Origin of the sequence: Bradyrhizobium japonicum USDA 6, assembly GCF_000284375.1 — a bacterium.
Lineage (GTDB): Bacteria > Pseudomonadota > Alphaproteobacteria > Rhizobiales > Xanthobacteraceae > Bradyrhizobium > Bradyrhizobium japonicum.
Map to the genome: position 1 here is coordinate 2766393 of NC_017249.1, position 57017 is coordinate 2823409.

General features: G+C 64.4%; 50 protein-coding genes (1 of these 50 only partly in view). 30 read left to right on the plus strand and 20 right to left on the minus strand.

The window, feature by feature from the left end:
* The 3 genes from pqqC to pqqA form a co-directional block, all read right to left on the minus strand.
* Window positions 1-703, minus strand: the 5' portion of a protein-coding gene (gene pqqC / locus BJ6T_RS12940; protein ID WP_014492817.1) for a pyrroloquinoline-quinone synthase PqqC. Its footprint begins 77 nt before the window's first position; only the first 703 of its 780 coding nucleotides appear in the window; the start codon lies at window positions 701-703; its stop codon lies beyond the left edge, outside the window.
* Window positions 700-1629: a pyrroloquinoline quinone biosynthesis protein PqqB gene (pqqB, locus tag BJ6T_RS12945; RefSeq protein WP_014492818.1), complete on the minus strand. Its 930-nt coding sequence runs from the start codon at window positions 1627-1629 to the stop codon at window positions 700-702. Before pqqB ends, pqqC begins: the two co-directional genes overlap by 4 nt.
* Window positions 1630-1753: 124 nt before the next feature.
* Complete coding sequence (gene pqqA / locus BJ6T_RS12950) at window positions 1754-1834, minus strand: pyrroloquinoline quinone precursor peptide PqqA (RefSeq protein WP_007595659.1); 81 nt, start codon at window positions 1832-1834, stop codon at window positions 1754-1756.
* Window positions 1835-2081: 247 nt separating this feature from the next.
* Here pqqA and BJ6T_RS12955 point away from each other — a divergent pair, with 247 nt between their 5' ends.
* From BJ6T_RS12955 to BJ6T_RS12980, 6 genes are all read left to right on the plus strand, one after another.
* Window positions 2082-2339, plus strand: coding sequence for a DUF6894 family protein (locus BJ6T_RS12955; RefSeq protein WP_014492820.1), 258 nt, complete (start codon window positions 2082-2084; stop codon window positions 2337-2339).
* 252 nt (window positions 2340-2591) lie between these two features.
* Complete coding sequence (locus tag BJ6T_RS12960) at window positions 2592-3992, plus strand: amidase family protein (protein ID WP_014492821.1); 1401 nt, start codon at window positions 2592-2594, stop codon at window positions 3990-3992.
* A gap of 2 nt (window positions 3993-3994) precedes the next feature.
* Window positions 3995-4471, plus strand: a complete 477-nt coding sequence (locus BJ6T_RS12965) for a glutathione peroxidase (RefSeq protein ID WP_014492822.1) — start codon at window positions 3995-3997, stop codon at window positions 4469-4471.
* Window positions 4468-4725 (plus strand): DUF3297 family protein, encoded by a 258-nt coding sequence (locus BJ6T_RS12970; RefSeq protein ID WP_014492823.1) that lies wholly within the window; start codon window positions 4468-4470, stop codon window positions 4723-4725. The genes BJ6T_RS12965 and BJ6T_RS12970 overlap by 4 nt, the downstream gene beginning before the upstream one ends.
* 124 nt (window positions 4726-4849) lie before the next feature.
* Window positions 4850-6019, plus strand: coding sequence for a D(-)-tartrate dehydratase (gene tarD / locus BJ6T_RS12975; RefSeq protein ID WP_014492824.1), 1170 nt, complete (start codon window positions 4850-4852; stop codon window positions 6017-6019).
* A 376-nt stretch (window positions 6020-6395) separates the two neighbouring features.
* The gene (locus BJ6T_RS12980; RefSeq protein ID WP_014492825.1) at window positions 6396-6683 is read left to right on the plus strand and encodes a GIY-YIG nuclease family protein; all 288 of its coding nucleotides are present in this window, start codon (window positions 6396-6398) and stop codon (window positions 6681-6683) included.
* A 300-nt stretch (window positions 6684-6983) separates the two neighbouring features.
* Here the strand turns inward: BJ6T_RS12980 and BJ6T_RS12985 are convergent, their stop codons facing one another.
* Both BJ6T_RS12985 and BJ6T_RS12990 read right to left on the minus strand, forming a co-directional pair.
* Complete coding sequence (locus BJ6T_RS12985) at window positions 6984-8336, minus strand: malonyl-CoA decarboxylase (RefSeq protein ID WP_014492826.1); 1353 nt, start codon at window positions 8334-8336, stop codon at window positions 6984-6986.
* 367 nt (window positions 8337-8703) lie between these two features.
* Window positions 8704-9555, minus strand: a complete 852-nt coding sequence (locus tag BJ6T_RS12990) for an AraC family transcriptional regulator (RefSeq protein WP_014492827.1) — start codon at window positions 9553-9555, stop codon at window positions 8704-8706.
* A gap of 62 nt (window positions 9556-9617) precedes the next feature.
* Between BJ6T_RS12990 and BJ6T_RS12995 the strand changes: the two genes are divergently transcribed.
* On the plus strand, window positions 9618-10790 hold the full coding sequence (locus BJ6T_RS12995) for an MFS transporter (protein ID WP_014492828.1): 1173 nt from the start codon (window positions 9618-9620) through the stop codon (window positions 10788-10790).
* Window positions 10791-11065: 275 nt separating this feature from the next.
* Here the strand turns inward: BJ6T_RS12995 and BJ6T_RS13000 are convergent, their stop codons facing one another.
* Together BJ6T_RS13000 and BJ6T_RS13005 are read right to left on the minus strand one after the other, a co-directional pair.
* Complete coding sequence (locus BJ6T_RS13000; protein WP_014492829.1) at window positions 11066-14218, minus strand: efflux RND transporter permease subunit; 3153 nt, start codon at window positions 14216-14218, stop codon at window positions 11066-11068.
* A 13-nt stretch (window positions 14219-14231) separates the two neighbouring features.
* Window positions 14232-15425: an efflux RND transporter periplasmic adaptor subunit gene (locus BJ6T_RS13005; RefSeq protein WP_028170637.1), complete on the minus strand. Its 1194-nt coding sequence runs from the start codon at window positions 15423-15425 to the stop codon at window positions 14232-14234.
* Between the two features lie 240 nt (window positions 15426-15665).
* Here BJ6T_RS13005 and BJ6T_RS13010 point away from each other — a divergent pair, with 240 nt between their 5' ends.
* The 4 genes from BJ6T_RS13010 (at window position 15666) to BJ6T_RS13025 (ending at window position 20308) form a co-directional block, all read left to right on the plus strand.
* Window positions 15666-16457 carry an ABC transporter substrate-binding protein gene (locus BJ6T_RS13010; protein WP_014492831.1) on the plus strand — a complete coding sequence of 264 codons (792 nt, stop codon included), beginning with the start codon at window positions 15666-15668 and terminating at the stop codon, window positions 16455-16457.
* Between the two features lie 13 nt (window positions 16458-16470).
* A complete protein-coding gene (locus tag BJ6T_RS13015; RefSeq protein WP_014492832.1) occupies window positions 16471-16989 on the plus strand; it encodes a GNAT family N-acetyltransferase in 519 nt (172 codons plus the stop codon).
* A gap of 216 nt (window positions 16990-17205) precedes the next feature.
* The gene (locus tag BJ6T_RS13020) at window positions 17206-18948 is read left to right on the plus strand and encodes a phospholipase C (protein WP_028170638.1); all 1743 of its coding nucleotides are present in this window, start codon (window positions 17206-17208) and stop codon (window positions 18946-18948) included.
* Between the two features lie 16 nt (window positions 18949-18964).
* Window positions 18965-20308, plus strand: coding sequence for a cytochrome-c peroxidase (locus tag BJ6T_RS13025; RefSeq protein ID WP_014492834.1), 1344 nt, complete (start codon window positions 18965-18967; stop codon window positions 20306-20308).
* Here the strand turns inward: BJ6T_RS13025 and BJ6T_RS13030 are convergent.
* From BJ6T_RS13030 to BJ6T_RS13045, 4 genes are all read right to left on the minus strand, one after another.
* Window positions 20305-21300 (minus strand): NAD-dependent epimerase/dehydratase family protein, encoded by a 996-nt coding sequence (locus BJ6T_RS13030; RefSeq protein ID WP_014492835.1) that lies wholly within the window; start codon window positions 21298-21300, stop codon window positions 20305-20307. The genes BJ6T_RS13025 and BJ6T_RS13030 overlap by 4 nt on opposite strands.
* 73 nt (window positions 21301-21373) lie before the next feature.
* Entirely contained in the window at window positions 21374-22447 is a 1074-nt protein-coding gene (locus BJ6T_RS13035) for a hypothetical protein (RefSeq protein ID WP_014492836.1), read from the minus strand.
* Window positions 22448-22549: 102 nt separating this feature from the next.
* Window positions 22550-24058 carry a flavin-containing monooxygenase gene (locus BJ6T_RS13040; protein ID WP_014492837.1) on the minus strand — a complete coding sequence of 503 codons (1509 nt, stop codon included), beginning with the start codon at window positions 24056-24058 and terminating at the stop codon, window positions 22550-22552.
* 89 nt (window positions 24059-24147) lie between these two features.
* A complete protein-coding gene (locus tag BJ6T_RS13045; protein WP_014492838.1) occupies window positions 24148-24597 on the minus strand; it encodes a cupin domain-containing protein in 450 nt (149 codons plus the stop codon).
* 186 nt (window positions 24598-24783) lie between these two features.
* Here BJ6T_RS13045 and BJ6T_RS13050 point away from each other — a divergent pair, with 186 nt between their 5' ends.
* Window positions 24784-25809: an AraC family transcriptional regulator gene (locus tag BJ6T_RS13050; RefSeq protein ID WP_028170641.1), complete on the plus strand. Its 1026-nt coding sequence runs from the start codon at window positions 24784-24786 to the stop codon at window positions 25807-25809.
* Window positions 25810-25820: 11 nt separating this feature from the next.
* Here the strand turns inward: BJ6T_RS13050 and BJ6T_RS13055 are convergent, their stop codons facing one another.
* Both BJ6T_RS13055 and BJ6T_RS13060 read right to left on the minus strand, forming a co-directional pair.
* On the minus strand, window positions 25821-27677 hold the full coding sequence (locus tag BJ6T_RS13055; RefSeq protein WP_014492840.1) for an ATP-binding protein: 1857 nt from the start codon (window positions 27675-27677) through the stop codon (window positions 25821-25823).
* A 135-nt stretch (window positions 27678-27812) separates the two neighbouring features.
* Entirely contained in the window at window positions 27813-28445 is a 633-nt protein-coding gene (locus tag BJ6T_RS13060) for a cupin domain-containing protein (RefSeq protein ID WP_014492841.1), read from the minus strand.
* 203 nt (window positions 28446-28648) lie between these two features.
* On the opposite strand from BJ6T_RS13060, the gene BJ6T_RS13065 reads away from it, so the two are divergent.
* From BJ6T_RS13065 to BJ6T_RS13105, 9 genes are all read left to right on the plus strand, one after another.
* Window positions 28649-30340, plus strand: coding sequence for a peptide ABC transporter substrate-binding protein (locus BJ6T_RS13065; RefSeq protein WP_014492842.1), 1692 nt, complete (start codon window positions 28649-28651; stop codon window positions 30338-30340).
* 27 nt (window positions 30341-30367) lie between these two features.
* Window positions 30368-31318 carry an ABC transporter permease gene (locus BJ6T_RS13070; RefSeq protein WP_014492843.1) on the plus strand — a complete coding sequence of 317 codons (951 nt, stop codon included), beginning with the start codon at window positions 30368-30370 and terminating at the stop codon, window positions 31316-31318.
* 2 nt (window positions 31319-31320) lie between these two features.
* Entirely contained in the window at window positions 31321-32196 is an 876-nt protein-coding gene (locus tag BJ6T_RS13075; RefSeq protein WP_014492844.1) for an ABC transporter permease, read from the plus strand.
* 55 nt (window positions 32197-32251) lie between these two features.
* The gene (locus BJ6T_RS13080) at window positions 32252-33580 is read left to right on the plus strand and encodes an NAD(P)/FAD-dependent oxidoreductase (protein ID WP_014492845.1); all 1329 of its coding nucleotides are present in this window, start codon (window positions 32252-32254) and stop codon (window positions 33578-33580) included.
* Between the two features lie 13 nt (window positions 33581-33593).
* Window positions 33594-34520, plus strand: coding sequence for a 2-hydroxyacid dehydrogenase (locus BJ6T_RS13085; protein ID WP_014492846.1), 927 nt, complete (start codon window positions 33594-33596; stop codon window positions 34518-34520).
* Between the two features lie 9 nt (window positions 34521-34529).
* A complete protein-coding gene (locus tag BJ6T_RS13090) occupies window positions 34530-36398 on the plus strand; it encodes an ABC transporter ATP-binding protein (RefSeq protein ID WP_014492847.1) in 1869 nt (622 codons plus the stop codon).
* A gap of 272 nt (window positions 36399-36670) precedes the next feature.
* Window positions 36671-37594 (plus strand): helix-turn-helix domain-containing protein, encoded by a 924-nt coding sequence (locus BJ6T_RS13095; protein WP_014492848.1) that lies wholly within the window; start codon window positions 36671-36673, stop codon window positions 37592-37594.
* A gap of 680 nt (window positions 37595-38274) precedes the next feature.
* Window positions 38275-38790, plus strand: a complete 516-nt coding sequence (locus tag BJ6T_RS13100) for a hypothetical protein (RefSeq protein WP_014492849.1) — start codon at window positions 38275-38277, stop codon at window positions 38788-38790.
* Window positions 38791-39110: 320 nt separating this feature from the next.
* Window positions 39111-42440 (plus strand): adenylate/guanylate cyclase domain-containing protein, encoded by a 3330-nt coding sequence (locus BJ6T_RS13105; RefSeq protein WP_014492850.1) that lies wholly within the window; start codon window positions 39111-39113, stop codon window positions 42438-42440.
* A gap of 42 nt (window positions 42441-42482) precedes the next feature.
* On the opposite strand, the gene BJ6T_RS13110 is transcribed toward BJ6T_RS13105, so the two are convergent.
* Window positions 42483-43706 (minus strand): polyhydroxyalkanoate depolymerase, encoded by a 1224-nt coding sequence (locus BJ6T_RS13110; protein WP_028170642.1) that lies wholly within the window; start codon window positions 43704-43706, stop codon window positions 42483-42485.
* A gap of 168 nt (window positions 43707-43874) precedes the next feature.
* Here BJ6T_RS13110 and BJ6T_RS13115 point away from each other — a divergent pair, with 168 nt between their 5' ends.
* Window positions 43875-44531 (plus strand): glutathione S-transferase family protein, encoded by a 657-nt coding sequence (locus BJ6T_RS13115; protein WP_028170643.1) that lies wholly within the window; start codon window positions 43875-43877, stop codon window positions 44529-44531.
* Between the two features lie 280 nt (window positions 44532-44811).
* On the opposite strand, the gene BJ6T_RS13120 is transcribed toward BJ6T_RS13115, so the two are convergent.
* Window positions 44812-45036: a hypothetical protein gene (locus BJ6T_RS13120; protein WP_014492853.1), complete on the minus strand. Its 225-nt coding sequence runs from the start codon at window positions 45034-45036 to the stop codon at window positions 44812-44814.
* Window positions 45037-45220: 184 nt separating this feature from the next.
* On the opposite strand from BJ6T_RS13120, the gene BJ6T_RS13125 reads away from it, so the two are divergent.
* Window positions 45221-45577, plus strand: a complete 357-nt coding sequence (locus tag BJ6T_RS13125) for a hypothetical protein (RefSeq protein WP_014492854.1) — start codon at window positions 45221-45223, stop codon at window positions 45575-45577.
* Between the two features lie 9 nt (window positions 45578-45586).
* Here BJ6T_RS13125 and BJ6T_RS13130 read toward each other — a convergent pair whose 3' ends face one another.
* Complete coding sequence (locus BJ6T_RS13130; protein ID WP_014492855.1) at window positions 45587-46690, minus strand: mandelate racemase/muconate lactonizing enzyme family protein; 1104 nt, start codon at window positions 46688-46690, stop codon at window positions 45587-45589.
* A gap of 170 nt (window positions 46691-46860) precedes the next feature.
* Between BJ6T_RS13130 and BJ6T_RS13135 the strand changes: the two genes are divergently transcribed.
* The 4 genes from BJ6T_RS13135 to BJ6T_RS13150 all read left to right on the plus strand — a co-directional run bounded on the left by BJ6T_RS13135 (window position 46861) and on the right by BJ6T_RS13150 (window position 51253).
* Complete coding sequence (locus BJ6T_RS13135) at window positions 46861-47706, plus strand: AraC family transcriptional regulator (RefSeq protein WP_014492856.1); 846 nt, start codon at window positions 46861-46863, stop codon at window positions 47704-47706.
* A gap of 242 nt (window positions 47707-47948) precedes the next feature.
* A complete protein-coding gene (locus BJ6T_RS13140; protein WP_014492857.1) occupies window positions 47949-48887 on the plus strand; it encodes an SMP-30/gluconolactonase/LRE family protein in 939 nt (312 codons plus the stop codon).
* Between the two features lie 109 nt (window positions 48888-48996).
* Window positions 48997-49590 carry a GNAT family N-acetyltransferase gene (locus BJ6T_RS13145; protein WP_014492858.1) on the plus strand — a complete coding sequence of 198 codons (594 nt, stop codon included), beginning with the start codon at window positions 48997-48999 and terminating at the stop codon, window positions 49588-49590.
* A 16-nt stretch (window positions 49591-49606) separates the two neighbouring features.
* The gene (locus BJ6T_RS13150) at window positions 49607-51253 is read left to right on the plus strand and encodes a GMC family oxidoreductase (RefSeq protein WP_014492859.1); all 1647 of its coding nucleotides are present in this window, start codon (window positions 49607-49609) and stop codon (window positions 51251-51253) included.
* A 129-nt stretch (window positions 51254-51382) separates the two neighbouring features.
* Here the strand turns inward: BJ6T_RS13150 and BJ6T_RS13155 are convergent, their stop codons facing one another.
* The 3 genes from BJ6T_RS13155 to BJ6T_RS13165 form a co-directional block, all read right to left on the minus strand.
* Window positions 51383-51910 carry a hypothetical protein gene (locus tag BJ6T_RS13155; protein ID WP_014492860.1) on the minus strand — a complete coding sequence of 176 codons (528 nt, stop codon included), beginning with the start codon at window positions 51908-51910 and terminating at the stop codon, window positions 51383-51385.
* Between the two features lie 179 nt (window positions 51911-52089).
* On the minus strand, window positions 52090-52932 hold the full coding sequence (locus tag BJ6T_RS13160; RefSeq protein ID WP_008140272.1) for an AAA family ATPase: 843 nt from the start codon (window positions 52930-52932) through the stop codon (window positions 52090-52092).
* A 92-nt stretch (window positions 52933-53024) separates the two neighbouring features.
* Complete coding sequence (locus BJ6T_RS13165; RefSeq protein ID WP_014492861.1) at window positions 53025-53270, minus strand: GlsB/YeaQ/YmgE family stress response membrane protein; 246 nt, start codon at window positions 53268-53270, stop codon at window positions 53025-53027.
* A gap of 122 nt (window positions 53271-53392) precedes the next feature.
* Here BJ6T_RS13165 and BJ6T_RS13170 point away from each other — a divergent pair, with 122 nt between their 5' ends.
* The 3 genes from BJ6T_RS13170 (at window position 53393) to sseA (ending at window position 56015) form a co-directional block, all read left to right on the plus strand.
* A complete protein-coding gene (locus BJ6T_RS13170) occupies window positions 53393-54568 on the plus strand; it encodes a vWA domain-containing protein (protein WP_014492862.1) in 1176 nt (391 codons plus the stop codon).
* A gap of 52 nt (window positions 54569-54620) precedes the next feature.
* Entirely contained in the window at window positions 54621-55034 is a 414-nt protein-coding gene (locus BJ6T_RS13175) for a rhodanese-like domain-containing protein (RefSeq protein ID WP_014492863.1), read from the plus strand.
* Window positions 55035-55160: 126 nt separating this feature from the next.
* On the plus strand, window positions 55161-56015 hold the full coding sequence (gene sseA, locus BJ6T_RS13180; RefSeq protein WP_014492864.1) for a 3-mercaptopyruvate sulfurtransferase: 855 nt from the start codon (window positions 55161-55163) through the stop codon (window positions 56013-56015).
* A gap of 2 nt (window positions 56016-56017) precedes the next feature.
* Here sseA and BJ6T_RS13185 read toward each other — a convergent pair whose 3' ends face one another.
* Entirely contained in the window at window positions 56018-56800 is a 783-nt protein-coding gene (locus BJ6T_RS13185) for a hypothetical protein (protein WP_014492865.1), read from the minus strand.
* Window positions 56801-57017 lie beyond the last annotated feature (217 nt).

Here is a 57017-nt window from a genome sequence, read left to right on the forward strand (position 1 = left end):
CCCACAGCACGTTGGTCTTGAAGATCAACGCGTTGCAGACGGAGGCGCGCTGCTCCGGCGTCGTGGCGTGCGCCTTGACGTAGTCGAGCGCGAAGCCGGCATCGCGCGGCGCCTGCGCCAGCCGCCGCTTGAAGTAGCTCATGATATCAGGATTGACGAAGTCGTAGTGCTCCAGCATGCCGGAGATGCGCTCCTCGTGCAGGTTCGGCGCGAACAATTCGGTGAGCGAGGAGGCGATCGCCTCCAGCGGGCTCTTCTCGCGGCAGTAATGGACATAGGCTTCGACCGCGAAGCGCGTCGCCGGCAAAATGCCTTCGGTCGATTCCACATAGGCCGTATCGAGGCCGAGGCCTTCGGTCAGCTTCAGCCAGCGTTCGATGCCGCCCTCGGAGCCGATGTCGCCGTCATGGTCCTCGATACGGTGGCGCCATTCCAGCCGCGTGGCGCGGTCGCGGAAGCGCGAGATCACCACGGCGTCCTTGATCGGGATCGTGCTCTGGTAATAGTAGCGGTTGAGCGCCCAGGCCTGCACCTGGCCCTTGTTCAGCTTGCCGCCGTGCAGCAGCTTATGGAACGGATGCAGGCTGTGATAGCGCGTAGCACCAATGTGGCGCAGCGTCGCCTCCAGCTCCTCGGACGAGTTGAGCCTGATGTCCTTGCCGATCGAGAGCGCAGTCATTCCAGTCATGGACGCGGCATTCACAGCACGATCTCCGTTCCGTCGGCGGGTATCCGCCAGCCCGCGGCCTCGAGCGCTTTACGCTCCGGCGTATCGGGCAGCAGCGCCGGATTCGAGTTATTGATATGCAGAAACATCTTCCTGTCGAGAGTGAGGTCGGCGAGGCGCGCGATCGCGCCGTCGTGACCGGACATCGCGACATGGCCCATGCTCTTGCCGGTCTTCTGGCCGAGCCCGGCCTTGATCATCTCGTCATCCTGCCAGACCGTGCCGTCGAAGAACACCAGCGCGGCGCCGTCGATCTCGGCCTTGAGCGCGTCGGTCACTTCGGCGCAGGCGGCGATGAAGTAGAAGCACTTGCCGGTTGATTTGTCCGTGATCTTCAGGCCCAGCGTATCGCCGTCGCCGCTCTCGCCGCCGGGATGCGCCTTGCCTTCCAGATACCAGGCCGACTTGCCGGGCACCGCGAAGGGCAGCACCTCTATCCCCGAGCGCGCGCCATCAGGCAGCCGCGGCTCGAACGGCTCGTGGATGGAAATCGGCTGGCGCTGCACGTTCTTCTCGTTCAGCACGTTGAAGATGCTGTTGCTCTTCAGGATCGCCAGCACCTTCTGATGCGCATAGACCGTGAAGGGCGAGCCCTCGCGCATCGACAGCAGGCCCGCGACCGCATCCACCTCGCTGTTGGTCAGGATCACGCCTGCAACAGGCGTATGGCGCAGCGCGCCGGCCTTGGGATGCAGCTGCGGCGTGGCGTTCAATTGCTGGCGAAGATCGGGGGAAGCGTTGATCAGGAACCAGTGCTCGCCGTCGCCACTGAACGCGACCGAGGCCTGGGTTCTCTGAAGCTCATGGCCATTTTCACGGGCCGCCCGGCAGCCCTCGCACCCGCAATTCCATTGCGGGACTCCGCCGCCGGCCCCGGCGCCCAGGACGACGACGCGAAGCATAATACGTCTCCTGGAGGGAACGTCGCGAGGTGGATCTCAGGCCGACACGGATGCCGACAAAGTTCGTGTCTTCCGGAAACCGATCGTGACCGAAAGATCCACCTGCGCAGAAACCACCAACCGCTTACTTGCGGGTGGCGCTCACATACATGTTGATTTCCATGCCACAGGGCACTTCGACGATCTTCGGGGCTTTCCAGGCCATTTTGGCTCTCCATTTCACGAATTCGGACGTATCCGCCCGACGGTTAAAGTAATGCGAGCGGAAAAGTTCGCTAGTGAAATCTTCCCGAGAAAGCCATGTTGCGCCGCGAAAATGATGGTGGAACATCACTTCCCGTGATGCTGCCTTGCGCAGGGCGCATTCGGTCGCGAACCCTGTCCTGATAAAGCAGTTGTGAGTGCAGTGCAGCTTTCAATCCGGTACAGGCCTGCCAAGTTGGACCCTCGTGATGCCCAGATACTTCTTCAACACCCGCATCGGCGACGAACTGATCGTGGATCCCGACGGAGAGGACCTGCGTAACCCCGATCGCGCCTGGGAGGTCGCCCGCCAGATGATCCTGGAGGTGGTGAAGTCGGAGGGCGCCCAGCCGGCGCTCATGGAGGCCGTCATCGAGGTGACCGACGACGACGGGGAGATCGTGCTCGAATTCCCCTTCACCGAGGCCCTGCTGGACATACCGGACGAGTCCGCGACCAGGCATTGAATTCGGCTGAACTCAGTCAGGGCGAAAGTGCGCTCTCTCTCCCGCTTGCGGGGGAGGGTTGGGGAGGGGTATCTCCGCAGAGAGACTCCCAATGAGGAGAGAGCCCCCACCCGCCGCGCTTCGCGCGTCGACCTCCCCCGCAAGCGGGAGAGGTTGCAGCGCGCCCGTAGTGACAGCTCTTCCTCCCCGCGAAATCCGCATGGCTTTGCTGCATTCCCGGCGCTAAAAGACGCCGGTTAAACGGAGCAAGCCATGCAAGATCTCTGGCGCCTGTCGGCCGCCGACCTCGCGACCCTCGTCAAATCCAAAAAGGTCTCCGCCAGGGAGGCAGCCAAGGCCGGTTTGGCCCGCCTGGACGCCGTCAATCCCCAGCTCAACGCGGTGATCGACCACCGGCCGGAGGACGTGCTCAAGCAGGCTGACGCCGTCGATGCCGCCATCGCCCGGGGCGAAGATCCCGGTGTGCTCGCCGGCGTGCCCGTCACCATCAAGGCCAATGTCGACCAGGAAGGCTTTGCCACCACCAACGGCCTGAAGCTCCAGCGCGACCTGATCGCGCGCGAGGACAATCCGGTGGTCGCCAATTTCCGCAAATCGGGGGCCATTCTGCTTGGCCGCACCAATTGCCCGGCCTTCTCCTATCGCTGGTTCACCACCAATCTGGTCCATGGCGACACCAAGAACCCCCGCGACGCCTCGCTGACGCCGGGCGGCTCGTCCGGCGGCGCCGGCTCGGCGGTCGCGGCCGGCATCGGCCATATCGCCCATGGCACCGACATCGCCGGCTCGATCCGATATCCCGCCTATGCCTGCGGCGTGCACGGCCTGCGCCCGACCTTGGGCCGCATCCCCGCCTTCAACCCGGCGCTGCCGGAGCGTCCGATCGGGCCGCAGATCATGGCCGTGTCGGGCCCGCTGGCGCGCACCGTCAACGATCTCAGGATCTCGCTCGAAGCCATGTCAGCCCGCGACATCCGCGACCCCTGGTTCGTGCCGGTCCCATTGCAGGGCCCCGCGCGGCCGAAGCGCGCCGCGCTCTGCCTCAACCCGGACGGGCTTGCGACCAAACCGGAGGTGAAGGCGGCCGTGACTGACGCCGGCAAGCGGCTGGAGCGCGCCAGCTGGACTGTCGAGGTCATCGAGAACACGCCGCCGATGCGCGAGGCGGTCGAGTGGCAAAGAAAACTCTGGCTTGGCGACGGCTATGAGGCGCAGCTGGAGATGGCTGAGCGTGAAGGCGATCCCGGTGCGCTGGCCTGCCTGCGCGGCAATCGCGCCAAGGTCACGCCGATGGACCAGGCGGACTACGCCAAGGCGCTGACGCGCCGCGCCACGCTGACGCGCGACTGGATGCTGTTCTTCGAAAAATATGCCGTGGTGCTCACGCCGGTGTCCGGCGAGCTGCCGTTTCCGGATCATCTCGACCGCAAGGACAACGAATCCTTCGAGCGCGTCTGGGAGGCGCAGATGCCGCAAATCGCGACCCCGTTCATGGGACTGCCGGGCCTCGTGGTCTCCACCGGTCTGGTCGGCAAGGCGCCGGTCGGCGTGCACATCGTGTCTGGCCGCTATCGCGAGGATCTGTGTCTGCTCGCGGGCGAAGCGATCGAGGCGGGCGGCGTGCCGCCGTCGCCGATCGATCCCGTGGGTTAGCGATGTCTGTGATCTACGACTTCAAGGCCAACTCGCTTCTCGGCGAGGAGGTGCCCATGCGCCGTTTCGAGGGGCAGGTGCTCTTGATCGTCAACACCGCGAGCAAATGCGGCTTCACGCCGCAATATCGCGGGCTGGAGGATCTCTATCGCGACCTCTCGCCGCGCGGCTTCTCGGTGCTCGGCTTCCCCTGCAACCAGTTCGGCGCGCAGGAGCCGGGGCAGGCGAGCGAGATCCAGGCATTCTGCTCGACCAACTACGACGTCACCTTTCCCCTGTTCGAGAAGATCGACGTCAACGGCGCCCACGCGCACCCTCTGTATGAGTACCTGAAACGCCAGCAATCCGGCCTGCTGGGCGCCTCCATCAAATGGAATTTCACCAAATTCCTCGTGGACCGTGCCGGCAAGGTGATCGCGCGCTACGCGCCGACCGCCCGTCCCGAAGGATTGCGGCAGCAAATCGAGACCCTGTTATGAGCGAGACAATCATGAGCGACGAATTTCCGGACCGCCTGTCGGTCGACCCGAACAGCCCCTATTACAACGCGGATATTCTCTCGCGCGACGTCGGCATCCGCTTCAAGGGTGTCGAGAAGACCAATGTCGAGGAGTACTGCATCAGCGAAGGCTGGGTCCGCGTCACCGCCGGAAACGCCAAGGACCGCTACGGCAACCCGCTGACGATCAAGGTGCATGGTCCGGTCGAGCCGTATTTTCGAGACAAGAAGTAAGCGCACTGCGCTCTCTCCCCGTCATTGCGAGCGAAGCGAAGCAATCCAGAATCTTTCCGCCGTGACAGTCTGGATTGCTTCGTCGCTTTGCTCCTCGCAATGACGAAAGTGAAAGGCCAAGCCCATGTCCGTCCGCATCGTTGACGTCCGCGAGATCACGAAGCCGATCTCATCGCCGATCCGCAACGCCTATATCGACTTCACCAAGATGACGACGAGCCTCGTCGCCGTCGTCACCGACGTCGTCCGCGACGGCAAGCGCGTCGTCGGCTACGGCTTCAATTCCAACGGCCGCTACGGGCAGGGTGGCCTGATCCGCGAGCGCTTTGCCTCGCGCATCCTGGAGGCCGACCCGAACGCGCTGCTGAATGCGGCCGGTGACAATCTCGACCCCGACAAGGTCTGGGCCGCGATGATGACCAACGAGAAGCCGGGCGGCCATGGCGAGCGTTCGGTCGCGGTCGGCACCATCGACATGGCGGTGTGGGACGCAGTGGCGAAGATCGCAGGCAAGCCGCTGTTCCGGCTGCTCGCCGAACGGCACGGCGTGAGCGCCAATCCGCGCGTCTTCGTCTACGCCGCCGGCGGCTATTATTATCCCGGCAAGGATCTCTCGATGCTGCGCGGCGAGATGCGCGGCTATCTCGATCGCGGTTACAACGTCGTCAAGATGAAGATCGGCGGCGCGTCGATCGAAGACGACCGCACCCGCATCGAGGCGGTGCTGAAGGAGATCGGCAAGGACGCGCAGCTCGCGGTCGACGCCAATGGCCGCTTCGATCTCGAGACCGGCATCGCCTACGCCAAGATGCTGCGGGACTATCCGCTGTTCTGGTACGAGGAGGTCGGCGATCCCCTCGACTACGCGCTGCAGGCCGCACTCGCCGAATTCTATCCGGGCCCGATGGCGACAGGCGAAAACCTGTTCAGCCACCAGGACGCGCGCAATCTCATCCGCTACGGCGGCATGCGCCCGGATCGCGACTGGCTGCAATTCGACTGCGCGCTGTCCTACGGCCTCTGCGAATACCAGCGCACGCTGGAGGTCCTGAAAACCTACGGCTGGTCGCCGAGCCGCTGCATCCCGCACGGTGGCCACCAGATGTCCCTCAACATCGCCGCCGGCCTCGGCCTCGGCGGCAACGAGAGCTATCCCGACCTGTTCCAGCCCTACGGCGGCTTCCCGGATGGTGTGCGCGTCGAGAACGGCCACATCACCATGCCCGACCTGCCGGGCATCGGCTTCGAAGGCAAGTCGGATCTCTACAAGGAAATGAAGGCGCTGGCGGAGTAGGGGGCTGCGGCAACACTCTCCGTCATTGCGAGCGAAGCGAAGCAATCCAGAATCCTTCCGTTGAGGCAGTCTGGATCGCTTCGTCGCAAGTGCTCCTCGCAACGACGGTGGAGACAGCGGCGTCTCGTGCCGATACCCCGCGCCTGTAGACCTCGGCCAGTGATTGCGTCAGGTGCTGCCACACACTCCGTCATTGCGAGCGCAGCGAAGCAATCCAGAATCTTTCCGTTGAGGCAGTCTGGATTGCTTCGTCGCAAGTGCTCCTCGCAATGACGGCGGAGAGATCTGCGTTTTTTTATCATGCCTATTGCAGATGCTGCTCGCGATCATCTCTTGGTTGTGATAGAGTGAATACTCTCGTTGATCGAGCGCAATCATGAAGCAGCCTTGCGTGTACATGTTCGCCAATCGCCGCAGTGGGACGATCTACGTCGGCGTCACCTCGAATCCGCCGCGCCGCGCGTTCGAGCATCATGAGGGCCTGGTGAAGGGCTTCTCGTCAAAATACGGCTGCAAGCTGCTCGTCTGGTACGAACTGCACGCGACAATGACCGATGCGATTGCGCGTGAGAAGCAGATCAAGGGGGGCAGCAGAGCGAAGAAGCTTGCGCTGATCGAGAGCGCCAATCCGGACTGGACGGATCTCTACGAGACGCTGATCTGACTACAGGGGGAGTGGCGGTGGTAGGCGAGAGGGCGCCCCTCATTCCGTCATTGCGATCGAAGCAATCCAGAGTTTCTCGGCGGAGGCAGTCTGGATTGCTTCGTCGCAAGTGCTCCTCGCAATGACGGTGGAGGGAGCGGCGTCCCGGCTACGACGGACGGTGGGCTGGGATTGTGCAAGGTGTAGCCACATATTCCGTCATTGCGAGCGCAGCGAAGCAATCCAGGATCTTTCCCGGGAGGCAGTCTGGATTGCTTCGCTGCGCTCGCAATGACGATGTGCTGCAGGCCTGCCGGCCCTCTACGACAACCGCATGTCCAGCAGCCTGCGTCCCTCGCCCTTGAGCAGCTTCTTCACCGCGCTCGACGCCACGACCTCGCCGTCATTGGCGTAAGCTTCGTGGTTCTTCTCGATGTCGTCGAGGCGGTAGAGGTAGTTGACCATCACGCCGGCGGACTCGCGCGCGCCTTTCGGCGAGAGGTCGCCGAGCCAGTTGATGCGCTCGAGCCGTGCGCCATTGCCGAGGTGGAAGCGGGCGACGGAATCGATCAGCTTGCCCTTCGGCGTGCGCGCCTTCAGGAAGTAATAGGCCGCGAGCGGCTCGATCACGGTGCGGAGCAGCGTGGTCGTCTCGGGGTTCTCGAACCATTTGGGATCGTCGAGGCGCTTCAGGATCTCGCGGTCCTCGTCCGACAGCGGCAGGTCCTTGTCCTGCTTCACCCATTGCATGAAGCCCGGCACCGGCGACAGCGTCACGAAGGTGTCGAGTTTCGGCGTCTCGCGGCGCAGTTCTTCGACCACCTGCTTGATCAGGAAGCTGCCGAAGGAGATGCCGCCAAGCCCGCGCTGGGTGTTCGAGATCGAATAGAACACCGCGGTGCGCGCGCGCTCGATCGGCAGATGCTGGCGATCGACCGCCAGCAGCGGCGCGATCGCACCGGGGATCGTCTCGGTCAACGCCACCTCGACGAAGATCAGCGGCTCGTCGACCATGGCGGGATGGAAGAAGGCGTAGCAGCGCCGGTCGACCGGATCGATGCGGCGGCGCAGGTCGTCCCAGTCGCTGATCTCGTGCACGGCTTCGTAACGGATGATCTTTTCGAGGATGTTGGCCGGGGTCGACCAGTCAATCCGGCGCAGCACGAGAAACCCCCTGTTGAACCACGACGAGAGAAGATGCGAGACGTCGCGATCGAGCGCGGCGAGATCGGTGTGACCGTTCATCATGCCGAGCAGATCGGCGCGCATGTTGACGAGATCGCCGGTGCCGCCCGGCGCGCGGTTGAGGCGGCGGATCAGCTCCTGCCGGCGCGGCTCGGAGGCGAAGTGCAGCGAGCTCGCGTCTTCGTCACTAGGCCTGGCGCGCCATTTTTCGATCGCCTTGGACAGGCGTTCGCGATCGGGGCCGAAATCACGCACCAGGGCTTCGAAGAAGGCGCGGCGTCCTGCCGCATCCAACTCCTGGTAGATGTCGAGCACCTCACGCGCCATGGCAGTGCCCGAAGCTTCGCCACGACCGGACAGCAGCGCACCGCAGAGCTCGATCAGGCTTTCGGCATCGTGCTTGGTGTCGGCGGAGTCCCCGCGGCGCAGCAGCGTGCGGCCGCGATCGGAGATGGTGGCGAGCAGATCTGAGAAGAAGGCGTTGGCCATCTGGTCTTTTCGATTCCGGTTTGTGCGCTGCGGAAGCTTACACGGGATTTAGGCGGAAGCCGATCACAATCAAGCAGGGGAATTTTGTATCTTTCGTGGTGCCATGCGCCACCTGGAAAGCTGTCATGCCCCGCGAGGGCCGTTGCGCTCCACAACCGCTGTCATGCCCCGGCTTGACCGGGGCATCCAGTACGCCGGGACCTATCGGTTCACTCGCTGCCGTAGGGTGGGCAAAGGCGCACTTGCGCCGTGCCCACCATGTCTCGACAGCTGCGAAAGAATTGGTGGGCACGCTTCGCTTTGCCCACCCTACGGCCTGTCATGCCCCGCGCCAACGGGGCATCCGGTACGCCGTGGCTTCCCGGTGCTAGCTGCGCCGTCTCGGAGTACTGGATCGCCCGGTCAAGCCGGGCGATGACACCGAGTGCGTGGCAAACTCCGTCGGCGTCCGCCCCGTCACCTGACGGAATGCTGCCGAAAACGCCGGCACGCTGGCATAGCCGAGCTGGGTGGCGAGCTGCTTCACCGACACATTGGCGTCGGTCGACAGCCGCTGGATTGCTGCCGCAACCCTTGCGCGCTGGCACCAGCTCTTGAAGCTCAGTTGCGTCTCGGTCGAGAACAGCCGCGACAGCGTGCGCGCGGAGGTTCCGACCTCGCGCGCCAGCGTGTCGATGTCGTGCAGGCCGGTGGGATCGTCGAGCACGATCATCGCGGCGCGCCGGCAGCGCGGCTCGTGCGGCAGCGGTACGAAGGTCGCGGAATCCTCGGCCTGGTGCAATTCCAGCATCACCAGGCGGACCAGCAGCTCGGTGCGCTCCTCGGTGTTGCGGGCATCGAACAGCGCCAGGATCGCCTGGTTGAGCAGCGGCGATACCCGCACCACGAATTCCTTGGTCAGCCCCTCATAGCGTTGCTGGCGCTTCAGCCAGGACAGGTCGAAATACAGCGTGCGCATCTCGATGTCGGCGAGCAAATCGAGCGAATGATCAAGCCCGGCGGGCACCCAGACGGCGCGGTCCGGCGGCACCAGCCAGCGTCCCCCGGGTGTCGTCACCTGCATCGTGCCCTTCGCCGCATAGATCAGCTGCGCCTCACGGTGCAGGTGCGGATCGATCCGCATGCCCTTGGGATAGTCGCGCGCAACCAGATGCACGCCCGCTGGCGAGCGATGGTTGCTCCGGACCTCCCTGAGAATTGGCGTTTCCAAGACAGTCATTGGCAGCATCCCGTCATGCCCAGGACATATAACTCATTTCGGAGCAGGAGAGGATTCGGGAAATGAACAGCCCCAGCCGGGTGATCAGTTTCGTCAACGCAGGCCATTTCATCGACCATTATTCGATGCTGATCTTCGCCGCCGCCGTGATCATCATGGGGCCGGCGCTCGGCATGGCCTATTCGGAACTTCTGCCTTACGCGACGCCCGGCTTCGTCGCCTTCGGCGCGGGCTCGCTGCTCACCGGCTGGTTAGGGGATCGCTGGAGCCGCCGCCACATGATGCTGATCTTCTTCGTCGGCATCGGTGCTTCCATGATCTCGGTCGGCTTCGTGCAGACCCCGGCACAGCTCGGCGCGGCGCTGTTCGCGATCGGCATTTTTGCCTCGATCTATCACCCCGTCGGCACCGCGATGATCGTGTCCTATGCCGACCGGCTCGGCCGCGAGATGGGGATCAACGGCGTCTGGGGCAATCTCGGCGTTGCTTCGTCCGCGCTGGTCACCGGCGTGATCGGCCAGTATCTCGGCTGGCGTTCTGCCTTCATCGTGCCCGGTGTCGTCACCATCATGATCGGCATCGCCTTTGCGATGATGGTCGTGCACGAGGATCGCAAGGGCTCGAAGCAGGCGGCGGCGCAGGCGCGCGTGGCGAAGAAAGACATGTGGCGCGTGATCCTGTCGCTGCTGATCGTCGTGATCGCGATCTCGACGACCTTCAATGCCGTGACCGTCGCGCTGCCAAAGCTGTTCGCGGAACGGCTTGCCGACCTGACGAAGAGCCCGGCGCTGCTCGGCGTCATCGCCGCCTGCGTCTACGTGTTCGGCGCGATGACCCAGTACACGATCGGCCGGCTGCTCGACCGCTACTCGCTGAAGACGGTGGCGCTGCCGCTGTCCTTCATGCTGGCGCCGTTCCTTTATCTCGCCGCGAGCCTGTCCAATCTGCCGCTGATCCTGGTCTCGATCGGCATCGTCATGGGCGCGTTCGGGCAGGTCACGGTGAACGATGCCATGGTCGGCAAATACACCAGCGAGGAATGGCGCTCGCGCGCCTATGCGGTACGCTATTTCATCGGCTTCACCGCCGCGGGCGCCTCCGTCGGCCTGGTCGCCTGGCTCTACGAGCAGGGCGGCTTCGTCACCATGCTGCACGCCTTCGCCGCGCTCTGCCTGCTCGCAATCGCCGCCGCGATCATCCTGCCGCGCGAGATCAGGACGCCGCAGGCGGTGTGACGCCGGGGCTCTCTCCGCTCGTCATTGCGAGGAGCGTAGCGACGAAGCAATCCAGACTGTCTCCGCAGAGGGACTCTGGATTGCTTCGCTCCGCTCGCAATGACGGGGGATGGACCGGCGCATCGTGCACCTCGCCCACAATGCCATTCTGCCGGTGTTTTGCCCGACGTGTCAAACGCCGGTGCGGTCCAAAAAGCCCAATGCGATCAGCGCCGTTCTACTGTGCATGGGTTGTTTTCGACTTTCTTGTTCGAGCAGGCTTGCGCGGACGATGCCTAGGTCTTCACCTCCGCCACCGGCTTCGGCGTCTTCTTCGACGAACGCCAGTTCTCGAACCGCTGCACCACCACGAAGAAGGCCGGCACGAACAGCACCGCAAGGCAGGTCGAGGCCAGCATGCCGGAGAACACGGTGATGCCGATCGACTTGCGGGCGCTGGCGCCGGCGCCGGTCGCGATCACCAGCGGCACCACGCCGAGGATGAAGGCGAACGACGTCATCAGGATCGGCCGGAAGCGGGCGCGCGCCGCCTCGATCGCGGATTCCAGCACCGGCTTGCCGTCGCGGCCGTGCAGCTCGAGCCCGACCTCGACGATCAGGATCGCGTTCTTGGCCGACAGCGCGATCAGCAGGATCAGGCCGATCTGGCAATACAGGTTGTTGTCGATCTTCAACGCGTTGAGGACCAGCATGGGCCCGATCAGCGACAGCGGCACCGCCAGGATCACCGAGATCGGCGCGTACCAGCTCTCGTACTGGCCGGCGAGCACGAGATAGACCAGCAGCATGGCAAGGCCGAACACCCAGTAGATCTGGTTCGAGACGGCCTTCTCCTGATAGGACATCGCGGTCCACTCATAGCCCGTGCCCGGCGGCAGCGTCTTGTCGGCGATCTCCTCCATCAGCTTCAGCGACTGACCTGACGAATAGCCCTGCGCCGGCAGGCCGACGATGGTCGAGGAAGGGTAGAGGTTGTAGAGGCTGATCAGCGACGGGCCGGTGGCCGGCGTGATCGTGGCGACGGTGCCGATCGGGATCATGTCGCCGTTCGAGTTGCGCACCTGCATGTTGGCGATATCGCGCTCGGTGACGCGGAACGCCGGATCGGCCTGGGTATAGACCTGGAACACGCGGCCGAACTTGTTGAACTGATTGACATAGGACGAGCCGAGATAGGTCGACAGCGCCGCGAACACCTGATCGGTGGTGACGTGCAGCGTCTGGGTCTTGATGCGGTCGATCTCGACGTTGAACTGCGGCACCGACGAGCGGAACGAAGACGATACGCGCTGCAGCGCGCTCTGGCTCTGGGCGTTGGCGACCATCGCGCCGGTGATGGCCTGGAGCTTTGCAAAATCGCTGTTGCCGTCGCGCAGTTCGATCTGCATCGAGAAGCCGGCCGCGTTGCCGATGCCCTGGATCGGCGGCGGCGGCAACACCAGGGTGCGTGCCTCCATGATGGTTGCGAGCTTGTCGTTCAGCCCGTAGACCAGCGAACGCAGATCCTCGCCGGGCCCTTTGCGCGCCGACCAGTCCTTCAGGATGATGTAGGCGACGCCGGCATTGGCAAGGCTGGCGCTGTTGTCGAGCGCAGAGATGCCGGCGATGGTGATGACCTGCTGGACACCCGGCATGTCCTTGATGATATCGGCGGACCTGTCGAGCACCGCCTGGGTTCGCTCCAGCGAAGCGCCGTCGGGCAGTTGCACGGCCGCGATCAGATAGCCCTGGTCCTCGATCGGCAGAAAGCCGGTCGGCACCCGCGACAGGCCGTAGCCGCCGATCCCGATCAGCACCAGGGCAATCGCGACGGACACGGTGGCGTGCCTGACCAGGAAGGTGATCAGCCGCGTATAGCCGCGCTCGACCCGGTTATAGACGTTGTTGAAGCCGCGGTAGAAGAAATTGCGTTGCTCCGGTGGCACCGCCGGCCGCAGCCAGAGCGCGCATTGCGTCGGCTTCAAGGTCGCCGCGTTGATGGCGGATAGCAGCGCGGTCGCCGCGATCACCAGCGCGAATTGCGAGTAGATGCGGCCCGTTAGGCCGGCGAGGAACGAGGCCGGCAGGAACACCGAGATCAGCACCAGGGTGATGCCGACGATCGGCGCGAACAGCTGGTCCATCGCCCTGATCGCTGCGTCGTGGCCGTTCATGCCCTGCTCGATGTTGTGCGCGGCACCTTCGACCACGACGATGGCGTCGTCGACGACGATGCCGATCGCGAGCACGATCGCGAACAGCGTCGACATGTTGATGGTGAAGCCGAGCGCCGCCATCGCCGCGAACGCGCCGATGATGGTGACGGGTACGGTCGTCGCCGGCACCAGCATCGCGCGCCAGTCCTGCAAGAACACCAGGATCACGACCAGCACCAAAAGGCCGGCTTCGATCAGCGTCATGTAGACCTCGTGCACCGAGGCCTCCACGAATTTGGTGGTGTCGAACGGTGTGTCGTATTTGATGCCTTCGGGGAATCGCTTGGCGAGCTCCACCATCTTCTTCTCGACGGCCTGCTCGACCTGGAGGGCGTTGGCGCCAGGCGACTGGAATACGCCGATGCCGGTGGCGGGCTGCTTATTGAGCGAGAAGATCTGGCTGTAGGTCTGCGCGCCCAGCTCGACCCAGCCGACGTCGCGCACGCGCGTGACGTCGCCGCTGGTGCCGGTCTTGACGATGATGTTCTCGAACTGGGTGGTGTCGTCGAGCCTTCCGTTGACGTTGAGCGTGTACTGGAACGCCTGGCCCGGCGGCGTCGGCGGTGCGCCGACCTGGCCGGCCGAGACCTGCTGGCTCTGCTGCTGGATCGCGTTGATGACGTCCTGCGGCACCAGGTCACGGACCTGCAGCTTGTTGGGATCGAGCCAGACCCGCATCGAATACTGGCCGGCGCCGAACACCGTGACATTGCCGACGCCGGGCAGGCGCGAGAGCTCGTCGCGGATGTTGATGGTGGCGTAGTTGCTCAAATAAAGGCTGTCGAACGTCTTGTCCGGCGAGGTGAGCGTCACGAACAGCAGGATCGAGGTCGATTTCTTCTGGACGGTGACGCCCTGGTTCTGCACGGAGGTCGGCAGCTGCGACAGCGCGCTGGAGACGCGGTTCTGCACCAGCACCTGCGCGAAGTTGAGGTCGGTGCCGATCTTGAAGGTCACGGTCAGCGTATAGGTGCCGTCGGAGCCGCTGTAGGACTGCATGTAGAGCATGTCCTCGACGCCGTTGACCTGCTGCTCGATCGGCAGTGCGACGGTGTCGATCACAGTTTTGGCGCTGGCGCCGGGATAGCGCGTCGTGACCTGCACCGTCGGCGGCACCACGTCGGGATATTGTGCGACCGCGAGGTTGAACAGCGCGACGCCGCCGATCAGGATCATCAGGAGCGCGATGACGTTCGAGAGGACCGGCCGCTCGATGAAGAATTTTGAGATCATGGCTGGCGACCCCTCACTTGGCTGACGCCTGCGGCTGCTCGATCTTCGTTGCCTGGGGGTCGATCTTCTGGCCCGGAATCACCCGCAGCAGTCCCGCGATGACGACGCGGTCGTCCGGCTTCAGGCCGCTTTCGATCACGCGCAGGCCGTTGTCGACCTGACCGATCTGCACCTTGCGCTGCTCGACGACGTTCTCGTTGTTGACCACCAGCAGATAGCGGCCGGCCTGGTCGCTGCCGAGCGCGGTGTCGGGGACGAGGAGGGCATTCTTGTCCTGGTCGAAGGGCACCCGGACCCGGACGAAATAACCGGGCAGTAGCGCCCGCTTGTCGTTGGGCAAGAGGCCGCGCACCGCGAGCGTGCCGGTCGATGTATTGAGGGTCGGCGAGATGTAGTCGAGGTGGCCTTCATGCGGATAGCCGGTCTCGGTCTGGAGGCCCACCTGGACCGGCAACTGTTTGAGGTCGGCCACGGTCAGCCCGAGGCGGATCGCTTCGGCGCGGATGCGCAGGACGTCCTGCTCATTGACCGTGAAGTTCACCCAGATCGGGTCCAGCGCGACGATGGTTGCGAGCTGGGTCGGGGAGGAGACGCCGACGAGCTCGCCGACCGAGACCAGGTGCGCGCTGACGATGCCGTCGAACGGCGCGCTCACCTTGGTGTAGCCGTAATTGACCTCGGCAAGCCTGGTATTGACCTGGGCCTGCTGCAGACTGGCCTGCGCGTTGTCGCGGGTCGATGTCGAGGTGTCGAGCGTGGACTGGGAGACCGCCTGGCGCTGCACCAGCTCGAACTGCCGCTTGAAATCGGCTTCGGCCTGCTTGAGCGTGGCCTGCGCGCCGACCTCGGCCGCCTGCGCCTGCTCGACCTTGAGCTTGTAGGTCTCCGGCTCGATCAAGAAAAGCTGGGTGCCCTGCTTGACGAAGCTGCCGTCCTGATAGTCGATCGATTGCAGGAAGCCCTGCACGCGCGCCACCAGATCGACGCTCTTGACCGGCGCGGTGGTGCCGGTGGCTTCGACATAGCGCGTCACCGCGCGCTGCACGGGCGCCGCGACGTCCACCTTCGGCGGCGGCGGCGCCACGAACGCGTTCTTGTCCTCGCAGCCGGCGAGCGCCGCCACGGCCGCCACGGCAACGAGTGCCCGCCCGACCTGTCTCCACGCTCCGTTCCGTTGTGCGAGGTCAGCGGGATTCGCGCAGGTCATTCGGTGGCCCCCGATTATTGTCTGTCGGTGTGGCAGGCTACCAACAAATGCCCGGCCGTGGAACACCATAGCCATGGCGGTCAACGGCCTTGCACTGCAAACGGCGCAGTGGCCTTTGACAGGTTTGTCATGGCAAACCGCTTTTCATCGGGTGCATGATCGACCAGAATTGTGTCAAAGGCCGAGTGACGGAAACGAAGCGGTCGGGAAGCAGAGAAGAAAAAGTGAGGAGAACATGACATGCCCGCGTCCCTCCAAGCGGCCCTTGCCGGCCTCGTTTTCGCAGCGGCAGTCGCCATGCCCGCGCTAGCCGATGGCCTGAAGGACGAGATCGCGCCGACCGGCAAGCTGCGGGTCGCGATCGCGATCAGTCCGGCGGGCGGCGCGTTCTGGTCGACCAAGACCGAAGCCGGCTATGCCGGCGTGCCGGTCGACCTCGGCAAGGAGATGGCCGGCCAGCTCGGCGTGCCCGTCGAATATGTCGTGCACCAGAATTCCGGGCAGATCACCGACGCGGCCGGCAAGGGGACGTGGGACGTCACCTGGCTGCCAAAAGATCCCGAGCGAGAGACCAAGATGATGTTCGGCCCGATCTACGAGGTCGCGGACGCCACCTACATCGTCAAGCCGGGCTCAGCCGTCACTGACTTCGCCAGCCTCGACCAGCCCGGCATCAAGGTCGCGGCCGTCAACGCCACCACGACCATGCGCGGCGCGATCGCGCATCTGAAGAATGCGAAAGTCACGGGCTATCAGACCTATGACGAGATCTTCGGGCTTCTCAAGAGCGGCGAGATCGACGCCTTCGCGCTGTCGCGCGACCAGCTCAACAAGATGGCGCAGAAGATCCCGGGCACGCGCGTCCTTGATGAAACGTTCAAGAAGACCGTCACCGCCGTTGCCGTCCCGCTCGGCCACAGCCTGGCGCTGACCTTCGTCACCAAATTCATGAACGAGGCGGTGATGAACGGCACCTTGCGCAAGGCCTATGACAACAACGGCCTGAAGGACACGCCGATCCGAACCGAATAGCGGCAGCGCCTCCATGGCAGGCGAGATTCGGATCCGCGCTTTCTTGCCCGCCGATGCAGCCGCCGTGCGCGAGCTGTTCATCCAGGTCAATCGCCTGTTGGCGCCGGCGCATTTGGCGGAGGCGTTTGAAGGATACATCACCCGCTCCCTCGCGGAGGAGATAGATCGTCTCGCCGATTATTATTCGAGTCGGAACGGCGGTTTCTGGATCGCCATCGATGACGATGAAATCGTCGGCATGTTTGGACTGGAGGCCTCTGGCGAACACGCGATGGAGTTACGGCGCATGTACGTTGCTCCCGGCGCGCGGCGCCGGGGTATAGCGCGAAAGATGCTGGGGTTTGCCGAAGAAGAATGCCGCTGCCGCAATCGGCTGCAATTGCAGCTGAGTACGTCCGAGCTTCAGCAGGACGCGCTGGCGCTATATCGAAACGCAGGATACGAGAACGTGCGCGAGGAGATCGCCGATGCCGCCAGCAACAAGACACTGGGCGGTGGCATTCGTCGCTACCATTTCACCAAGCGGCTCTGACGGCCCCGGGTGCATCACGCAACAACCTGCCCGTGATCATTTTTGTCTTCGCTGGTGGAATGAATGGGCGTGACGCGCCCCGGCGAAGCGAAGCGGGCGGCTGTGTGAAAAACCTTGTCTCGACCATCACGCCAAGTGTCTCGTGCGTCAAACTGACACAGCGCTGTCACCCGTGATGGCTAAGGTCGCAGCGTCAATCCCTCGGGGCACACAACGATGAAATCAAGATTCTTGACGACGGCTGCGATTGTCGCGGCCGCGACGGCGCTTGCCTGCACGCTTCCCGCCCTTGCGGACGATTTCGGCCGCGACCGCGATCACGGGCATGATCAAGGTCGCGACAACGATCACGATCACGACCGTGATCATCACCGTCATCCGCATGACATCCACACCGAGACGCCGATCAAGCATCTCGTGGTCATCTTCAACGAGAACCGCTCGTTCGATCATTACTTTGCGACCTATCCGAACGCGGCCAATCCGTCGGGTTCGATCCCCTTCGTGCCGAAGCCGCATACGCCGAAAGTCAACAATCTCGCCAACGCCCATTTGCTGGTGAACAATCCGAACAACAGCGCGGCCAACGGCACGGGCGCGACGGACCCGTTCCGCCTCGACCGTACCCAGGCCAACACGCGCTCGCAGAACCACTCCTATACGCCAGAGCAGCAGGCCGTGGACAACGGCAAGGAAGACCTGTTTCCGAAATTCACCGGCCGCGGCACCGCCGGCGGCGCCGGTGCGTTCGGCACCAACGGTCAGGTCATGGGCTATTTCGACGGCAACACCACCACCGCCTTCTGGAATTACGCCCAGCACTTCGCCATGAGCGACAATGCCTGGACCGACACCTTCGGTCCGTCGACGCCGGGCATGCTCGAGGTGATCTCCGGCCAGACCAACGGCGTGCAGAACATCGTCGGCACCTCGTCTTCGATTCCTGACGGCCAGGGCGGCCTGACGCTGATCGGCGACACCGATCCCGGCAACGATCCCTGCTCGAGCACGACCGGCACCATCCTGATGGACGGCAAGAACATCGGCGACCTGCTCAATGCCGAGCACATCAGCTGGGGCAGCTTCATGGGCGGCTTCGACCTGACGCTCAAGAACGCCAATGGCACCACCGGCTGCGGTCGCAGCACGTTCTCGAGCAACGTCAACGGCACCATCGTGGACTACATTCCGCACCACGCCTGGTTCCAGTACTACAAGTCGACCGCCAACCCGACCCATGCGCGGCCGAGCTCGGTCCGTGCCATCGGCCACACTTACGCGATGGACGGCAAGGTCGATCCGGCCAATCACGGCTATGATCTCGAGGACTTCTACGCCGCGGTGAAGGCCGGCAACTTCCCGGCCGTCTCCTACATCAAGATGTCGGCCTACCAGGACGGTCACGCCGGCAACTCCGATCCGCTCGACGAGCAGGTCGGCAACGTCGAGCTGATCAACTTCCTCCAGAAGCAGCCGGAATGGCGCGAGACCGCCGTCATCATCACTTATGACGACTCCGACGGCTGGTACGACCACCAATACGTTGCACCGAAGAACGCCTCCTACGATCCGACCGCCGATCAGATCAACGGTCCGGGCCTGTGCGGCCTCGGCCCGCAGAAGCAGCCGGCACCGAAGGGTCTCTCCGGCAAGCCGGTGAACGGCCGCTGCGGTCCGGGCACGCGCATTCCCTTCATCGTGGTCTCGCCCTACGCCAGGACCAACCACGTGAGCAGCACCTACATCTCGCAGGCGTCCGTGGTGCGGTTCATCGAGGACAACTGGCTGCGCGGCCAGCGTATCGGTGGCGGCTCGTTCGACGCCAGCTCCGGCTCGATCATGGACCTGTTCGACTTCGATCAGGATCACAGCCATGACTACCGGACCGACGCGCTGTTCCTCGATCCGACCTCCGGCACGGTGATCACCAGCCCGCCGGACGAGCACCATCACCACTAGTCCAACGGGACGCTTGATGAACAGCCGCACCATGTGGCTTCTCGGCGCCGGCCTGCTTTGTCTTGCCGGCGCCCTCTTTGCGGCCGGGACGCAAGGACTTGCGGAGACGAGCCAGCTCGGAGCGAACCCGAATCCGGTTCGCCTCATGCGCCCGCCCGTCGCGCCATTGTCCGCGATGGCGCAGCTCGGCAAGGAGATCTTCTACGACGCGTCGCTGTCGTCGTCCGGCGCGCTGTCCTGCGCGTCCTGCCACAGCCCGGATCACGCCTACGGCCAGCCCAACGACGGACCGGTGATGCTCGGCGGCGCCGCCCTGTCGCGGCAAGGCGCACGCGCGGTGCCGTCGCTGACCTATCTCGATCGCCATCCCAATTTCAGCATTGGCCCCGACAAGGGCGACGACGACAATGTCATCGACCTCGCGCAGATGGCTGCGATCGGCCAGCAGGCCGCGCGCACGACGAAGACGGCCGGCGGCAGCGGCGCATCGGCGAACATCGTGCCGCAAGGCGGCCTGTTCTGGGACGGCCGCGCAGACACGCTGCAGGACCAGGCGCTGTTCCCGCTGCTCGACCCTAACGAGATGGACGGCGGCAGTGCCGAGATCGTCGCGGACAAGCTGCGCCGTGCGCCTTACGCCAATCGCTTCGTCGAGCTGTTCGGCGCCGGCGTGCTCAGAAATCAGCGGCTCCTGATCGCGGAGGCGATGTTCGCGGTGGCGCGCTACCAGGTGGAGGAAGTCAGCTTCCATCCTTACACCAGCAAGTACGATTACTGGCTCGAGGGCAAGGCGCGGTTGTCCGAAAGCGAGCTGCGCGGCCTGCAAGCGTTCAACGACCCCGACAAGGCCAATTGCGCCGGCTGTCACACCTCGGCGCCGACCCGCGACGGCCTGCCGCCGCTGTTCACCGATCACCAGTACGAGGCGCTCGGTGCGCCGCGCAATGCCGCGCTCGCCGGCAATCGCGATCCCAACCATTTCGATCTCGGCGTCTGCGGCCCGCAGCGCACCGACATTCCCGAGCAGACGCAATACTGCGGCATGTTCCTGACGCCGACGCTGCGCAACACGGCGACGCGCCACGCGTTCTTCCACAACGGCGTCTTCAGCACCCTCGAGCAGGTCCTGGATTTCTACAATTTTCGCGACACCAATCCGGAAAAGGTTTTTCCGCGCGGTGCCGACGGCGCGGTGCGGAAATACGACGACCTGCCGCAAAAATATCACGCCAATGTCGATGTCACCGATCCGCCGTTCGATCGCCACCCCGGCGACAAGCCGGCGATGACCGAGCAGGACGAGGCCGACATCATCGCGTTTCTGAAGACGCTGACGGACGGCTACAAGCCGGAGAACTAGCTCGCCTTGTTCGCGTGCCAGGCGGCGAGCAAGGCCTTCTCCTCGTCTTCTGTCAGTCCAACGACCGGTCCGTTGCTGGTGCGGAGCCAGCTGCGCGTGTCGCGCGCAGTGACTGACGGCGGTCGCGAGATTAGCCCGGCCTCGCGCGCCGGCGACGTATCGCGCGTCATGAAGCCCGCGAAGTCGGGCAGGGGCAGCCACATCGGCAGTGACCTTGGGCCTGCCCAGCGTCGGACATCGTGCGCGTCGAGAAAAGCGCGATCAATCCAGGTGAACTTGCAGGAGGGGTTCAGCGCGCCTGCACACTCGGCCAGGAGTTCGCCGCGTGTGCGGATCGGTCCGATCCCGTCAAAGATGCCGGTCAGGCCAATCTCGGCCGCATGCACGATCCACTGCGCGAGATCGCGCACGTCGATGAACTGGACGGCGTCGTCAGGCGATCCCGGCGCCAGCACCTCGCCGCCGCGCACAAGCCGTGCCGGCCAGTACGCGAACCGTCCTGTCGGATCCTCCGGCCCAACGATCAGGCCGGCCCGGCAGATGAAAGCGTCGTGACCGACCGCCTGTTCGCAGGCGACCTTGGCGGCGCCATAAATGGCGTCGGTGCTGTGCTCCACGTCCTCAGCCACGGGCTCGCGCAGCGGTGCCGTATCGGCGCGCTGCCCCGGTGTGCCATTGTCCGCGTAGACGCTGACCGTCGAGACGAAGGTCCAGTGCACGCCGGGCCGCTTCAGCGCGGCGACCGCGCGGCGGACTTGGCTGGGGTGACGCGAGACATCGACAACTGCGTCGAACGTCGTGCCCGCAAGCGGCGCAAGACCGTCTGTGGTGTCGCGGTCGATCCGGACGAGCCGCGCGCCTGCCGCGATCGGTCCGGCGAGGCCACGCGCTGCGCAGGTCACGTCGTGGCCGGCCGCGCAGGCATGAGTGGCGATCGCGCGCCCGAGAAACTGGCTGCCGCCGAGGATTAGCAGGCGCATGAGCTGGCCCAAGACATCGTGACGTTTCCTTGAAAGTTTTAGGAGCGGGAGACTACGACGTCTGGTAGCAGTTGCAACCGCCGCCTCAACGCGGCTTGATCTCCGCATATTTCGCCATCGCGCGCTCGAACTTCCGGTTGAACAGCCACATCGCAGCGAGGATCTCCCGGAAGCTGGCCGAGGTGCGCGCCCGGTCGGCGTGTCCGAACGCAAAAATGCTGTTGTTGCGCAGGTGCTTCATGATCGTTGGGCTGGACACCCGGTAGTTCAGGAGATCGCCCGATTTGAGCGCGGATCGCGTCGGGGTCGGCACGATCTGGATCAGCTCGAACAGCTTCATCTGGTCGATCGGGTCGGGCAGCGTCTTCACGATTCCCGGAATCTCCCGGAAGACATCCGCATGCGCATTCATCAGGCCGTCGCGCACGTTGGTCCAGTGGTTGAAGCGGTGATCGGTGCCTCGGGCGCGGGCCTCTTCCTTGTCGTCGCGCGCGCCCAGGGCGGGATCGGCCGCCGCGATCTCTGCCTTGATCGCTTCCCATTTCCTGCGGCCGTTGCGGTCCTCGGACGGGCCGGTCTGGAAGCTGCCCATATAGGTGTTCGAGCGCCCGTTGCGGACATTCTGCTTGCCATTGGTCTCGGCGAAGAACAGGCCGAGGCTGATCCGGCCCGCAGCTTCGGCGTGAGCCGGTGCAAGCCCCTTGGCGCGCGCGATCGCTGTGGCGAGATCGACGACGTCCTTGAAGGGCGTCGCCGAGTTCTGCGCGCCGGCCGGCGGCGCCTCCATGACGTCGAACAGCTTTCCGTATTCGTCGATCAGCGGCTCGATGTCGGCGTCGAAATAGGCCGGTGGTATCTCGAACTTGTTGGGCTTGCCGATCCGCGACGGCATGGCGTCGGTGAGATCCTTGTAGCCGCTGATGACGGCGACGCGCGCCAGATAGAGCGCCTGTCCCGGCAGGTGCGGCAGCGGCTCCTTTGCCTCGATCTGTCGGCGGCGCTCGGCAAGGATGGATTTGAAATCACCGAGCGCGCGATCGTAGGTGGCGAGCGCCTCCGATTGCTTCGCGTTAAGCGTTTGTGCCCGGCTGATTGTGAACGTCGTGAGGATCAGCCCAAGCACCGCCAGGGCCGTGGCGGCATGACATCGTCGTCCCATGGCTGGTCCCCATGTGCCGGAGATTCGTCGGTCACGGGATCGTAAACATCAAACCCGCGGACTGGCGAGTTGCAAATCACGCTCGACCCGGGTTCTCCGACCTTACGCTGTGGCCCGGTAGTCCGGCGCCGTCGCCAGGAACTTCGCATAGGCATCCGCATCCGGCGGCTGGAAGTGTCCGGCGAGCCCGCCGCGCTTCTGGTTCTTGGCGCCGATGTCGGCCATGAGCTCGTCGAAATGGCGGTAGTGATAGGGCGCGACGCAGAGGCCGCCATAGACGCCGGCAGCCGGCCGTTCGACGCGCTTGAAGTGCAGCATCATCTCGACGTTGTCGCGCATCGCTTGCGCCGTCGGCTGGTTCGCGAGCTGTCCATCGGCATAGCGCACCAGCCAGTTCGCCGCGAGGTCGGCACAGAGCACGGTGCAGAACGAGGAGTTGAAGCCGACGAAGCCCATCTCCGGCAGATCAGGGTTGGCGATCAGGCGGTAGAGCCGGTACTGCCCATCCGCATCGACCAGTTTCTGCCGATAGGCCGCGGGCAGGAACGGCACGCCGAGCTTGTAGCCGATCGCGAGCACGGCGACGTCGGCCGCAACGCGCTCGCCACCGCTCATCACGATGCTGTCGCCTTCATAATGATCGAAGCTGCCGAACACCGCCTTGATGCGGCCGTCGGCGACCATCGGGTAGAAGTCCGGCGTTGCGATCGGAACCGAGCAGTTGACGCCATCCTCGATCCGCTCCTTCGGCACCATCTTGCAGCGGTTCAGCTTGAGCTGCGCCTTCAACAGGCTCTCCAGTCCGCGCCAGTTTGCCCAGATCAGCGGCGCGGCGATGCGGTGCGCGAGCCGTGCCATGGAGCTCGCGCCCCAGCCCGGAAACATCTCCTCCTGCGCGCGGATGTAGAGGATGCGTTTGAAGTTCACGAGCCCGCCGATGAAATAGGGAATGCGCCACACCGGCTCGCGCATCACGATGGTGACCTCGCGCGCGCCCGATTTCACCGCGTTCACCGTGATGTCGGTTGCCGACTTCGAGCCGCCGAGCACGACGACGCGTCGCCCTTTCGCCAGTGTCGGATCGCCGTATGTCGACGAATGCAGGATCTGTCCGCCCTGCGCCAGAAAGCCGTCCTCGCCCGGGCAATGCAGCTCGCGCGGTTCGTTGAACTGCCCGGTGCAGACCGCGACGAAGTCGAAATCTTCGTTCGTCGTGCCGTCCTTGTTCGACAGCGCGAGCGTCCAGCCTGGCTTGCCGTCGGCGCGCCGCGCCATGTCCGCGACGGCGGTGTTGAGGCGCAGCATGCGGTCGAGACCGAAGCTCTTCGCATAATCGGCGAGATAGGCATGGACCTGCGGCCCGGTCGGCCATTCCGGATAGGTGTCCGGCATGGCGCGATCGGTGTAGCGGTAGAGCTCCTTCGGGCTCTGGGTCTGCACCTCGGGATAGGAGCGCGCCGGCTCCCAGACGCCGCCGAGATCGGCACTGCGCTCGACGATGGTGACGCGATGGCCGTGGCTGGAAAACGCCTTTGCGGCGGCGAGGCCGGAGACGCCGGCGCCGATCACGCAGACATGCTTGGGGCTGACCATGGGATTCCTCGCAATCAAGGTGTTTCGGGCGCAAGCGACCGCGCTCGGCCGCGATGCGCGACCGGCGGACCCGCAAGCAGATGAAACTGGACGAGAAGGCTCGCCGCCTAGTCGTTGGCTTCGGGCGGCAGGAAGTCGACCTCGTGCAGTGCCGAGATGCGCACGACTTCGGCGGGGTCGGTCAGATTGTGAAGCTGGTTGAACAGCGCCTCCAGCTTCTGCATCGGCGAGACCCAGAACAGCGCGCGGCACGGCTTGTCGGACTTGTTGAAATAGCCGTGTGGGACGCCGCGCGGCATGCGCACGAGATCCCCGGCATGGGCCTTGACCCATTGGCCGTCGAGCTTGAGGTCGAGCGTGCCTTCCTGCACCAGGATGAACTCGTCCTGGGTCGGATGGATGTGCACCGGTACGAACTGGCCGGGCTCGCTGTTGGTCTCGAACGCGAAGGTGGAATCTGTGACGGCCTTGGGGAAATAGACCTGGCCAAGGATGTTCCAGCTCTTGCCGCCATAGCCCGTGCCGTTTGTAGTAATGCCCTTTTCGAGTGCAGTCATGGCTCGCTCCTCATGGATTCCAGCGAGGATGGAGCTTCGACCCGTCGACGGTCGGTGTCTATCCGCTAAACGAATCCGGACGCGACTGCTGCCGTGCAGCATGATGATTCTGCGACGCGGCCCTTTCCGCGTTCGAGGAACCATTATAGGCTTAAAGCAATTCCGTGACGCGAAGCGTGGTCGACGATGTCCGCAGCCGTGCTGGAAATCACCGCAAGAACGTCTGCAGCCGACCGGCTTGCGGACTTCGCCCGCGTCACCACGGACGATGTCGACGAAGCGGCAGAGCAGGTCGGACGCATTTTCTGCCCGCACGATCTCAAGCCGATACGGCCGCGCGGGCCCGGCTTCTCCGCCCGGCACAATTGCGCGGCGTTCGACGGCTTCTCCATCAACTATGTCGCCTATGGCGGGTCGGTGAGCATCGATCCCGGCTGCCTCGAGCGCTTCTTCCTGGTGCAGGTCCCGCTCACCGGCACCGCCCGCATTCGTGCCGGCGTCGGCGAAATCGATGCCGCGCCGGGCCGGACGGCGTCGCTGCTGTCGCCGACCATCCCGACCCGGATGATGTGGAACGACTGTGCGCAGGCGATCCTGCTGCTCGACCGTCGCATGGTCGAGCAGCGCGCTGCGTCGCTGTCGGGCAGGGCGGCCGGCCCGGTCGAGTTTGATGCCGCGATCGACCTGGACGCGCCGGCGGGGCAGGCCCTGCGAACCAGCCTTGCCGAGCTGATGCTGCTTGCCGAGCGTCTCGGGCTGTCCGGCAGGCTTTCACCGGTCGCAATGGCCGATTGGCGCGAGGTGCTGCTCGATCATCTCCTCAATGGCCAGCGCCATGGTCTGTCGGACGCCATCAGGAGGTTCTCGGGGCAAGCCGAGCGTCTGCCGCGTGCACTGCGCGCCGCGCGGGACCATCTTGCGGAAAATGCCGGTGAGCCGCTCGACCTCGCGCAGCTCGCCTGCGCGTCCGGGATCGGCGTCCGCGCGCTCCAGCTCGGATTCCGCCGCCACTTCGGCGTATCGATCTCGGAGATGCTGCTCGACATGCGCCTCGCTGCTCTGCACGCCCGGCTCGCGCAGGCTTCGCCGGATGTCTCCATCACCGAGATCGCCTTCGATCTCGGCTTCACCCATCTCGGCCGCATGGCGGGTGCCTACCGTGAAAAATTCGGCGAGACACCGTCTGCAACGCTGCGGCGAAGGATGAGCTAGGCGGCAGACATCTATTTTCTCGATCGCGTCGTCCCGCTGTCTTCGGCCGCTTGCCTCCGCAAAAAGCCCTCGACATCAGCCTGCACCGAATACGGCGTCGGGATCGGATCGCCCGCGGCGTCGACGGCGGTGTCGAGGGAGCGGCGCAGCATGCGCGCGAGCTCGGCCTTTCGGTACGGCTTTGCCAGAAGCGGCGCGCCCATGGTGGCGCGTCCCTGCGCGTGCAGCGAATCGTAGGCATAACCCGAAGTGAACAGCACCCGCAGCGAGGGCCGCGCAGCCACCATCTGTTCGGCGAGCTCGCGTCCGTTGACGCCGCCGGCCATCACGATGTCGGTGAAGAGCAGATCGAACGGCGTGCCTTCGGCCACGAGGGCGAGCGCTTCGGTCGCGTTGGCGGCGGAGATGACCTTGTAGCCGAGGCTTTCGAGCTGGACGGTGACATATTGGCGGACGTCGCGATCGTCCTCGACGCAAAGGATTGTCTCCGTGCCGCCCACGACCTTGCGCTCGTCATAGCCGGCCGGACGGAGCGTGCTGGTCTCGGCCTTCGGCAGGTAGATCCTGAAAATCGTGCCGCGGCCTTCCTCGGACGTGACCTTGATGCCGCCGCCGGACTGCTTGACGAAGCCGAACACCATGCTGAGACCGAGCCCGGTGCCCTTGCCGACATCCTTGGTCGAGAAGAACGGATCGAAGATGCGTTCGAGAATGGCTTGCGGAATGCCCGTGCCGGTATCGGCGATCTCGATCTCGACATAGTCGCCGGCATAGCCGGCGCCCACCGCGACGGCCTCGCGTACGCCGAACACCACGTTGCGCGTGGTCAGCGTGAGCTTGCCGCCATCCAGCATCGCGTCGCGTGCGTTGATCGCGAGGTTGAGCAGCGCCGCGCTCAGTTGGCCGCGGTCGGCGAAAGCCAGCCAGACGTTGCGGTCGAGCCTGGACACGATCTCGATCGTCTTGTCGAAGGTCGCCAGCAGCAGCTTTGCGACCTCTTCCAGCAGCTCGTTGACGTCGATCTCGGCCGGTTGGAGCGCCTGCTTGCGGGCAAAGGACAACAGGCTCGACGTCAGCACGGCGCCGCGATCGGCCGCCTCGCTGATCAGCTTGGTGATGGTCGCAAGTGGCGGGTCGTCCTTCACGGCGTCGGCGAGGATCTCGATCGTGCCCGTGATCACGGTGAGCATGTTGTTGAATTCGTGCGCGATGCCGCCGGTGAGCTGGCCGACCGCCTCCATCTTCTGGGCCTGGATCAGCTGCTCCTCGGCGGCTCGCTTCTGGGTGACGTCCTTGACGAAATTGTTGATGATGGTGCGCCCGCCGAGCTGGAGCGCCGTGCTCGACGCCTCGATCCGGATCTGGTCGCCGTTCCGGTGCAGCAGCGTCGCTTCGAACCGGATGCCGATCGGCGTATCCGACAGTTCCGGCAAAAGCCGCATCATGCGTTGCCTGAAGCCGTCGCGGAGGGGCTCGGCGATGAGGAGGTTGACGACGTCGGCGCCGAGCGCCTCCTTGCGCGTCCATCCGGTCAGGGCCTCGGCCTGGACACTCCACTCCAGGACGATGCCGTTCGCATCGGTCTGAACGAAGGCGTCGAGTGCGGTCTTGATGACGGCCTGGGTCATCTGTGCGCTGGCCTGGGCCTGCTCGGCCAGTTGCGCGGCGGTGCGCTTGTCCTGCGCCGTTTCGATCGCGCGCGTGCACAGCCGTGCGAGCAGGACCGCAACGACGCCGCTTGCCAGCAAGGCGACGACCTGGGCAATGCCGAACCAGGTTCCGGTCGCGGCATGGGAGGCGAGGAGCGCCGCGGCGGTCACGACGACCTGCGCGGCCATTGCGAGTGTCAGAAGCGGTCTGAGTTTCATGGTCTCACACCAGCGACGTCAATCGCGGGACCCTCGCGTTCGCGCTGTAGATTGCTCCGGCTTCACGTCAGCTACAGACTCTGCGGGCCTGCGTCGAGGGGCAATTTCCGGTGGGGCGCCGGCGTACCTCGCGCTTCAACCTGCCGGCGAATCGGTCTGGCGCAGCGTCGTGACCCAGATCACACGCGCGGCCTGCTGGGTCGGGTTGTCGAACATGTGTGGCACGATGCTCGGAAAGCGAAAACTGTCGCCGGCCTCGAGCAGATGAGCCTGGTTGTCGAGCCACAGCCGCAGGCTGCCGGAGAGGATGTAGCCGGCCTTCTCGCCCGTGTGCTGCAAGAAGTCGGTGCCGGACGAGGCGCCGGGGTTGAGCGTCAGCTCATAGAGTTCGAGCTGGCCCTTGTCTGCCGGCGTCAGCGCTTCCTTGACGACGCCGCTGGCGGTGAGCCGCAGCAGGCGCCGGCTGTTCTTGCGCACGATGTAGCGCTGCACATCGGCGGGATCGCTGGTCTCGAAGAAGTAGGAGATGGGAACGTCGAGCGCGATGCTGAGCAGGCGCAGGGTCCGTATCGACGGCATGGCGCGCGCGCGTTCGAGCTGGCTGATCATGCCGTTGGAGAGTCCGGTCTTGGTGGCGACGTCCTGGATCGAGAGGCCGGCGCGCTGCCGCAGCAGCCGAACGGTTTCGCCGAGCCGCTGGTCGACCGCATCGTCGGCCTCGATTGCCGGGGCGTCCTTCGGGCCGTTGGTCTCGCCGCGACCATCCATGTCGCTCTCCCATGCATTGCCTCGCCGCCGGAATGGCCGGCGGTGTGAAAAGGTCGCGCATCCTAGCAATGTGATTGACAGCTGTATTTAGTCATGATGAACTTTTGACTGAAAAATTTAGAAGCACTAAAGCCCACTCCTGTCCCTTTGCCGGGTCTCGGGGGCGCGGGAGACGGTGCCGTGTGCGGGAACGGAGACTGGTCATGGCAGACAGCACCGGCAAGTTCGGCGTTGGCGGACTGCATCATCTCGGCATTCCGAATCGCCGACAATTCTTCCAGCTCGGCGCGGGCGCCGCGGCGGGATGGACCCTTGCAGGCAACGCCTTTGCACAGACCGAACGCCCGACCAGTCCGCCGGACAAGCCGCGCGGGCAAGTGATCGCGGCGCTGTCGCAGGAGCCGACCGTCTTTCATCCGCTGATGCCGGGGATCGAGGTCGATCAGGGCATCTGGTGGCAGGTGTTCTCGCCGCTCTGGTTCATCGAACCCGACGGCAAGTTCGTCCCTGATCTCGCGCGTGAAGTCCCGACCGTCGAGAATGGCGGCCTGTCGGCCGATGGCCTGACCTGGAAGATCAAGCTGCGCAGCGACGTGAAATGGCACGACGGCACGCCGTTCACGGCCGAGGACGTCAAGTTCTCGCTGGACCTGATCAACAATCCCGACTTCCGCGTCCGCAATCGCGTCGGCCACAACCTCGTCAAGGACATCAAGGTCGTCGCGCCCGACGAGATCCACTGGCGGATGGAGGCTCCCTATTCGCCCTACATGTCGATCCTGTCGCTCACCTTCATCGTGCCGAAGCACATCCTGGAGAAGCTGTCGGATCCGAACGCCTCGCCGTTCCACAATGCGCCTGTCGGCACCGGGCCTTTCCGCTGGGGCGAGCGCGTGCCCGGCGACCATATTCAATTGAATGCCCACGCCGGCTATCACGGCAAGGGACCTTACGTCGAACGCGTGGTCTTCAAATACATTCCCGATCTCACCGTGCTCTACACCCAGTTCCGCACGGGGCAGGTCGACTACACCGGCCTGCAAGGCATCTTGCCGAACTTCGTGCAGGAGGCGAAGACGCTGAAGGGCCGCAAGATCTTCGTCTCCGCGACCTCGTCGGTGGAGCACGTCGCACCCAACCTCGAATTCGGCCCCTTCGCCGATCGCGCGGTGCGCGAGGCGCTCTACCTTGCCATCAACAAGCAGGCGATCATCGATGCGCTGAACTATGGCCTGCCGACGCAGACCGAGAGCTTCGTGCCGCAACAGGCCTGGTCGTTCCAGCAGGGCCTGCCGCAGCACAAATACGATCCGGCCAAGGCCAACGCGCTGCTCGATGCCGCCGGTTGGACCCGCGGCTCCGGCGGCATTCGTGAGAAGGGTGGGGTCAAGCTCGAATTCACCAACTCGACCACGTCAGGCAATGCCGTGCGCGAGCAGACCCAGCAGCTCCTGATACAGGACTGGCGCGCGATCGGCGCGGCGATGCGGGTCAACAACATGCCGGCCGCAGTGATCTGGGGTGATTTCTGGCAGCAGTCGAAGTTCAATTCGGTGCTGGTGTCCGTGAACTTCATGCTCGGCAGCGACCCCGACGTGACGCCGCGCTTCGGCTCCGGCGCGATCCCGGCCAAGGGCGGCCGCGGTTACAACACCTATCAGTACAGGAGCCCGGAGGCCGATCGTCTGCTCGCCGAGGGCGCCAAGCAGTTCGATCTCGCCCAACGCAAGACGACCTATGGCGATCTGCAAAAGCTGATCCGCAACGACCTCGCCATCCTGCCACTGTTCCAGGGTTTTATCGCCGAGGGCGTGAAGGAGGGGCTGCAAGGCTTCCGTCCCAACATCAACACCTCCATCAACTGCTGGAACATCCGCGAATGGTACTGGGCCTGATGCCTCAGGCTCGCGGGATCGGCTGAGATGGCCCGTTACGTCGTCAACCGCCTGGCGCAGGCGATCATGCTGCTGGTGATCGTCTCCGCGATCGGCTTTGCCCTCCTGCATCTGGCGCCCGGCGGTCCGCTCTCGCAGTTCGCGGCGTCCGCGCAGATGACGCAGGAGGACCTCGACCGCGTCACCAAGCAGCTCGGCCTCGATCGCCCGTTGCCGATCCAGTATCTCGACTGGTTCGGCCGCATGCTGAAAGGCGATTGGGGCAAGTCCTATCGCGACGGCGAGGCGGTGCTGTCGGTGATCTCCTCCCATCTCGGCGCCACGCTGGAGCTGATGGCGACCGCGACCATCATCGCGGTACTCCTCGGCTGCTGGATCGGCATACTCGGTGCGCTCCGGCGATATTCGCTGTTCGATTCGCTCGCCACCGTCGGCGCGATGATCGCGCTGTCGATCCCGACCTTCTGGTTCGGCCTCGTCACCATCTACGTGTTCTCGGTGAAGCTCGGCTGGCTGCCGGCCGGCAATCGCCAGACTATCGGCGACGGCTCCTTCCTCGACCTGCTGCATCATCTGATCGCGCCGTCGATGGTGCTGGCGCTGGTCGAGACCGCGATGTGGGGCCGCTTCATGCGCTCCTCCATGCTCGAGGTGATCAATCAGGATTACATCCGCACCGCGCGCGCCAAGGGTATGCCGGAATGGCGCATCCTCACCGTCCACGCGCTGCGCAACGCGTTGCTGCCGATGATTACGGTCGCGGGCTTGCAATTTCCGACGCTGCTCGGTGGTGCACTGGTCGCCGAGACCGTGTTCACCTGGCCCGGCATGGGTCGGCTGTTCCTGGATTCCATCGGCTACCGCGACTATCCCGTGGTGATGGGCATCCTGATGTTCTCGGCGACGATGGTGTTGATCGGCTCGCTGCTCGCCGACATCCTCTATGCCGTCGTCGATCCGCGCATCCGGGTGGGCTAGGGATGACGGCTGCGACCCTCTCGACTGTTCAGCTCGCGCCCGGCCAGGCCGCATGGCGGCGCTTCCGCCGGCACCGGCTTGCGCTTGCGGGTGCTGTCATCATTCTGGTGCTCGTCCTCGGCTCGGCGTTGGGTCCTTATCTGCTGCCGTTCGACGACACCTATATCGACATCATGAAGCGGTTCGCGCCGCCTTTGTCGGGCGCGCACATTCTCGGCACCGACGAGCTTGGCCGCGACGTGCTGGCCCGGCTGATGATGGGCGGGCGGGTCTCGCTCTCGATCGGCATCGTCGCGATGGTGATCGCGATGGCGGTCGGCGTCGTCGTCGGCGCCTTCGCCGGCTTCTATGGCGGCGTGGTCGGCGCGGTGCTGATGCGGCTCGTCGATGCCGTGCTGTGCTTTCCGACCATCTTCCTGCTGCTGGCGCTCGCGGCGCTCACCGAGCCCGGTCTCGTCACCACCACCATCCTGATCGCGGCCACCGCGTGGATGGCCGTGGCCCGCGTCGTCGAAGCCCAGGTGCGATCGCTGCGGGAGCGCGAGTTCGCGGTCGCTGCGCTCGCCTTCGGCTCGTCGAACCTGCGGATCATGTTCCGCGAGCTCGTGCCCAACGCGATCGCGCCGATCGTGGTGGCGGCGACGCTGAACGTCGCCAAGGCGATCCTGCTCGAATCCTATGTCAGCTATCTCGGCTACGGCATCCAGCCGCCGGCCGCGAGCTGGGGCAACATGCTCAACAACGCGCAGATCTATCTGACCAGCGCGCCATGGCTCGCGATCGCGCCGGGCGTTGCCATCACGCTGGCGGTAACGAGCTTCAATTTCCTCGGCGACGGCCTGCGCGACGCGCTCGACCCGCGAATGAATATCCCATGACGAGCCCACCCTCGAGCCGACCTGCTTCGATCGAACTGAATAGCTGGAGTGTCCCATGTCCCCGCCGCTCACCCGTATAAACAGCGACGAACGCCTGCCGGCGCAGGCGGACGTCGTCGTCATCGGCGGCGGCGTCATCGGCGTGTCCGCAGCCTACCATCTGGCGAAGAAGGGTCTCTCCGTCGCACTCGTCGAGAAAGGCCATGTCGGCGGCGAGCAGTCGAGCCGCAATTGGGGCTGGTGCCGCCAGCAGGGCCGCGCCCGTGAGGAGATTCCGCTGGCCCGCGAGGCGCTTCGGCTGTGGGAGGACATGCAGAACGACGCCGGCGTCGATGCCGGCTTCCGCCGCACCGGCGTGCTGTTCCTGACCAAGAGCAAGGACGAGCTCGCCAGCTGGGAGCGCTGGGCCGCAACTGCGCGCGAGATGCAGGTCCACTCGACCGTCCTGACCCCGGCGGAGGTCGCCGAGCGCATGCCGGGCAATACCGACAAGTGGGTCGGCGGCCTGCACACGCCGAGCGACGGGCGTGCGGAGCCGTCAATGGCGGTGCCTGCGCTTGCGACGGCCGCGCGAAAGCATGGCGTCACCATCCATCAGGGCTGCGCCGCGCGCGGGCTGGAGACCATTGGCGGAAAGGTCAGCGCCGTCGTCACCGAGAAGGGCACCATTCGCACGCAGGCGGTGCTGCTGTCGGGCGGCGCCTGGTCGTCGCTGTTCTGCCGCCGCCACGGCATCGAGCTGCCGATCGGTCTCGTCAACGCCACCGCATGCCGAACCACGCCGGGACCGGAGATCACGTCCGGCGCGCTCGGCACCGATCTCTACTGCATCCGCCGCCGTCTCGACGGCGGCTTTACGCTGGCGCTGCGCAACCGCGGCACGGTCGAGCTGTCGCCCGACCTGTTCCGCTACGCGCGCACCTTCTGGCCGACCTATCTGCATCGCAAGAACGGGCTGAAGCTCTCATTCGGCAAGTCGTTCTTCGACCAGATCGTGCGCGGCACGAGCTGGAGCTTTGACAAGCCGTCGCCGTTCGAGACCGAGCGCGTGCGCGATCCCGAGCCCGACATGTCGCTGGTCAATGCGGCGCTGGCCTCGCTGATCAAGGCGAACCCGGAGCTGAAGGACATCGAGATCGCGGAAGCCTGGGGCGGCACGATCGACTGCACGCCCGATACGATCCCCGTGATCGCGCCGGTCGATGCCTTGCCCGGCTTCTTCCTCGCCACCGGCTTCTCCGGCCACGGTTTTGGCATCGGCCCCGCCGCCGGCAAGCTCGCCGCCGACATCGTCACCGGTGCGACGCCGCTGGTCGATCCCGCGGCCTACAGCCACAAGCGCATGATCGACGGCCGGCGTCTCGCGCCGGTCAGCCCGTTCTGAGAGTGCTGGTGGCATGACGGTTCTTTACAAGGCCAACATGGTTCGCGGCGCCGAATGGGCGCGCTTCTTCGCCGAGCGCGCGCCCGATGTGCCGTTCCGGCTCTGGCCCGACATCGGCGATCCCGCAGAGGTGCGCTACCTGGTTGCGTGGGTTCCGCCTGATAACATCGCGACGACCTTTCCCAATCTCGAGCTGGTCTTTTCGGTCGGTGCTGGCGTGGATCAGTTCGATGCCACAAAACTTCCACCGCACATACCGCTCGTCCGCATGCTGGAGCCCGGCATCGCCGAGACGATGGTGGAATACGTCACCATGGCCGTGCTCGCGCTGCATCGCGATCTCCTGCACTTCATCAGCCAGCAGAAAGAACAGGTCTGGCGCGAGATCCGGATCACGCCGGCAAAGCGCCGGCGTGTCGGCGTGATGGGGCTGGGCCAGCTCGGCCAGGCCGTGCTCGACCGGCTCAAGGCGTTCGACTTTCCGCTTCTCGGCTGGAATCGTTCGCCGCGCGAGATTGAAGGCGTCACCTGTTACGCCGGTACGGACACCTTGCCGGAGTTTCTCGCGCAGGCTGACATCCTCGTCTGCCTGTTGCCGCTGACCGATGAGACCCGCGGCATCCTCAACGCCGATCTGTTCGCGCGCCTGCCGCGCGGAGCAGGGCTCGTCAATGTCGGGCGTGGCCCGCATCTCGTCCAAGCCGATTTTCTCGCGGCGCTCGACAGCGGCGCGCTGTCAGGTGCGGTGCTCGACGTCGCCGAGCCCGAGCCGCTGCCCGCCGGCCATCCGTTCTGGAGCCACCCGCGCATCCTGCTGACGCCGCACAATGCCAGCATGACGACGCCTGATACGGCCGTCGATTTCGTGCTCGACGTCATCGCACGCCACCGCCGCGGCGACGATCTGCCGGGGCGCGTCGATCGCAGTCGCGGCTATTAGGGCAATCGCATGAGCACCGGCGCAAGCAGGCCTGATCCGAACGTTGCCGAAGCGCAGGCGCCCGTGTTGTCGGTCGCGGGCCTGACAACGTCCTTTCTGCGCGAGCAGCAATGGATTCCCGTCGTGCGCGACGTATCGTTCGATATCGCGGCCAAAGAAACCGTGGCGATCGTCGGCGAGTCCGGTTCGGGCAAGAGCGTCACCGCGCTTTCCATCATGCGGCTCATTCCGAAGGAGAGTGGCCGGGTCGAGGGGCGCATCAACCTCGCGGGCCGCGATCTGCTGACGCTGTCCGAAGCGAGCATGACGGATGTCCGTGGCGACGATGTCGCCATGATCTTCCAGGAGCCGATGACGAGCCTCAATCCGGTGCTCACCATCGGCTTCCAGATCGCCGAGGCGCTGATCCAGCATCGCGGCCTGTCGCGCGCGGCGGCGGGGGCCGAGACCATCCGTCTGCTCGATCGTGTCCGCATTCCCGCGGCGGCATCACGCTTCCACGAGCATCCGCATCGTTTCTCCGGCGGCATGCGCCAGCGCGTGATGATTGCGATGGCGCTCGCCTGCAAGCCGAAGCTGTTGATCGCCGACGAGCCGACGACGGCGCTCGACGTCACCATCCAGGCGCAGATCCTGGAGCTTCTGAAGGAGCTCCAGCAGGAGGAGGGGATGTCGATCCTCTTCATCACCCACGACATGGGCGTGGTCGCCGAGATCGCGGACCGTACCGTGGTGATGTATGGCGGGCAGGCGGTCGAGACTGACGCGACCGCACGCATCTTCGCAGCACCTTCGCATCCCTACACAAGCGCGCTGCTCGCGGCCGTGCCGCGTCTCGGCTCGATGGTCGGGCGGACGCGGCCGATGCGATTTCCGATCGTCGACAAGGTCACGGGGACCTCGGACGAGCCGGCGGAGACGCCCGACACGGTCTCGATGGCCGAGCGGCCGCTGCTCGAAGTCGCCAACCTCACCACGCGCTTTCCGATCCGCTCGGGCTTGTTCGGAAAAGTCTCGGGCCGCGTCCACGCGGTCGAGAACATCTCCTTCACCTTGCGTGCCGGCGAGACGCTGGCGCTGGTCGGCGAGTCCGGTTGCGGCAAGTCCACGACAGGCCGCTCCATCCTCAAGCTGACGGAGCCGGACAGCGGCACTGTCCTGGTCGACGGCCATGACGTCCTCGCCATGAACGCCCGGACCTTGCGCGACTTCCGCAAGCAGATGCAGATCGTCTTCCAGGATCCGTTCGCGAGTCTGAATCCGCGCATGTCAGTGGGGACGGCGATTGCCGCGCCGCTGCAGGCCAACGGTCTCGCGACTGCCTCACAGGCGCGCGACAAGGTGGCCGATCTGCTCGTGCGCGTCGGCCTGACCGCGGATATGGCCGCGCGCTTCCCGCACGAATTCTCCGGCGGCCAGCGCCAGCGCATCTGCATTGCGCGCGCGCTCGCGCTCGGGCCGAAGCTGATCGTTGCGGACGAGGCGGTCTCCGCCCTCGACGTCTCGGTCAAGGCGCAGGTCGTCAACCTGATGCTCGACCTCCAGGCCAGCATGGGCCTTGCCTATCTCTTCATTTCCCACGACATCGCGGTGGTCGAGCGCATGAGCCATCGCGTCGCGGTGATGTATCTCGGCGAGATCGTCGAGACCGGTCCGCGCGCAGCCTTGTTCGGCAATCCGCAGCATCCCTACACGAAGAAGCTGATGGCCGCGGTGCCCGTGCCCGACCCGTCGCGCCGCGGCACGAAGCGCGAGACCTCGAACGACGAGATCAGAAGCCCGGTGCGCGCACCGGATTATCAGCCACCGGTCAGGCAGTATCGCGAAGTCTCGCCCGGCCACGTCGTCCAGGTCTGGGGCGAGGAATGGTCGGACTAGCGCGCGAAGGCGCGCCACGGATGCTTTCGAGAACGCACGATAATATCGTGCCATGATCTGCCGCACACGTTAACGGTGTTGTCCTTCGCGAGGCCAAGCCTGTGAAATCGTGCTGAAATCACAATGAATTCACCTCGTCGCGACGGACTGCGACCGCCTGCCATAATCTATATGCTAATCCGGCGAAGCTGGACCGTCGGCCGTCGATCTCCGATAATGCATCGACTCCGAAAGGCTGGCGCTGACGTGCCTTTCACGGATGGAATATTGAAATGACACAAGCAGGCGTCTACGGGCAGAGGCTCGGGCGAGGCCTTCACGTCAAGGAAGCTCCGGTTCTGATTACGCGCTCGCTGCGCAGCGCAGAGGTCGCGGTCACCGAAGTCCGCAATGACAAGCCGACGCCCGAGCTTTCCGGCTCGCTGCCGGCGGAGGATGCTTACCTCGTCAGCCTGAAGCTCCGCGACTATCCCGCCTGCGAATGTTGGGAGGAAGGCCGCTACGTCACCAGAGAGGATATTCGTGCGGGCGCGACCTATCTGTACGACCTCAAGCGAGATCCGCGCTATGTGATCGACAAGCCGTTTCACTCGCTCTTCTTCTATTTGCCGCGCCCGGCCCTTCACGACATGGCGAGGCAACCCGGCGCGCCACGCATTGGCGAGCTCAGTTACGAGCCCGGTGTGGGCCATGACGACGGGGTGATCCGTCATATCGGCGCCAGCTTGCAGGAAGCACTGCGTCGGCCTGACGAGACCAACCAGCTCTTCATCGATCACATGATGCTCGCGCTCACCGCTCACGTCGCCCAGACCTATGGCGGGCTGAAGCCTGTCGCTGAGCCTAGCCGCGGCGGGCTCGCGCCATGGCAGGTGAAGCGCGCCTGCGACCGGCTCGACTCCGATCTCTCAGGCAAGGTCGCGCTGGAGCAGATCGCGACCGAGCTCGGCCTTTCGGTCAGCCACTTTTCACGCGCATTCCGGATCTCCACCGGCCTGCCACCGCATCAATGGCTGCTGCGCCAGCGCGTGAAGGCGGCCACGCAGCTGATGACCGTCCGCAACCTGCCGTTGTCCGAAATTGCGATCTCGGCTGGATTTGCCAATCAAAGCCATTTCACGCGGGTGTTCACGCAGATGGTCGGCGTCAGTCCGGGCGCATGGCGCCGCGAAACCCATGGCGGGCCGGACGCGTAGCGCGTTTTCGAGCGCCAGAATCAGAATCCAAATCAGTGCCGCTTCGCCAGCGAAATCGCCTGCTTCGTGCCCGTGAATTCGTGAGGCGCTGCGCTTCCGGGCAAGCATCCCGGCCATTCCTTCAGCAGGCGGCGACATCACGCTGAGGGAGGACGAAGCCAGGGTGGAGGCCGCCGATTTCCTGCACGAGGATTTCGCGCGGCGGCATCGGCCATCCGCCTGACGAGAGTTTTGCGGCGCGCCGTGGCCTACCCGACGCGAATAGATCTGACGTGGCGAAACGCAGGACAGCTTGCGAACTCACGGCGCCTGTCAGTTCGCGCTTCTGTGCTCCGGGGTACGCAACGATGCAAACTTAGTCCTCCTAAAATCGTGACTGGATGGAGCGACAGGGCACAGGAGTGTGTGAACAGTCTCATAGTTCATCACCCTCTTTTCGAGCTAACTCTCCTCCCAGAAATTGCCGCACCCGGAGCTGACTGACAGACACGGGTGAGATGCAACGCCTGCGAAGCCGCGTGCTCGCAGCTTTGGATTGGCTCTCGTCTCGGTTACGAGCATGCCAGCCCCATCACTCAGCCACATCTTTTGGAAATTGGAATCAAGGGCATCGCGAAACGCGTCCACGCAGCTTCTGATCGGGGTCGGCCGGTAGGCTGCTACTTACTAAGGAGCCCCCAATGAAGATAGGCAACGCAGTTTCCAGCGCATTTTCCCTAACGAGGTACGCCGGTAATCTTGGGATCGCCCGTTCCAGTCTTATCAAGTCGGCCCATCTCCTCGAAAGAATTGGGCTCGCAGCCGTTGGGGCCTCTTGCGGCCTCTATGTGGGTGCGACCCTGTTGCGTCAGAAAGGCGGGCTTTTTGAAAGCGGCTGGATCGTACTGCTAACGATGCTCTACGGAGCTCTCAGCTATTATGTTGGAATTGATTTGTCCCGGTCTGTCGCTCGGAAGTCGATTTCGAGCAACTCGGAAGAATACAACGGCTCTGAGGTTGCTGAGATCATGAGTGCGGCCGGGACGTTCGGCGCGGCGATTGCAGCGACCCTGTCCGTCAGCATCCTTGTCCTTGATCAAAGCCTACCCAATGGACTGATAGCCTTTCTCGCCGGCTGTTGGGTCGTTGGGTCTTCGCTTCAAGTTGCGGCGGGAACGATGGCGCGCAACTACGAAGTGCCCATGGACAAGGAATGAAGACAACCCTGCTCACGGAAGGGCGTCTGCCTGGCATCGTGACGTGGGCACAAGCCCTCGTGCAAGGTTCGGCTTAAGGTCTGAAGTCGCGGCTGCAGACTCATCGCAACCTCTGTCGTCCAACGTTGAGCGCGGACGATTTTTAGTAGCGCAGCCGTTGGCATCGAGCAATGTCTCTGCTTGGAAGCGGCATCGGTACTGGACAACCTAGATTGTCGCGCAACAAACAAGGCGTGCCATCATGGTGGCGTTGGGATATTGTCTTCGCGCGCCGTGGTCCAAAATTCTGCTAACCGCCAACCACACGATCGGTGGAGCCAATGCAGATCGCGGAGTGGCTCGAGAAGCTGGGGCTTGGGCAATACGCGGAGCGTTTTGCCCAAAATGGGATCGACATGAGTGTCCTTCCCGAACTGATGGACGAGGATTTCGATAGGCTCGGAGTGCTGCTCGGCCATCGCCGCAAAATGCTGCGTGCTATCGCCGACCTCGATCCAGCCGCGCTGATCGCATCGCCGGCTCCTCCTCACGACGCCGAGCGGCGTCACCTGACCGTTATGTTTTGCGATCTGGTCGGCTCGACTGCGCTCTCGGCGCGTCTCGATCCCGAGGACATGTGGGAAGTGATCCGGGCCTACCGCGCCGCCTGCGCGAGCGTCATTGCCGCTTATGATGGCAGGATAGCCAGGTTCGTCGGTGACGGAATACTCGTCTATTTCGGCTATCCCCGCGCCCACGAGGATGATGCGGAGCGCGCAGTGCGTGCGGGCCTCGACACCGTCTCTGCGGTTGGGCAACTCAAAACGGGCACCACCGAACGGGTTGAGCTGCGGATTGCGATCGCGACCGGGCTTGTGGTGGTCGGCGACCTCATCAGCGGCGATGCGTCAGAGGAGCACGCAACGGTCGGTGATGCACCAAACCTCGCTGCCCGGCTCCAGAGCCTGGCGGAACCGGGAGCGGTCGTCGTTGCCTCTTCGACGCGCAGGCTGCTTGGCGATCTCTTCACGTTTCGCAATCTCGGCCGTCGCGAGGTCAAGGGGATAGCCGAACCCATCGCGGTCTGGGCGGTCGAGGGCGCGACCGCATCGGAGAGCCGCTTCGAGGCGGTCCACGCGGCGCGCTCGATCGGCTTCGTCGGCCGCAAGGAGGAGATCGAATTCGCGCTCTCGCGCCAGCGGCTGGCATGGCAGGGGCAGGGCCAGATGGTGTTGATCTCCGGCGAAGCAGGCATCGGCAAGTCGCGCTTTGTCGCAACGCTGTCCGAAAGCCCCGCGTTGGGGGCGCACCGCCGGATGCGATATCAGTGTTCGCCCTACCACACCAACAGTGCGCTTCATCCCTTTGTCGCGCAGCTCGAACGCGCGGCCGGTATCCGCGCGCACGACACGCCGGAGCAAAAGCTCGACAAGCTCGAGGCAATGCTGGCCCTTGGGACGCAGCAGGTCGCTCGGGCGACACCGCTCATTGCGGCTCTCCTTTCGATTTCAACCGGCGACCATTATCCGCCGCTTGGTTTGAGCCCGGCGCAGCAGCGGCGACAGACATTTGCCGCCCTTCTCGACCAGCTCGAGGGCCTGGCGCGAGAGCAGCCCCTGCTGGTTATCTGCGAGGATATGCATTGGGCCGATGCCACGACACTTGAACTGTTCGACCTCGGGGTCGATCGGATCAGGGGGCTGCCGATACTCATGCTCATGACAGCCCGGCCGGAGTTCGAGCCCTCCTGGTCGGGTCTTGCCAACGTCGCTCTGTTGCGGCTCGACCGACTCGACCGGCAGGACACACGCGCGCTGGTCGAGCAGGTGACCATTGGTCGCCAGCTGCCGCGCGAGATGATGAAGCAGATTATCGACAAGACGGACGGCATCCCGCTATTCGTCGAGGAACTGACCAAGATGGTGCTGGAGTCCGGACTGCTCATCGAAGATTCCGGACGCTACCGCCTCGATAGTCCGCTCCCGCCGCTCGCTATTCCCGCGACGCTGCAGGATTCGCTGATGGCGCGGCTCGACCGGCTGGCTCCCGTCAAGGAGGTGGCGCAGATTGGCGCCGCCATCGGCCGCGACTTTTCATACGCGCTGCTGAGATATGTGACAGGACGCGATGATCTGACACTGAGCGCCGCGCTGGGGCAACTCGAAGAGGCGGAGCTGCTGGTGCGTCGCGGAACACCGCCCGACGCAAACTATAGCTTCAGGCACGCTCTCGTTCAGGAAGCGGCCTATGAAGGCCTGCTCAAGAGCAAACGGCAGCTGCTTCACAAGCGCATCGGCGATGTCCTGCGCGAGAAGTTTCCCGTCGTTGCCGAGACTGAGCCGGAAGTTCTGGCACACCACTTCACTGAGGCGGGGCTGAATGAGATCGCCCTCGAATGGTGGCGCAAGGCGGGCCAGCAAGCGCTGAAGCGCTCGGCCTATTCCGAGGCGATCGCGCATCTCGGCAAGGCGATTGCGTCCGCCGATGAGGTGCCGGATGATCCCCGCCGGATGATGAGCAGGCTGCATCTTCAAATCGAGTATGGCCGTGCATTGCGAGGCAGCCTCGGTCATAGCGCTCCCGAAACCGTAGCCGCATGGACGCGTGCCCGACGGTTCGCTGCCGACATCAATGATCCCGTTGAACTCGCGCCGGTCCATTCGGGTCTCTTCAATGCTTGCCTGACCCACGGCGAACTCGCTCCGATGCGGGAGCTGGCGGATGCCATCAGGAGCGCCGCTGACCGACGACCGGACTCACCGGTGGCCGCCGTCGTTGCACATTGGACGGGCGGGGTTACCTGCTGGTTCGGCGGTGACTACTTGGACGCGAGGATGCATCTCGAGCAGGCATTCGAGATCTATGGTGCCGAGCCGGATCCCGCGATGTTCAAGGCTTCGGCACTGGATCTCCCGTTCGTGATCATGAGGTTTCTCGCCCTGGTGCTTTGGCCGCTTGGCAAGATCGCGCGCGCACGCCGCCTCGCCGCCGAAGCGGTGAGTGCTTCGGGAGAAAAGCGGGCGCTGTCCCAGGCCAACGCGCTGGTTCATCGCGCTGTGTTCGACGGCCTATGCGGAGGCATGTTGCAGCAAACGGAGACAATCCTGGCGCTCGGTCTCGCGCGCGACCACACGATGCCGTTGTATGTGGCCGCCGGCACCTACCTGAATGGCCTCGCCAAGTGGCGTGCCGGCGACCAAATGACCGGACTGACGGAAATGCGTCGCGGCTGGACCTTGCTGCACGAGAATGACTGCTATCTCTGTGAGCCGTTTTGGGGGATGCATGTCGCCTTGGCGAACGCAGCGTCGGGCCAACTCGAAACCGGGCTGGAAATCTTGAGCGAATTGATCGCATGGACCGGGCAATCCGGCCAGCATTGGCTTGATGCCGAGCTGCATCGCGTCCGCGGCGAGCTTTTGTGGCGTCTTGATCCTTCGGACGAAGCCGGTGCGGAAGCTTCCCTCAACCGAGCGCTTGAGATTGCACGACACCAGCAGACGAAGACTTTCGAGCTGCGCAGCGCCCTTGGACTTGCACGCCTGCACAAGAGAAATGGCCGAGCAGGCGGGGTATCCGAAGTGCTTGCCGCTGTGCTGGCCGAATTCGATGTGGAGCGTAATCTTTCTGAAGTCGTGGAAGCGAAAGAGCTGCTTGAGCAAGTGCATTAGGCACGTGCCGTTTTCCCCCAGTCCGGGGGCAGGGAATGACAGTCACGAATTCACGTGTACGAAATCCCGCAGCAGCGGATAGATCTCGTTATTCCATCGCTTGCCCGAGAACACGCCGTAATGGCCGACGCCGGCCTGCATGTGGTGGACGCGGCGATAGGCGCGCACACCGGTGCAGAGGTCTTGCGCGGCGAGCGTCTGGCCGATCGAGCAGATGTCGTCCTTCTCGCCCTCGACCGTCATCAGTCCCATGCGGCTGACGGCCTTGGTGTTCACGGGACGGCCACGGTGCATCAACTTGCCTTGCGGCAACAGGTGCTCCTGGAACACGTCGCGCACGGTCTCGATGTAGAACTCGGCCGGCAGGTCCATCACGGCGAAATATTCGTTGTAGAAGGTCTTGATGCTCGCGGCCTTCTCCTTCTCGCCCTTGGCGATATGGTTGGCGAGATCCATGTGCTGCTTGATGTGGCGCTCGAGATTCATCGAGACGAACGCCGTGAGCTGCACGAAGCCGGGATAGACCTTGCGGAGCGCGCCGCGGCATTGCACCGGCACGTAGTTGATCAGGTTCTGCTCGAACCAGTCGATCGGCCTGCTCTTGGCGAACTCGTTGACCCTGGTCGGCTGGATGCGCGTGTCGATCGGGCCTGCCATCAGCGTCAGCGTCGCAGGCCGCGAGGGGTGGTTGCCCTCGCACATGACCGCGGCGGCAGCGAGTGCCGAGACCGAGGGCTGGCAGATCGCAACCATATGCGGACGCGGGCCCAATTGGCCGAGGAAGTCGATGAGATGATCGGTGTAATCGTCGAGCCCGAAGCGGCCTTCGCGGCGTGGAATGTCGCGCGGATTGTGCCAGTCGGTGATGTAGACGTCGTGGTCCTGCAGCAGCGTTTTCACGGTGCCGCGCAGCAGCGTGGCGAAATGGCCCGACATCGGCGCCACCAGCAGCATGCGCGGCTGCTCCGGCGCGCCGTCCTTCCTGAAGTGCAGCAGCGAGCCGAACGGCGTCGCGTAGGCGACCTCCTCGGTGACGCCGACCTCGCGGTTGCCCACCATCACGCTGTCGATGCCGTAGGCCGGGCGGTCATAGGTGAGGGTGGAGCGCGAAATCAGCTCCAGCGCGGCCGAGAGCCGGCCGACGACCTGACCCGATAGGCCCTGCGGCACCAGATTGAGGAATCTGAGCGCGGACGAAGCTCCCGCCCGCCACGGCGCGGTAAGGTCCATATGGTTCTGAAAGGCCTGATAATACATCGACATCATACTGAAACGCCCACCCTCCCGCGCTGTCATGCAATATCGAAGCCAAACGGGGGCCACACCGCCCTCAAAACTGGCACATCGCTTGCTCCTCTTTTTGCGGGAAGCACAGGTCATGAGCACTCCCGCGGGCAGGGCGGGTGCAAGTCACAGGCGTAGGGAATGGGCCATATGGCGAAGGCGACACTGACCATCAGCAGCAAGAACTATTCGTCCTGGTCGCTGCGTGGCTGGCTGCTGACGAAATTTTCCGGGCTCGATTTCGAGGAGATCGTCACCGCGCCGGACGACGCGTCGGCGCGCGCGGAAATCCTCCTGCTGTCGTCGTCGATCCTGGTGCCGTGCCTGCGCCACGAGGGCGCCGTGGTCTGGGATACGCTGGCGATCGCCGAATATCTCAACGAGGCGATGCCGGATGCCGGTCTGCTGCCTGATGACCGCGTCCAGCGGGCGCATTGCCGCTCGATCTGCGGCGAAATCCATTCCGGCTTCACAACGTTGCGCGCGTCGCTGCCGGTCAATCTGAAGGGGCACTTCCCCGGCTTCAAGATCTGGTCGCGCGCGCAGGCCGATATCGACCGCGTCTGGTCCATCTGGCGCGACTGCCTGGAGAAATCAGGCGGTCCCTTCCTGTTCGGCGCGAGGCGCACCATGGCGGATGCGATGTACGCCCCCGTGGTGACGCGCTTCGTGACCTATGACGTCAAGCTCGAGCCACTGCTGAAGGCCTATGCCGATACCATCATGGCCATGCCCGAGATGCAGGAATGGATCGCGGCGGCCAAGGATGAGCCGGCCGAGATCGAGGAGCTCGAGGTCGAATATTAGGCAGGCTTCGCGCCCGCCTGCCTGTTTTGGGAGCGAGGCCCAGGCTGCTGCGCCCGGCAGCCATGTCTTTGAAGCCGTTAACTTTTAGCACCCGTGGCCGGCTCGGGCCGGCCCACATGCTGCGCAGATATTGTATACGCGTGGGGGCTTGTTGCGACATCTAGCCGTGAACAGCCGCGTACACGGCGTTCCGGCTGATTCGGACGTGATTCGTTCGGGCCGCGTTCCGTTAGTTAAGGCAGAGCGCGGCCCCGTTGCATTTTGAGACAGACGCCGCTCGTCAGGCGAAGCCCGAGTGCTTGACGCGCGGCACGCGCCAGCCGATGACGGTGGCTTCCACCGGGACGCCGGCCGCGTCGTTCTGCCAGCGGCCCTCGACATAGCGGCAGGCGAACGGCAGTTGATACGTTCCGCTATGATCCTCACACAGCACTTCGACCGGCAGGCCGGGGGGCGGTTCTCCGGCGCCATCGAATTCTGCCAGACGTCTATCGCGCGTTGCCATTCCAAAAATCTCCCCTAATCAAAGTCGCGGAAAGAGCGCCCACTTCTTCTTCCGCGCACGGTTCACTGCTCCCCGTCCGAGGGAACAACCCAAGCTCAACGCGAGAATGCGGTACGAGTGTGGTAGCCTCCGGCGTCGGCGCGCAAAAAGCGCACATTGCCGTGATATTGGACGAGGAACCTGCATGCTGCTTCGAAGCGCCGGCGTTTGTTTCGCGATGTTGTTGCTCGCCACGCTGGCGATCGCGCCGGTCCGCGCGCAAGACGTGCCCGGCATCGAGATCTGCACCGTCGAGAAGACCATGGAGCGGCGCACGAGCTGCCTCCAGAGTAACGTCGACTTCCTGCAGAAGACGATCACCAAGCTGACGCTCGATCATCAGCAGAAGCTCGATGCCGCCAACCGCCAGATCGACGCGTTGAAGACGACCGTGGCCGGCCTGCAGAAGACGCTGGGCGATCTCCAGGCTACGCAGGTGAAGATCGCGGAAGATCTGAAGAAGAAGCAGGACGCGCCGCCACCGAAGGACGCGGCAAAATAGGCGCCGCGGTCACGCCACGCGATAGCGCTCCATCACGCCGCGATCGGGCTCATAGCCGAGCCCGGGTCCCGAGGGCACCGCGACGTGGCCGGTGGCATCGACATCGGCGCGGCCGCCCCAGAGACACGCTTCGCGTTTGAGATAGAACATCTCGACCAACCCGTCGTCGCGCGTCGCCAGCAGGTGCAATGTCGCCAGCAGGCCCGGACCGAAATACGGGGAGTGCGGGACGATCTTGACGCCGAGCTGATCGGCGAGCGCGGCGACCTTCAGAAATTCCGTGACGCCGCCGACCTTGGTCACCGACGGCTGGGCATGGCTCACTGCGCCTGCATTCATCATCTGGCGGAATTGATACTCCGTGCAGGCGTTCTCACCGGCGGCGACACCGAGCCCGCCCTTGCGGCGGACGTCGGCGAGCGCGGTAAAATCCTCCGGCGGCCAGACCGGCTCTTCCAGAAACATCGGCTGGGCGTCCTCGCATGCCTTCGCGAACGCGATCGCCTGCTCGCCTGTGAGCGGGCAGTTCATGTCGACCATCAGCGGGATGCCGGGCCCGATCACCTCGCGCGCGGCAAACACCGCCGGCGTCGTGGTCTCGTGCAGCTTGATGGCGCCATAGCCGAGCGCGAGCGCCTTCTTGCATTCGCCGGCGATGTTTTCAGGCGAGCCGATCCGCAGCAGGCTCGCATAGGCGGGAATGGACGAGCGCCTGGTCTCGCCGAGCAGGCGATGCAGCGGTGCGCCCTCGATCTTCGCAGCCAGGTCCCACAGCGCGATGTCGAGCCCTGATATCGCGAACATCGTGATGCCGTAGCGGCCGAACAGATGCAGGTTGCGCTGGATCTGTTCCATCACCGCGGGAATGCCGGCGGCATCGGGAACCTTAAGCCCGCGGGCCTGCGGCGCGATCATCTCCTCGACGGCGCTTCGCGTGGTGCGCGGGGAGACATAGGCAAAGGCATCGCCCCAGCCGGTCAGTCCGGCATCGGTCGTGACCTCGACCAGCACCATGTCGAGCGCGGAGATTGCGGACGCGCCCTGGCGAAAGCTCGCAACACCGGCGTCATAGGGGATGCGGATCTGGTGCGCCCGCACATCGGTGATTTCCATGACGCGGTTCCTCTTTCTCGTGAGCGGTTTCGATGAGTGTAGCTGCGAATGCCGGGGCGTTGCCAGTGGCTATTCCGGGACTATCCTCATGCAAGGACAGCAATGCCGATCAAGCGGGGCGGTGGCCGTCAGCGCATCATCGCCAGGCTTCGAACGAGGGCTTTTGACGCATGAACCCAGCCCAGCGCGCGCTCTGGTATATCGAGAGCCATCTGGCCGAACCGATGACGCTCGACGAGATTGCGGCGATATCTGGCGTGTCGCGGTTCCACATCGTGCGGGCGTTTGCCGCAGCCACCGGACTTCCGGTGATGCGCTACGTGCGCGCGCGGCGGTTGACGGAAGCGGCGCGCAGTCTTGCGAACGGCGCGCCGGACATCCTGTCGCTGGCGCTGGAGGCGGATTACGGCTCGCACGAAGCGTTCACCCGCGCGTTCCGCGACCAGTTTGGCACCACACCCGAAGCGGTGCGGGCGGCAACGTGCCTCGACAAACTCAAGCTTCAGGAGCCGATCCTCATGGATTCCACCATGCTCGACCATCTGGTCCCGCCGCGTTTCGAAGCCGCGAAGGCCTTCCTCGTCGCCGGCCCCGCCGAGCGCATCTCCTGCGACAACGGCGCCGCCATTCCAGGACTGTGGCACCGCTTCCATCAGGAAGTCGCCGACATCCCCGCGCGCGTCGGCCACGGGAAAAATCAAGTCGCCTATGGCGTCTGTTGCAACGGCGATGATTCCGGCAATTTCGACTACATCGCCGGCGTCGAGGTCGTCGATTTCTCCGACCTGCCGCGCCGCTTCGGTCGCATCCGCATTCCCGAGCAGCGCTACGCGGTGTTCACCCACACCGAGCACGTCGCCTCGATCCGCCGCACCGTCAACACGATCTGGAATCAGTGGCTGCCGGCGTCCGGCCTGAAGGCTGCGGATGCGCCGAACTTCGAGCGCTATGACGAGAAATTCGATCCCGCGACCGGCAATGGCGGCTTCGAGATTTGGATACCAGTGCGGGAGTAAGCACGATCCGGACCCGAAGCGCCGCGTTCGCGCAAAGTGCGCAGCGGTTTTCCGAAGAGATCATGCTCAAACAAGACCTAAAGCGCGATATGTCATCGCGCTTTACGTTGCAACGCTGGCATACCATCCCGCTTGCTTGGCAAGCCCCGGCGACTTTGTCATAACCGCAGGCAAATCTTGCGTGTGGGGCCCGTGCCGGACATCCCGTGCAAGCCATAACAAGCAGCCGGGAGGGTCCTCAAATGTCCACTGCCACGCCCAACGTTCGCGTTCTCGCCACCGACCTCGAATTTCCCGAAGGGCCGGTGGTGATGCCGGACGGCTCGGTCGTGCTGGTGGAAATCCGCGGCCAGCGCCTGACGCGGGTTTATCCCGACGGCCGCAAGGAGATCGTCGCCAAAGTGCCGGGCGGCCCGAACGGCGCCGCCCTCGGTCCCGACGGCAAGATCTACATCTGCAACAATGGCGGCTTCTCCTGGATTCCGACCGGCAAGATGATCATGCCCGGCCCGCAGCCGGACGGCTATCTCGGCGGCTCGATCCAGCGCGTCGATCTGCAATCGGGCAAGGTCGAGGCCGTCGTGACCAAATGCGGCGAGCACGATCTGCGCGGGCCGAACGACCTCGTCTTCGACAAGCACGGCGGCCTCTGGTTCTCCGATCTCGGCAAGCGCCGCGCCCGCGAGATGGATGTCGGCGGCATGTACTATCTCAAGCCCGGCATGACCGAGATCGTCGAGGTCGTGCATGGCGTGCTGCCGGCTAATGGCATCGGCCTGTCGCCGGACGAGAACACCGTCTACATCGCGGAGACGCCGACGGGGCGGCTCTGGGCCTATGAGCTCTCCGCGCCTGGCACGCTCAAGCCGCGCGAGGTGATCTACCGCGGCGAGCGCGGCAAGCCGATCTGCGGCCTCGGCGGCTACCAGATGTTCGACTCGCTCGCGGTGGAGGCGAACGGCAATGTCTGCGTCGCCACCCTCGTCTCCGGCTGCATCTCGGTGATCGCGCCTGACGGTACCCTGGTCGAGCAGGTCCCGACCGGCGACCGCGTCACCACCAACATCGCCTTCGGCGGCCCCGAGCTTAAGACCGCCTACATCACGCTCTCAGGCAAGGGCGAGCTGATCGCCATGGACTGGCCGCGCGGCGGTTTGCCGTTGAACTTTTTGAATAAGTGAGCCAAGCCGTCATTGCGAGGAGCGAAGCAACGAAGCAATCCAGGCTGCCTCCGAGGTAAGACTCCGGATTGTTTCGCTTCGCTCGCAATGACAACGGAGAGAGACTTCAATGCCCTGGCCTGATCCCGTCACCCTGCGTGGGCAGCACGCCCGTCTCGAGCCGCTGTCGAAAGAGCATCGCGAGGGGCTGGTGGAGGCCGTGAAGGACGGCGAGCTCTACACGATCTGGTACACCGCGATCCCGACGCCGGAGAACGTGGCCAAGGAGATCGACCGCCGCCTCGGCCTCCAGGCCGCGGGCTCGATGCTGCCGTTCACGGTGTTCGACGCCGGCGGCAAGATCGTCGGTCAGACCACCTATATGAATATCGATGCCGCCAATCGCCGTGTCGAGATCGGCTCGACCTGGTACGGCAAGAGCGCGCAGCGCGGGCCGCTCAACACGCAGTGCAAGCTGCTGCTGCTCACTCACGCCTTCGAGACATTGAACTGCATCGCGGTGGAATTCCGCACGCATTTCTTCAACCACCAGAGCCGCCGCGCCATCGAGCGTCTCGGCGCCAAGCAGGACGGCATTTTGCGTAATCACCAGATCGCGCCGAACGGCACGCTGCGCGATACCGTGGTCTACAGCATCACCGCGTCCGAATGGCCGACGGTGCAAGCGCATCTGAACTATCAACTCAACGACAAGCCGCGCTAGGGGCGGCCGAGGCATCATGGACAGATTTGACTATGTGATCATCGGCGCGGGCTCCGCCGGTTGCATCCTCACCAGCCGGCTGAGCGAAGACCCCAGCACCAGCGTCTGCGTGCTCGAGGCGGGCCCGAACGACTGGCATCCCTACATCCATCTGCCGGCGGGCTTCATCAAGACCTTCCACATGAAGAGCATCAACTGGGCCTACCAGCAGGAGCCGGGGCCCTACACCGGCGGGCGCAGCATCTATGCGCCGCGCGGCAAGACGCTCGGCGGCTCGTCTTCGATCAACGGCCACATCTACAATCGCGGCCAGCGGATGGATTTCGACACCTGGGCGCAGATGGGCAATCGCGGCTGGGGTTATGCCGACGTGCTGCCTTACTTCAAGCGGCTGGAGAAGCGGGTCGGCGAGGGCGAGGACACCTATCGCGGCCGCGACGGCAACCTCACCGTCACCACCATGGACTGGCGCGATCCGCTCTGCGAAGCCTTCATGGAAGGTGCGGTCTCGCTCGGCATTCCCCGCAACCCCGACTACAACGGCAAGACCCAGGAGGGCGTCTCCTACTGCCAACGCACCATCGACAAGGGCCTGCGCGTCTCCGGCTCGACCGCGTTCCTCAAGCCCGCGATGAAGCGGCCGAACGTGCATGTGCACACCCACGCGCACGCGACCGAGATCATTTTTGAAGGCAAGCGCGCCGTCGGCGTGCGCTACACCAAGGGCGGCCGCGGCGGCACGCCGGTCGAAGTGCGCGCCAACAAGGAAGTGATCCTCTCCGGCGGCACCTATAATTCGCCGCAGCTGCTTCAGCTCTCCGGAATCGGCTCGCCCGATCTGCTCGGCGCCCACGGCATCGCGGTGCGCCACGCGCTGCCGGTCGGCGAAGGTCTTCAGGACCATTATGCCCCACGAACGGTGGCGCGCGTAAAAGACATCAAGACCATCAACGAGCTCCGCCGTGGCTTCTCGCTGTGGATCGAAGCGCTGAAATGGGCGACCGCGCGCCGCGGCCTGCTCTCGTTGTCGCCGACCATGGTCTATTGCTTCTGGCATTCCGGCGAGAGCGCGGACTCGTCCGACTTGCAACTCACCTTCACACCGGCGAGCTACAAGGAGGGCGTGCAGGGCCAGCTCGAGGACGAGCCCGGCATGACCGTGGCCTCCTGGCAGCAGCGCCCGGAGAGCCGCGGCTATGTCCGCATCCGCTCCAACGATCCGTTCGCGCCGCCGATCATCCAGACCAACTATCTCGACGCCGAGCTCGACCGCCGCGTCATCGTCGGCGGCATGAAGCTCGCACGGCGTTTGCTGAAGAGTGCGCCGTTGTCGCCTTACTACGCCTACGAGGATTTCCCCGGCCCCAACATCAACACCGACGACGAGTTCCTCGCCGCCGCCACCGAACGCGGCACCACCACCTTCCACCCCGGCTGCACCTGCCGCATGGGCCCGGCGGATTCCACTTGGGCTGTCGTCGACGACCAGCTCCGCGTCCACGGCCTGGAGGGCCTCCGCGTCATCGACGCCTCCGTGATGCCGCGCATGATCTCGGCGAACCTTAACGCCTCGACGATGATGATCGCGGATCGTGCTTCCGACCTCATCCGCGGCAAGGCGCCGATGGAAGCCGCGCGGATTCCGGACGCGGCGGTGGCGTGAGGTGCGTAGGGTAGGTTAGCCCCGCGACTGCGCGAAGCGCAGTTCGCGCGGCGTAATCCACCGCTTTTGTCGGTGCAGCGGCAGAATAGGTGGTTGTTGGCGCTAACCCGCCGACGGTGTCGCTGCCATCTAGGAGTAATCTGTCAGGAGCGTCGTCAGAAACTCCTCGCCGAAGACATCGACCAATTCACGATCGCGTGGCGTTCGGCGCGAAAGCCAGCCTCTGATATCATTCAGTGAGAAGAAGCAGTCCTTGACAGCTTCGATACTCATGAGCTCTTGAGAGCTATCAATTGCGAGAACGCCAACATCCACCGGGCTGGGCTGGTGAGCCGCCCATCTGTCCTGGCTGTCCACAAGAGCCAGTCCATAGACGTCGCCCTCTTCGCGCATGGTGTTGCCGAGCGCAGTGATTTCAAGAGGCCAATCAGAGTCGCTTGCCAATTGCCTCAGGTAGGACCGGCTCGAACTGGCGTACACATCCCTATCGACGTCCAAGCCGAAGCATATCGTAGTCGCTTGCCGAATTGCGGTAGCTAACGGTTGGGAGGTGCAGATGTCGGCGTCAAAGAATAGATACTGTTCGAACCGGCGACTGAATATATGGCAGGGAAGCTCAACCCCAAGAACGATCGTTTCGAGCTCTTTTGGCATCATGCCCTGTGCTGCTGAAGCACTGTGCCTCAACCTCCGCTGTCATCGCACGGCTTGACCGGGCGATCCAGTATTCCAGAGGCGATTGTGATTGAACCGAGAGGCTGCGGCGCCCCGGTCAAGCCGGGGCATGACACCGGTGGTGGGGCTGCAGCGGAGCGCTATCGCAAGCGAGCTCGCGCTCACACTTCCCGTCGGCTCAAAAACGCCAGCCGCTCGAACAGGTGCACGTCCTGCTCGTTCTTGAGCAGCGCGCCGTGCAGCGGCGGGATCAGCTTGCGCGGGTCGCGTTCGCGGAGTTGCTCGACGCTCATGTCCTCGTTGAGCAGCAGCTTGAGCCAGTCCAGAAGCTCCGACGTCGACGGCTTTTTCTTCAACCCCGGGACCTCGCGCACCTCGAAGAAGATGCGCAGGGCTTCCTCGACCAGGCGCTTCTTGATGCCGGGGAAGTGGACGTCGACGATGCGGCCCATCGTGTCGGCGTCGGGGAACTTGATGTAGTGGAAGAAGCAGCGGCGCAGGAACGCGTCCGGCAGCTCCTTCTCGTTGTTGGAGGTGATCATCATGATCGGGCGCTGCTTGGCCTTGATCGTCTCGCCGGTCTCGTAGACATGGAATTCCATGCGGTCGAGCTCGAGCAGAAGGTCGTTCGGAAACTCGATGTCGGCCTTGTCGATCTCGTCGATCAAGAGCACCGGGCGCTGCTCGGCGGTGAAGGCCTCCCACAGCTTGCCGCGCTTGATGTAGTTCTTAATATCAGACACGCGGGCATCGCCGAGCTGGCTGTCGCGCAGGCGCGATACCGCGTCGTATTCGTAGAGGCCCTGCTGCGCCTTGGTGGTGGACTTGATGTGCCACGTCAAAAGCGGCGCGTTCAGCGCCTTCGCCACTTCCTCCGCCAGCACGGTCTTGCCGGTGCCGGGCTCGCCCTTGATGAGCAGCGGGCGCTCCAGCACGATCGAGGCATTGACGGCGACCTTGAGATCGTCGGTCGCAACATAGTCCTTGGTGCCGGTAAATTTCATCGCGCGTCCTTGTTGGTCGTCGGCCGGGCATCGCCCTGGTCCAACAAACGGAACGGCCGCTCATGGCGGCCGTTCCTGGTTCGGTCAGGCTTTCAGACCCGTTTTATCAGCGAAAGGATGACGAGCACAATCACCGCGCCGATGGTGGCATCCACGATGGCGCCGATCGTGCCGGTGGCCAGCGCAACATGCAGTTGCGGCAGCACCCAGCTCGCCACCAGCGCGCCGATGATGCCGACGACCATGTTGCCGATCAACCCAAATCCCGCCCCATGGACAATCTTGCCGGCAAGCCAGCCGGCGATCGCGCCAATGATGAGCGCTGCGAGAATCCCCATTGCAAACGTCCCCAAAACAACCCCGTCAGACGGTCAATTCTAGAGCAAAAAGCCGACCGGTCCAGCGTCCCGCGGCGGGCTCGGCCCCTTGACGTTCGCCCCCGACGGGCAATCTGTTACCCATGTTCCTCCAATTCTTCACTTCTCTGCGCGATGCGCAGGTCCCCGTGACGCTGCGCGAATACCTCACGCTGATGGAGGCGCTCGACGCTGATCTGTCGGACTATTCGGTCGAGAATTTCTACTATCTGTCGCGCACCTCGCTGGTGAAGGACGAGCGCAACCTCGACAAGTTCGACCGCGTCTTCGGCACGGTGTTCAAGGGGCTGGAAAGCCTGCTCGACGCCATGGAGAAGGCGGAGATCCCCGAGGAGTGGCTGAAGAAGCTCGCCGAGAAATACCTCAGCGAGGAGGAGAAGAAGCAGATCGAGGCGATGGGCTGGGACAAGCTCATGGAGACGCTGAAGAAGCGTCTCGAGGAGCAGAAGGGCCGGCACCAGGGCGGCTCGAAATGGATCGGCACCGCCGGCACCTCGCCGTTCGGCGCCTATGGCTACAATCCCGAAGGCGTGCGCATCGGCCAGGAGAAGAACCGCAACAACCGTGCCGTGAAGGTGTGGGACAAGCGCGAGTTCAAGGATCTCGACGGCAATGTCGAGCTCGGCATCCGCAACATCAAGGTGGCGCTGCGGCGCCTGCGCAAGTTCGCGCGCACCGGCGCGCCTGATGAGCTCGATCTCGACACCACCATTCGCGAGACTGCCAATCACGGCTATCTCGACGTCCACATGCGGCCCGAGCGGCGCAATGCGGTGAAGCTGCTGGTGTTCTTCGACATCGGCGGCTCGATGGATTCGCATATCGAGCAGGTCGAGGAGCTGTTCTCGGCGGCCAAGAGCGAGTTCAAGCACATGGAGTATTTCTACTTCCACAACTGCCTCTATGAAGGCGTGTGGAAGCAGAACAAGCGCCGCTTCACCGACCGCACGCCGACCTGGGACGTGCTGCACAAATACCCGCACGACTACAAGGTCGTGTTCGTCGGCGACGCCTCGATGTCGCCTTACGAGATCATGGTGCCGGGCGGCTCGGTCGAGCATGTCAACGAGGAGCCGGGCTCGGTCTGGCTCGACCGCATCATCCGCACCTATCCGCATACGGTGTGGCTCAATCCGGTGCAGCAGAAGCATTGGGACTATTCGGAATCGACCACCATCATCAAACGCATCTTCGCCAACCGCATGTACCCGATCACGATCGAGGGGCTCGAGGGTGCGATGAAGGAATTGACGCACTAGCTGCGCCGTCAGTCCGGACGGACGCGCAGCAGCCGACAAGAGGGAGAACCACATGCCCCAGACCATCACCCGCGGCATCAAGGCGCTGATCGACGAGGCCAATGCCGAGATCGAGACGCTCAACGCCAAGGAGGCCATCGAGATCTCCAAGAACGGCGATGTCGTCATCGTCGACATCCGCGACCCCCGCGAGATCGAGCGCGACGGCCGCATCCCCGGCGCGTTCGCCTGCACGCGCGGCATGCTCGAATTCTGGATCGATCCGCAGAGCCCCTACGCAAAACCGATCTTCCAGGAAGACAAGAAATTCGTCTTCCATTGCGCCGGTGGCCTGCGCTCCGCGCTCGCGGCGAAGACCGCCAAGGACATGGGCTTGAAGCCCGTCGCCCACATCGCCGGCGGCTACGCCGCCTGGCGCGATGCCGGCGGGCCGGTGGAGCAGTGGGAGCCGAAGAAGAAGGGCTAACTATCTCCGCCGTCATTCCGGGGCGCGACGAAGTCGCGAGCCCGGAATCCATTCGTCCACCAACTCCGCGGCCGGATGGATTCCGGGTTCGCGCCTCGCGCGCCCCGGAATGACAAGGAAAAACCAATGACCGCCACCGACCCCCTCGTCTCCACCGAATGGCTCGCCGCTCACATCAACGACGCCAACGTCAAGATCCTCGACGCCAGCTTCAAGCTGCCGGGCGTGCTGCCACTGCCGAAGGACGATTATCTCGCTGCCCATCTGCCGGGCGCCGTGTTCTTCGACGTCGACGCGGTGTCGGATCATTCCAATCCGCTGCCGCACATGTATCCGAGCGCCGAGCAGTTCGGCCGTGACGCAGGCCAACTCGGCATCTCCAATGCCGACACCGTCGTGCTCTACGATGCCGGCGGCTGGGTCGCGGCCCCCCGCGCCTGGTGGATGTTCCTGGCTTTCGGCCACAGCAATGTACGCATCCTCAATGGCGGGCTGAAGAAGTGGCGCGCCGAGGGGCGTCCGGTCGAGAGCGGCGAGGTGAGGCCGAAGCCCGCGACGTTCAGGGCGAGCTACGATTCAAAACGCGTGCGCAGCATGCAGCAGCTGATCGCCAACGTCGAAAGCAGCAAGGAGCAGGTGATCGACGCACGCGCCGCCGACCGCTTCGAGGGCCGCGCGCCCGAGCCGCGCGCGGGCATCCGCTCCGGCCACATCCCGGGCGCGCGCAACGTGCCCTACAATCAGTTGTTCGATGCCGCGACCGGCACCATGAAGCCGCTCGAGGACTTGCGCGCCGCCTTCGCGAACGCTGGCGTCGAGTTCGATGCGCCGATCGTGACGAGCTGCGGCTCGGGCGTGTCCGCCGGCGTGTTGACGCTCGCGCTCTATCGCCTCGGCATCACCGACACCGCGCTCTATGACGGCTCGTGGTCGGAATGGGGCCAGGCCGGCGGCCCGCCGGTCGCGACCGGGCCGGCGTAACCTTACTGGCGCGTGCGCGTGGCCGTTGTCGCCAGCATCTGCGGCTGACCGAACGGATCATAGCTCTGCCGCAGCTGCTGAGGCGGAGGACGCCGCACCACGCGGTGCCGCTTCTTCGCCTTCGCGTGGTGCTTGGCAGCCTTGCTGTCCGAGGCGCTGCCGTCCGCCTTCGCGTCCCGCTTGGTGTCCCCCTTCGCCTTCGCCGGCGCATCCTGCGAGGCCGTCGCCGCCGGATCGTTCAGCGCGGCCACCTTGGCCGGGGCAGTGTCGGGCGTCGGGGAGGCGAGGGCCGCACCGGGATCAGCCGGCGCCGGTTCGCTGGCGGTCACGGCAGGCGCGGCCTCGGGGATCGATGCCGTTGTGTCGGCCGGGGTGAGTGTGTCGGCAGGAGCCGGCGCGATGGCTTCCGTTGTGGCCTCGGCCTGCACCGGTTCGGCGGCGGGAACCGCGGCCTCGGTGACCTGCGGCGGCACGTAGGGCTCGGTCGTCAGGGCGGCCTCCTGTTCGGGCTCATTCACCGGCAAGCCGATGGTCGGCACCCGGTCACGCAGCGATGGCGTGGGCTCGGCGGCCGCTTCCGGCTCGGCGCGGAGCGCCGCGAGCACCGGCTGGGCCGGCTCCGGGCTTTGCGCAAACACCTTCTCTTGCGGGCCGTTCCGCCAGGAGGGGTTGCTGACATACTGCTCGTGGGTAGCCCGCAGCAGCGCGGCGGCACCTAGTCCGAACACCAGGATGGAGGTTGACAGCAGGATCGCGGCAAACAGGAAGCGAAAGCCGGGAAGCATCGGACGGGTTACGAATTTCCGCCCCGGCGGGTGGCGGCCGGGACCCAAGAGCCATCTGAACGCGGTGACGGTACTGATTGCCGTTCGCCACGCCGGGACGGAAGCTCAAAGCGGAGGCGAATCAGGCTGATTCGAACATATCGCAACGCCTCCGCGTCGTTCCCTTAAATTCGGGGCCGGAGACTCCGGCAATCCACGGCCCGATGCGATTTCCGCC

Bases quoted from the DNA above. Each gene is read 5' to 3' on its own strand.
- pqqB (WP_014492818.1), bottom strand. From the start codon at position 1,629: ATGCTTCGCGTCGTCGTCCTGGGCGCCGGGGCCGGCGGCGGAGTCCCG.
- pqqA (WP_007595659.1), bottom strand. From the start codon at position 1,834: ATGGCCTGGAAAGCCCCGAAGATCGTCGAAGTGCCCTGTGGCATGGAA.
- BJ6T_RS12955 (WP_014492820.1), top strand. From the start codon at position 2,082: ATGCCCAGATACTTCTTCAACACCCGCATCGGCGACGAACTGATCGTG.
- BJ6T_RS12960 (WP_014492821.1), top strand. From the start codon at position 2,592: ATGCAAGATCTCTGGCGCCTGTCGGCCGCCGACCTCGCGACCCTCGTC.
- BJ6T_RS12965 (WP_014492822.1), top strand. From the start codon at position 3,995: ATGTCTGTGATCTACGACTTCAAGGCCAACTCGCTTCTCGGCGAGGAG.
- BJ6T_RS12970 (WP_014492823.1), top strand. From the start codon at position 4,468: ATGAGCGAGACAATCATGAGCGACGAATTTCCGGACCGCCTGTCGGTC.
- tarD (WP_014492824.1), top strand. From the start codon at position 4,850: ATGTCCGTCCGCATCGTTGACGTCCGCGAGATCACGAAGCCGATCTCA.
- BJ6T_RS12980 (WP_014492825.1), top strand. From the start codon at position 6,396: ATGAAGCAGCCTTGCGTGTACATGTTCGCCAATCGCCGCAGTGGGACG.
- BJ6T_RS12985 (WP_014492826.1), bottom strand. From the start codon at position 8,336: ATGGCCAACGCCTTCTTCTCAGATCTGCTCGCCACCATCTCCGATCGC.
- BJ6T_RS12990 (WP_014492827.1), bottom strand. From the start codon at position 9,555: ATGACTGTCTTGGAAACGCCAATTCTCAGGGAGGTCCGGAGCAACCAT.
- BJ6T_RS12995 (WP_014492828.1), top strand. From the start codon at position 9,618: ATGAACAGCCCCAGCCGGGTGATCAGTTTCGTCAACGCAGGCCATTTC.
- BJ6T_RS13000 (WP_014492829.1), bottom strand. From the start codon at position 14,218: ATGATCTCAAAATTCTTCATCGAGCGGCCGGTCCTCTCGAACGTCATC.
- BJ6T_RS13005 (WP_028170637.1), bottom strand. From the start codon at position 15,425: ATGACCTGCGCGAATCCCGCTGACCTCGCACAACGGAACGGAGCGTGG.
- BJ6T_RS13010 (WP_014492831.1), top strand. From the start codon at position 15,666: ATGCCCGCGTCCCTCCAAGCGGCCCTTGCCGGCCTCGTTTTCGCAGCG.
- BJ6T_RS13015 (WP_014492832.1), top strand. From the start codon at position 16,471: ATGGCAGGCGAGATTCGGATCCGCGCTTTCTTGCCCGCCGATGCAGCC.
- BJ6T_RS13020 (WP_028170638.1), top strand. From the start codon at position 17,206: ATGAAATCAAGATTCTTGACGACGGCTGCGATTGTCGCGGCCGCGACG.
- BJ6T_RS13025 (WP_014492834.1), top strand. From the start codon at position 18,965: ATGAACAGCCGCACCATGTGGCTTCTCGGCGCCGGCCTGCTTTGTCTT.
- BJ6T_RS13035 (WP_014492836.1), bottom strand. From the start codon at position 22,447: ATGGGACGACGATGTCATGCCGCCACGGCCCTGGCGGTGCTTGGGCTG.
- BJ6T_RS13045 (WP_014492838.1), bottom strand. From the start codon at position 24,597: ATGACTGCACTCGAAAAGGGCATTACTACAAACGGCACGGGCTATGGC.
- BJ6T_RS13050 (WP_028170641.1), top strand. From the start codon at position 24,784: ATGTCCGCAGCCGTGCTGGAAATCACCGCAAGAACGTCTGCAGCCGAC.
- BJ6T_RS13055 (WP_014492840.1), bottom strand. From the start codon at position 27,677: ATGAAACTCAGACCGCTTCTGACACTCGCAATGGCCGCGCAGGTCGTC.
- BJ6T_RS13060 (WP_014492841.1), bottom strand. From the start codon at position 28,445: ATGGATGGTCGCGGCGAGACCAACGGCCCGAAGGACGCCCCGGCAATC.
- BJ6T_RS13065 (WP_014492842.1), top strand. From the start codon at position 28,649: ATGGCAGACAGCACCGGCAAGTTCGGCGTTGGCGGACTGCATCATCTC.
- BJ6T_RS13070 (WP_014492843.1), top strand. From the start codon at position 30,368: ATGGCCCGTTACGTCGTCAACCGCCTGGCGCAGGCGATCATGCTGCTG.
- BJ6T_RS13075 (WP_014492844.1), top strand. From the start codon at position 31,321: ATGACGGCTGCGACCCTCTCGACTGTTCAGCTCGCGCCCGGCCAGGCC.
- BJ6T_RS13080 (WP_014492845.1), top strand. From the start codon at position 32,252: ATGTCCCCGCCGCTCACCCGTATAAACAGCGACGAACGCCTGCCGGCG.
- BJ6T_RS13085 (WP_014492846.1), top strand. From the start codon at position 33,594: ATGACGGTTCTTTACAAGGCCAACATGGTTCGCGGCGCCGAATGGGCG.
- BJ6T_RS13090 (WP_014492847.1), top strand. From the start codon at position 34,530: ATGAGCACCGGCGCAAGCAGGCCTGATCCGAACGTTGCCGAAGCGCAG.
- BJ6T_RS13095 (WP_014492848.1), top strand. From the start codon at position 36,671: ATGACACAAGCAGGCGTCTACGGGCAGAGGCTCGGGCGAGGCCTTCAC.
- BJ6T_RS13100 (WP_014492849.1), top strand. From the start codon at position 38,275: ATGAAGATAGGCAACGCAGTTTCCAGCGCATTTTCCCTAACGAGGTAC.
- BJ6T_RS13105 (WP_014492850.1), top strand. From the start codon at position 39,111: ATGCAGATCGCGGAGTGGCTCGAGAAGCTGGGGCTTGGGCAATACGCG.
- BJ6T_RS13110 (WP_028170642.1), bottom strand. From the start codon at position 43,706: ATGATGTCGATGTATTATCAGGCCTTTCAGAACCATATGGACCTTACC.
- BJ6T_RS13115 (WP_028170643.1), top strand. From the start codon at position 43,875: ATGGCGAAGGCGACACTGACCATCAGCAGCAAGAACTATTCGTCCTGG.
- BJ6T_RS13120 (WP_014492853.1), bottom strand. From the start codon at position 45,036: ATGGCAACGCGCGATAGACGTCTGGCAGAATTCGATGGCGCCGGAGAA.
- BJ6T_RS13125 (WP_014492854.1), top strand. From the start codon at position 45,221: ATGCTGCTTCGAAGCGCCGGCGTTTGTTTCGCGATGTTGTTGCTCGCC.
- BJ6T_RS13130 (WP_014492855.1), bottom strand. From the start codon at position 46,690: ATGGAAATCACCGATGTGCGGGCGCACCAGATCCGCATCCCCTATGAC.
- BJ6T_RS13135 (WP_014492856.1), top strand. From the start codon at position 46,861: ATGAACCCAGCCCAGCGCGCGCTCTGGTATATCGAGAGCCATCTGGCC.
- BJ6T_RS13140 (WP_014492857.1), top strand. From the start codon at position 47,949: ATGTCCACTGCCACGCCCAACGTTCGCGTTCTCGCCACCGACCTCGAA.
- BJ6T_RS13145 (WP_014492858.1), top strand. From the start codon at position 48,997: ATGCCCTGGCCTGATCCCGTCACCCTGCGTGGGCAGCACGCCCGTCTC.
- BJ6T_RS13150 (WP_014492859.1), top strand. From the start codon at position 49,607: ATGGACAGATTTGACTATGTGATCATCGGCGCGGGCTCCGCCGGTTGC.
- BJ6T_RS13155 (WP_014492860.1), bottom strand. From the start codon at position 51,910: ATGATGCCAAAAGAGCTCGAAACGATCGTTCTTGGGGTTGAGCTTCCC.
- BJ6T_RS13160 (WP_008140272.1), bottom strand. From the start codon at position 52,932: ATGAAATTTACCGGCACCAAGGACTATGTTGCGACCGACGATCTCAAG.
- BJ6T_RS13165 (WP_014492861.1), bottom strand. From the start codon at position 53,270: ATGGGGATTCTCGCAGCGCTCATCATTGGCGCGATCGCCGGCTGGCTT.
- BJ6T_RS13170 (WP_014492862.1), top strand. From the start codon at position 53,393: ATGTTCCTCCAATTCTTCACTTCTCTGCGCGATGCGCAGGTCCCCGTG.
- BJ6T_RS13175 (WP_014492863.1), top strand. From the start codon at position 54,621: ATGCCCCAGACCATCACCCGCGGCATCAAGGCGCTGATCGACGAGGCC.
- sseA (WP_014492864.1), top strand. From the start codon at position 55,161: ATGACCGCCACCGACCCCCTCGTCTCCACCGAATGGCTCGCCGCTCAC.
- BJ6T_RS13185 (WP_014492865.1), bottom strand. From the start codon at position 56,800: ATGCTTCCCGGCTTTCGCTTCCTGTTTGCCGCGATCCTGCTGTCAACC.